50 protein-coding genes (2 of these 50 cut by a window edge) are annotated in these 57,671 nt (G+C 50.1%); 44 read left to right on the top strand and 6 right to left on the bottom strand.

The features are described from left to right. The 13 genes from OSH01_RS15340 to OSH01_RS15280 form a co-directional block, all read left to right on the top strand. Window positions 1-1,840, top strand: the 3' portion of a protein-coding gene (locus tag OSH01_RS15340; protein ID WP_290459116.1) for a DNA topoisomerase IV subunit B. It extends 122 nt beyond the left edge of the window; the window shows 1,840 of its 1,962 coding nt (coding positions 123-1,962); the start codon falls outside the window, past its left edge; its stop codon occupies window positions 1,838-1,840. 24 nt (window positions 1,841-1,864) lie between these two features. After that, window positions 1,865-4,186: a DNA topoisomerase IV subunit A gene (gene parC / locus OSH01_RS15335; RefSeq protein WP_266125002.1), complete on the top strand. Its 2,322-nt coding sequence runs from the start codon at window positions 1,865-1,867 to the stop codon at window positions 4,184-4,186. 78 nt (window positions 4,187-4,264) lie between these two features. Further along, entirely contained in the window at window positions 4,265-5,299 is a 1,035-nt protein-coding gene (locus tag OSH01_RS15330) for a CDP-6-deoxy-delta-3,4-glucoseen reductase (RefSeq protein WP_266125001.1), read from the top strand. A gap of 43 nt (window positions 5,300-5,342) precedes the next feature. Then, window positions 5,343-6,596: a D-amino acid dehydrogenase gene (locus OSH01_RS15325; RefSeq protein ID WP_266125000.1), complete on the top strand. Its 1,254-nt coding sequence runs from the start codon at window positions 5,343-5,345 to the stop codon at window positions 6,594-6,596. Window positions 6,597-6,603: 7 nt separating this feature from the next. Next, window positions 6,604-7,923 carry an extracellular solute-binding protein gene (locus OSH01_RS15320; RefSeq protein WP_266124999.1) on the top strand — a complete coding sequence of 440 codons (1,320 nt, stop codon included), beginning with the start codon at window positions 6,604-6,606 and terminating at the stop codon, window positions 7,921-7,923. A gap of 102 nt (window positions 7,924-8,025) precedes the next feature. Continuing rightward, complete coding sequence (locus OSH01_RS15315; RefSeq protein ID WP_266124998.1) at window positions 8,026-8,826, top strand: TcpQ domain-containing protein; 801 nt, start codon at window positions 8,026-8,028, stop codon at window positions 8,824-8,826. After that, window positions 8,823-10,397: a hypothetical protein gene (locus tag OSH01_RS15310; protein WP_266124997.1), complete on the top strand. Its 1,575-nt coding sequence runs from the start codon at window positions 8,823-8,825 to the stop codon at window positions 10,395-10,397. The genes OSH01_RS15315 and OSH01_RS15310 overlap by 4 nt, the downstream gene beginning before the upstream one ends. Before the next feature lie 3 nt (window positions 10,398-10,400). Beyond that, a complete protein-coding gene (locus tag OSH01_RS15305) occupies window positions 10,401-11,732 on the top strand; it encodes a hypothetical protein (protein WP_266124996.1) in 1,332 nt (443 codons plus the stop codon). Next, window positions 11,698-12,072, top strand: a complete 375-nt coding sequence (locus OSH01_RS15300; RefSeq protein WP_266124995.1) for a hypothetical protein — start codon at window positions 11,698-11,700, stop codon at window positions 12,070-12,072. Before OSH01_RS15305 ends, OSH01_RS15300 begins: the two co-directional genes overlap by 35 nt. A 1-nt stretch (window position 12,073) precedes the next feature. Continuing rightward, on the top strand, window positions 12,074-13,777 hold the full coding sequence (locus OSH01_RS15295) for an ATPase, T2SS/T4P/T4SS family (RefSeq protein ID WP_266124994.1): 1,704 nt from the start codon (window positions 12,074-12,076) through the stop codon (window positions 13,775-13,777). Continuing rightward, complete coding sequence (locus OSH01_RS15290; RefSeq protein ID WP_266124993.1) at window positions 13,774-14,919, top strand: type II secretion system F family protein; 1,146 nt, start codon at window positions 13,774-13,776, stop codon at window positions 14,917-14,919. Before OSH01_RS15295 ends, OSH01_RS15290 begins: the two co-directional genes overlap by 4 nt. Window positions 14,920-14,941: 22 nt before the next feature. Then, window positions 14,942-15,532 carry a prepilin-type cleavage/methylation domain-containing protein gene (locus OSH01_RS15285; RefSeq protein WP_266124992.1) on the top strand — a complete coding sequence of 197 codons (591 nt, stop codon included), beginning with the start codon at window positions 14,942-14,944 and terminating at the stop codon, window positions 15,530-15,532. Between the two features lie 3 nt (window positions 15,533-15,535). Continuing rightward, window positions 15,536-16,540: a pilus assembly FimT family protein gene (locus tag OSH01_RS15280; RefSeq protein ID WP_266124991.1), complete on the top strand. Its 1,005-nt coding sequence runs from the start codon at window positions 15,536-15,538 to the stop codon at window positions 16,538-16,540. Between the two features lie 86 nt (window positions 16,541-16,626). On the opposite strand, the gene OSH01_RS15275 is transcribed toward OSH01_RS15280, so the two are convergent. Both OSH01_RS15275 and uraH read right to left on the bottom strand, forming a co-directional pair. Then, window positions 16,627-17,859 carry a urate hydroxylase PuuD gene (locus tag OSH01_RS15275; protein ID WP_266124990.1) on the bottom strand — a complete coding sequence of 411 codons (1,233 nt, stop codon included), beginning with the start codon at window positions 17,857-17,859 and terminating at the stop codon, window positions 16,627-16,629. A gap of 57 nt (window positions 17,860-17,916) precedes the next feature. Then, window positions 17,917-18,270, bottom strand: coding sequence for a hydroxyisourate hydrolase (uraH, locus tag OSH01_RS15270; RefSeq protein ID WP_266124989.1), 354 nt, complete (start codon window positions 18,268-18,270; stop codon window positions 17,917-17,919). 206 nt (window positions 18,271-18,476) lie between these two features. Here uraH and OSH01_RS15265 point away from each other — a divergent pair, with 206 nt between their 5' ends. The 8 genes from OSH01_RS15265 (at window position 18,477) to exaC (ending at window position 26,820) form a co-directional block, all read left to right on the top strand. Next, window positions 18,477-19,232 carry a GntR family transcriptional regulator gene (locus tag OSH01_RS15265; protein ID WP_266124988.1) on the top strand — a complete coding sequence of 252 codons (756 nt, stop codon included), beginning with the start codon at window positions 18,477-18,479 and terminating at the stop codon, window positions 19,230-19,232. A gap of 13 nt (window positions 19,233-19,245) precedes the next feature. After that, the gene (gene puuE, locus OSH01_RS15260; RefSeq protein WP_266124987.1) at window positions 19,246-20,175 is read left to right on the top strand and encodes an allantoinase PuuE; all 930 of its coding nucleotides are present in this window, start codon (window positions 19,246-19,248) and stop codon (window positions 20,173-20,175) included. Window positions 20,176-20,339: 164 nt separating this feature from the next. Next, entirely contained in the window at window positions 20,340-22,961 is a 2,622-nt protein-coding gene (alaS, locus tag OSH01_RS15255; protein ID WP_266124986.1) for an alanine--tRNA ligase, read from the top strand. A gap of 8 nt (window positions 22,962-22,969) precedes the next feature. Beyond that, on the top strand, window positions 22,970-23,221 hold the full coding sequence (locus tag OSH01_RS15250) for a sulfurtransferase TusA family protein (protein ID WP_266124985.1): 252 nt from the start codon (window positions 22,970-22,972) through the stop codon (window positions 23,219-23,221). Window positions 23,222-23,359: 138 nt separating this feature from the next. Continuing rightward, window positions 23,360-23,620, top strand: coding sequence for a 30S ribosomal protein S16 (gene rpsP / locus OSH01_RS15245; RefSeq protein ID WP_266124984.1), 261 nt, complete (start codon window positions 23,360-23,362; stop codon window positions 23,618-23,620). 30 nt (window positions 23,621-23,650) lie between these two features. After that, a complete protein-coding gene (rimM, locus tag OSH01_RS15240) occupies window positions 23,651-24,244 on the top strand; it encodes a ribosome maturation factor RimM (RefSeq protein WP_266125031.1) in 594 nt (197 codons plus the stop codon). 49 nt (window positions 24,245-24,293) lie between these two features. Beyond that, window positions 24,294-25,040, top strand: coding sequence for a tRNA (guanosine(37)-N1)-methyltransferase TrmD (trmD, locus tag OSH01_RS15235; protein WP_266124983.1), 747 nt, complete (start codon window positions 24,294-24,296; stop codon window positions 25,038-25,040). A gap of 253 nt (window positions 25,041-25,293) precedes the next feature. Further along, window positions 25,294-26,820, top strand: coding sequence for an acetaldehyde dehydrogenase ExaC (gene exaC / locus OSH01_RS15230; protein ID WP_266124982.1), 1,527 nt, complete (start codon window positions 25,294-25,296; stop codon window positions 26,818-26,820). Between the two features lie 234 nt (window positions 26,821-27,054). On the opposite strand, the gene OSH01_RS15225 is transcribed toward exaC, so the two are convergent. After that, window positions 27,055-29,913, bottom strand: coding sequence for a valine--tRNA ligase (locus OSH01_RS15225; RefSeq protein WP_266124981.1), 2,859 nt, complete (start codon window positions 29,911-29,913; stop codon window positions 27,055-27,057). Window positions 29,914-30,177: 264 nt separating this feature from the next. On the opposite strand from OSH01_RS15225, the gene ndk reads away from it, so the two are divergent. The 23 genes from ndk to OSH01_RS15110 all read left to right on the top strand — a co-directional run bounded on the left by ndk (window position 30,178) and on the right by OSH01_RS15110 (window position 55,266). Next, window positions 30,178-30,603 (top strand): nucleoside-diphosphate kinase, encoded by a 426-nt coding sequence (gene ndk / locus OSH01_RS15220; RefSeq protein ID WP_266124980.1) that lies wholly within the window; start codon window positions 30,178-30,180, stop codon window positions 30,601-30,603. A gap of 35 nt (window positions 30,604-30,638) precedes the next feature. Further along, the gene (gene rlmN, locus OSH01_RS15215) at window positions 30,639-31,787 is read left to right on the top strand and encodes a 23S rRNA (adenine(2503)-C(2))-methyltransferase RlmN (protein WP_266124979.1); all 1,149 of its coding nucleotides are present in this window, start codon (window positions 30,639-30,641) and stop codon (window positions 31,785-31,787) included. After that, window positions 31,784-32,269 (top strand): helix-turn-helix domain-containing protein, encoded by a 486-nt coding sequence (locus OSH01_RS15210; RefSeq protein WP_266124978.1) that lies wholly within the window; start codon window positions 31,784-31,786, stop codon window positions 32,267-32,269. The genes rlmN and OSH01_RS15210 overlap by 4 nt, the downstream gene beginning before the upstream one ends. 2 nt (window positions 32,270-32,271) lie before the next feature. Then, window positions 32,272-33,558, top strand: a complete 1,287-nt coding sequence (ispG, locus tag OSH01_RS15205; RefSeq protein WP_266124977.1) for a flavodoxin-dependent (E)-4-hydroxy-3-methylbut-2-enyl-diphosphate synthase — start codon at window positions 32,272-32,274, stop codon at window positions 33,556-33,558. Window positions 33,559-33,603: 45 nt separating this feature from the next. Then, the gene (gene hisS / locus OSH01_RS15200) at window positions 33,604-34,893 is read left to right on the top strand and encodes a histidine--tRNA ligase (RefSeq protein ID WP_266124976.1); all 1,290 of its coding nucleotides are present in this window, start codon (window positions 33,604-33,606) and stop codon (window positions 34,891-34,893) included. A gap of 2 nt (window positions 34,894-34,895) precedes the next feature. Further along, complete coding sequence (locus tag OSH01_RS15195) at window positions 34,896-35,531, top strand: YfgM family protein (RefSeq protein WP_266124975.1); 636 nt, start codon at window positions 34,896-34,898, stop codon at window positions 35,529-35,531. A 1-nt stretch (window position 35,532) separates the two neighbouring features. Then, entirely contained in the window at window positions 35,533-36,681 is a 1,149-nt protein-coding gene (bamB, locus tag OSH01_RS15190; protein ID WP_266124974.1) for an outer membrane protein assembly factor BamB, read from the top strand. Beyond that, a complete protein-coding gene (gene der, locus OSH01_RS15185) occupies window positions 36,678-38,048 on the top strand; it encodes a ribosome biogenesis GTPase Der (protein WP_266124973.1) in 1,371 nt (456 codons plus the stop codon). The genes bamB and der overlap by 4 nt, the downstream gene beginning before the upstream one ends. Further along, entirely contained in the window at window positions 38,048-39,127 is a 1,080-nt protein-coding gene (gene hisC / locus OSH01_RS15180; RefSeq protein ID WP_266124972.1) for a histidinol-phosphate transaminase, read from the top strand. Before der ends, hisC begins: the two co-directional genes overlap by 1 nt. A gap of 118 nt (window positions 39,128-39,245) precedes the next feature. After that, window positions 39,246-39,482: an RNA chaperone Hfq gene (gene hfq / locus OSH01_RS15175; RefSeq protein ID WP_266124971.1), complete on the top strand. Its 237-nt coding sequence runs from the start codon at window positions 39,246-39,248 to the stop codon at window positions 39,480-39,482. Between the two features lie 78 nt (window positions 39,483-39,560). Further along, window positions 39,561-40,643 carry a GTPase HflX gene (hflX, locus tag OSH01_RS15170; RefSeq protein WP_266124970.1) on the top strand — a complete coding sequence of 361 codons (1,083 nt, stop codon included), beginning with the start codon at window positions 39,561-39,563 and terminating at the stop codon, window positions 40,641-40,643. Then, a complete protein-coding gene (gene hflK, locus OSH01_RS15165) occupies window positions 40,633-41,961 on the top strand; it encodes an FtsH protease activity modulator HflK (RefSeq protein ID WP_266124969.1) in 1,329 nt (442 codons plus the stop codon). Before hflX ends, hflK begins: the two co-directional genes overlap by 11 nt. A 9-nt stretch (window positions 41,962-41,970) precedes the next feature. Further along, window positions 41,971-42,855: a protease modulator HflC gene (hflC, locus tag OSH01_RS15160; protein ID WP_266125030.1), complete on the top strand. Its 885-nt coding sequence runs from the start codon at window positions 41,971-41,973 to the stop codon at window positions 42,853-42,855. Between the two features lie 161 nt (window positions 42,856-43,016). After that, complete coding sequence (locus tag OSH01_RS15155) at window positions 43,017-44,177, top strand: ATP phosphoribosyltransferase regulatory subunit (protein WP_266124968.1); 1,161 nt, start codon at window positions 43,017-43,019, stop codon at window positions 44,175-44,177. A 79-nt stretch (window positions 44,178-44,256) separates the two neighbouring features. After that, on the top strand, window positions 44,257-45,552 hold the full coding sequence (locus tag OSH01_RS15150; protein WP_266125029.1) for an adenylosuccinate synthase: 1,296 nt from the start codon (window positions 44,257-44,259) through the stop codon (window positions 45,550-45,552). 143 nt (window positions 45,553-45,695) lie between these two features. Further along, window positions 45,696-46,241 carry a phosphoribosyltransferase gene (locus OSH01_RS15145; protein ID WP_266124967.1) on the top strand — a complete coding sequence of 182 codons (546 nt, stop codon included), beginning with the start codon at window positions 45,696-45,698 and terminating at the stop codon, window positions 46,239-46,241. 117 nt (window positions 46,242-46,358) lie between these two features. Further along, window positions 46,359-46,571 (top strand): 30S ribosomal protein S21, encoded by a 213-nt coding sequence (gene rpsU, locus OSH01_RS15140; protein ID WP_266124966.1) that lies wholly within the window; start codon window positions 46,359-46,361, stop codon window positions 46,569-46,571. Next, window positions 46,568-48,556 carry a DNA primase gene (dnaG, locus tag OSH01_RS15135; protein ID WP_266124965.1) on the top strand — a complete coding sequence of 663 codons (1,989 nt, stop codon included), beginning with the start codon at window positions 46,568-46,570 and terminating at the stop codon, window positions 48,554-48,556. Before rpsU ends, dnaG begins: the two co-directional genes overlap by 4 nt. A gap of 311 nt (window positions 48,557-48,867) precedes the next feature. Further along, window positions 48,868-51,111 carry an RNA polymerase sigma factor RpoD gene (rpoD, locus tag OSH01_RS15130; RefSeq protein ID WP_266124964.1) on the top strand — a complete coding sequence of 748 codons (2,244 nt, stop codon included), beginning with the start codon at window positions 48,868-48,870 and terminating at the stop codon, window positions 51,109-51,111. Window positions 51,112-51,280: 169 nt separating this feature from the next. Then, window positions 51,281-51,829, top strand: coding sequence for a pseudouridine synthase (locus tag OSH01_RS15125; protein WP_266124963.1), 549 nt, complete (start codon window positions 51,281-51,283; stop codon window positions 51,827-51,829). A 110-nt stretch (window positions 51,830-51,939) separates the two neighbouring features. After that, window positions 51,940-53,244, top strand: a complete 1,305-nt coding sequence (locus tag OSH01_RS15120) for a methyltransferase family protein (protein ID WP_266124962.1) — start codon at window positions 51,940-51,942, stop codon at window positions 53,242-53,244. A 23-nt stretch (window positions 53,245-53,267) separates the two neighbouring features. Further along, window positions 53,268-53,945, top strand: a complete 678-nt coding sequence (locus tag OSH01_RS15115; RefSeq protein WP_266125028.1) for a response regulator transcription factor — start codon at window positions 53,268-53,270, stop codon at window positions 53,943-53,945. A gap of 1 nt (window position 53,946) precedes the next feature. After that, window positions 53,947-55,266, top strand: coding sequence for a sensor histidine kinase (locus tag OSH01_RS15110; RefSeq protein ID WP_266124961.1), 1,320 nt, complete (start codon window positions 53,947-53,949; stop codon window positions 55,264-55,266). 15 nt (window positions 55,267-55,281) lie between these two features. Here OSH01_RS15110 and guaD read toward each other — a convergent pair whose 3' ends face one another. The 3 genes in view from guaD to xdhB are tightly spaced (each overlapping or abutting the next) and all read right to left on the bottom strand, a layout consistent with a single transcriptional unit that may run on beyond the window. Beyond that, complete coding sequence (guaD, locus tag OSH01_RS15105) at window positions 55,282-56,592, bottom strand: guanine deaminase (RefSeq protein WP_266124960.1); 1,311 nt, start codon at window positions 56,590-56,592, stop codon at window positions 55,282-55,284. Further along, window positions 56,585-57,601, bottom strand: coding sequence for a xanthine dehydrogenase accessory protein XdhC (xdhC, locus tag OSH01_RS15100; protein ID WP_266124959.1), 1,017 nt, complete (start codon window positions 57,599-57,601; stop codon window positions 56,585-56,587). The genes guaD and xdhC overlap by 8 nt, the downstream gene beginning before the upstream one ends. Continuing rightward, window positions 57,594-57,671, bottom strand: partial view of a xanthine dehydrogenase molybdopterin binding subunit gene (xdhB, locus tag OSH01_RS15095; protein WP_376918092.1) — the 3' end only. 2,256 nt of this gene lie beyond the right edge of the window; only the last 78 of its 2,334 coding nucleotides appear in the window; its start codon lies off the right edge, out of view; it ends in the stop codon at window positions 57,594-57,596. The genes xdhC and xdhB overlap by 8 nt, the downstream gene beginning before the upstream one ends.

Genomic DNA, 57,671 nt, shown 5'->3' with positions numbered 1-57,671 from the left:
TGATAACGCCGCCGATGAAGCATTGGCGGGCTTTGCTCGCACGCTGACTGTCACTGTTCTGGCTGACGGTGGCATAGAGGTCGAGGACGACGGGCGCGGTATTCCTGTCGGTATACATCCTGAAGAGCATGCGCCGGTGGTGGAGTTGGTATTTAGCCGCTTACATGCAGGCGGCAAGTTTGATAAAGCCGATGGGGGAGCTTACGCCTTCTCCGGTGGGCTACACGGAGTGGGGGTATCGGTCACGAATGCTTTATCTACTCGCCTAGAAGTGACGATATGGCGTGATGCTCAAGCACATGACATTGCGTTTGAGGGGGGGCATTTGGTGCAACCCTTGCAGGTAATTGGGGCGGTGGGCAAGCGTAAAACAGGGACTCGCGTGCGCGTGTGGCCCGATGCGCGTTATTTTGACTCTGCTCAGATACCGATGGGGCAGTTAGCCCATGTCTTGCGTAGCAAAGCTGTGCTGCTGAGCGGGGTGACGGTTAAGCTGATTAACCGTAAAACAGGTCAGGAGCAAAACTGGTGTTATGAGAATGGTTTGCGTGGCTATCTCGAACAAGAACTTGAGGGGGCAGAGCTGTTAATCCCTGTTTTTGAGGGGCAGCAATACGCACAAGCCGATGACGACACTTTTTCTCAAGGCGAGGGAGCTCACTGGGTAGTGGCTTGGACCACCGAAGGTACGGTGGTGCGTGAGTCGTATGTCAACTTGATTCCTACCAGCGCAGGAGGAACCCATGAAGCAGGCTTGCGCGACGGTTTGTTTACGGCGGTACGCAACTTCGCAGAATTACACAGTCTCATACCCAAAGGGGTAAAGCTTTTACCTGAGGATGTTTTCGCCCGAGCGAGCTTTGTGCTTTCTGCAAAAGTGTTGGACCCCCAATTTCAGGGGCAAATTAAAGAGCGCTTAAACAGTCGGGATGCCGTGCGCCTAGTTAGCGGCTACTCGCGTAATGCCCTTGAGCTTTACTTGCACGCCAATGTAGAGCAGGGTAAAAAACTGGCTGACAGCGCGATTCGCCAAGCTCAGGCGCGTGCGCGCTCGGCCCAGCGAGTAGAAAAACGAAAAAGCTCGGGGGTGGCCGTTTTGCCTGGTAAGCTCACTGATTGTGAGTCACACGACATTACGCGTACAGAGCTTTTTTTAGTCGAAGGGGATTCGGCAGGTGGCTCTGCAAAAATGGGACGTGATAAAGAGTTCCAGGCTATTTTACCTTTGCGCGGCAAGGTTTTAAATTCGTGGGAAGTAGACCGGGATCGTTTGTTTGCCAATCAGGAAATTCATGATATCTCGGTGGCAATAGGCGTGGATCCGCATAGTGTGGACAGTACACCCGATTTAAGCGGCTTGCGCTATGGGCGTATTTGTATTTTATCGGATGCGGACGTGGATGGTTCTCATATCCAAGTGTTGCTGCTTACTTTGTTTTTTCGCCATTTTCCCAAACTCATTGAGGCGGGGCATATCTACGTTGCTCGACCGCCGCTTTTTCGAGTAGATATACCCGCGGCGGGTAAGCGTGTTGCTCGTAAAGTCTATTGTCTCGATCAGGGCGAGTTGGATGCGGTGTTAGAAAAAATCTCCACCGAGTCCATACGTATGGAGTCTGTCAGTATTAGTCGTTTTAAGGGACTAGGCGAAATGAGTGCCGAACAGTTGTGGGACACCACCATGAACCCCGATACTCGACGTTTGCTGCCGGTTTCTTGGGGGGCAGAAGGGTTAGCGCCTACCTTAGACATGTTTACCATGCTAATGGGTAAGGGCGAGGCGGCTCAGCGTCGTAGCTGGTTGGAAGAAAAAGGCAATCTAGCCGATGTGGACGTCTAAAAGTAGCGAACGAGTAACGGAACTATGGATAGCTTGAATAGCAATTTATTGGATGCCCACGGTGGCGACGATTCCCTGACTTTGGCAGCGTATGCCGAGCAGGCTTATTTGGATTACGCCGTCTCAGTGGTGCGAGGGCGTGCCTTACCTGATTTAACAGATGGCCAAAAGCCTGTGCAACGCCGCATTTTGTATGCCATGCATGCAATGGGCTTAGGGCCAACGGCTAAGCCGGTCAAGTCAGCCAGGGTAGTGGGGGATGTTTTAGGTAAGTATCACCCACATGGTGATCAGGCGGCCTATGACGCCATGGTGCGTATGGCTCAAGACTTTGTGTTGCGTTATCCCTTGGTCGATGGGCAGGGTAATTTTGGCTCGCGTGATGGTGATAATGCGGCTGCCATGCGTTACACCGAAGCACGTTTAACGCCTTTTTCTAGGCTGTTACTAGACGAGTTGGATGAAGGTACTGTTGACTTTATTCCCAATTACGATGGTAGCCAGAAAGAGCCTGTGACTTTGCCGGCTCGTTTGCCGATTATGTTACTGAACGGGGCTTCGGGTATCGCAGTAGGGATGGCCACAGAGATTCCCTCGCATAATTTGCACGAGATCGCTCAAGCTTGCGTGGCGTTAATTCGCGACCCAAACATGAGCGACCACGATCTGTATCAACTGGTGCCGGGCCCTGATTTTGCGGGGGGCGGGCAGATCATTTCGGCTCCTCAAGACATTGCTCAAATCTACACCCAAGGCCGGGGCTCGGTGAAAGCTCGTGCTCGGTGGTCGTTTGAAGAAATGGCGCGTGGCCAATGGCAATTGGTCGTACATGAATTACCGCCGGGAACCTCATCGCAGAAAATTCTCGAAGAAATCGAAGAGCGTACTAATCCCAAGATTAAGGCGGGTAAAAAAACCTTATCTGCCGAGCAGCAGCAAACTAAAGCCTTGATGTTAAGTCTGCTTGATGCAGTACGAGATGAGTCTGGTAAACAAGCTGCGGTAAGGTTAGTGTTTGAACCTAAATCTAGTCGTATTGACCGCGATGAGTTCGTTACTACCTTATTAGCTCAAACGGGCTTAGAGGGCAACGTAGCGATTAACTTAGTGTGTATCGATATCCACGGCCGTCCGGGACAGCGCTCGTTGCGCGATGCTCTGACGCAATGGCTGCAGTTTCGCAGTGATACCATGCTCAAGCGCACGCACTTTAGGCTAAATAAGGTCAGTGATCGCATCCACGTCTTGGAAGGCCGTATGGTGGTCTACCTGAACGTCGATGAGGTCATCCAAACCATACGTGAGTCGGATGAGCCGAAGCAGGCCTTGATGTCACGGTACGACTTATCGGAACGTCAGGCGGAAGATATCCTAGAGATGCGCTTACGCCAATTGGCGCGTCTAGAAGGGTTTAAAATTGAAAAAGAGCTCGAGGAGCGACGTCAAGAGCAGGCAGCGTTACAAGAATTGCTGAATAATCCCAAAGCGTTTAAGCGTTTGATGATTCGAGAGATTGAGGCGGATGCAAAAACCTTTGGGGATGAGCGCCGCACATTGATTGAAGTGGCTGAGCGTGCCGTGCTTGAGACACGAGTGGTTGATGAGCCTGTGACAGTGGTGGTATCACGCAAAGGCTGGCTGCGTTGTCGCCAAGGTCATGGGCATGATCCTGCGCAGTTCAGCTTTAAGTCGGGCGATGATCTCTATGATGCCTTAGAATGTCGTAGCACGACCGATTTGGTTGCTATTGGCGCAGCGGGCCGTGTATACACGGTTCCTGTAGCAAACTTGCCTTCAGCCCGAGGGGACGGTCAACCCATTACGGCCATGGTAGATACTAGCCAGGCAGCGCCTATTGTCCATATGTTAGCCAGTGCGCCCGAGCAGTTGTATCTTTTCGCGAGTAGTGATGGCTATGGCTTCACCGCTAGCCACAAAGATTTACTCACGCGTCAACGTTCAGGTAAGCAGTTTTTGTCGTTGCCAGAACAAGCGAGCATATTAAAACCATTGCTCCTGCAATCTGACGACCAGTATGTTGCCTTGCTTAGCGCTAAAGGGCGTTTTTTAGTGGTTGATCTTAGCGAGTTGAAAAATCTCCCAGCGGGTGGGCGTGGCACGATTCTGATGGGCTTAGACGACGGCGATCGTCTAGCACAGTATGTGGCAGGTGGCGCTCAAGGAATCCAAGTGCGTGGCGTTTATCGTCGTAAAGACACAGTGATTACTTTGGGTTACGAGGACTTAGCCGAGTATGTGGGCAAGCGAGCGCGTAAAGGAAAGGCTTTGGGTATTAAACTTAGCGATCCTATCTTGCAGCGCTGGTATCCAGACCTTGCCAGCTAGAGCAGGGTAAACTTACTTTTTTGGCGGGCCGCATTTGCTATGTGGCCTGTTTATTTTTTTGCTAATCGAGTGGTGGACATGAGTTTTAAGGTAACCGTACAGCCTAGCGGCCATCAGTTTCAGGTGCAGGCGGGGCAGTCTGTATTGGATGCAGCGTTAGATGCAGGAATTGTGCTGCCCTATAGTTGCCGTAATGGCACTTGTTCTAGTTGCAAGGGTAAAGTGTTGGAAGGGGACGTGGATGCGGGTCGAGCCCCAGAGCAACTGATTAGCGCTGAGGAGCGAGAGCAAGGTTTTACCTTGTTTTGCCAAGCTAAGCCCACTTCGGACTTACTGATCGAGGCGCACGAAGTACGTATGGCCAGTGATATCCAAATACGCAAGATGCCAGCGCGTGTTATTGCGATGGAAAAATTGACTGACGATGTCATGGTGTTGCGTTTGCAACTGCCAACCTCTGAACCATTTCGTTATTATCCTGGCCAATACTTGGAGTTCATTCTCAAGGACGGCAGCCGTCGCAGTTATTCCATGGCAACACCTCCACGCGAAGATAATCAGGTTGAATTGCATATACGCCACATGCTTGGTGGTGTGTTCACCGATCATGTCTTTGGTGCAGGTGCTACTGCCATGAAAGAGCGCGAGATTATTCGGGTTGAAGCCCCCCTGGGTTCGTTCTTTTTACGTGAAGACAGTGCAGCACCTATTGTTTTCTTGGCGAGCGGCACCGGCTTTGCGCCCATTAAAGCGTTAATCATGCGCTTGCGCGAAACGGGCAGTACGCGCCCTTGTGTGTTGTATTGGGGTGGTCGTAAGCCCAGCGATCTTTACGACCGAGCTAGCGTGGAGCACTGGATGCAAGACATGCCTAACTTGTCATTTGTACCAGTTATATCCGAGGCGACAAGCGACGATAATTGGCAGGGGCGCACCGGTTTTGTGCATCACGCGGTGATGCAAGATCATCCAAATTTAGCCGGTTGGCAAGTTTATGCCTGTGGTGCGCCCATAATGGTAGAGGCCGCGCGGCGCGACTTTGTAACTCAGTGTGGTTTGGATGAGCAAGAGTATTATGCCGATGCATTTACCTCTTTGGCTGATCAAAACTAAAGACTATGCATACTGCCCAGCGACACACAGTAAAAGGTAAATCATGAAAGTAGTGGTATTGGGCAGTGGGATTATCGGTGTATCCACCGCCTGGTGGCTTCGTCAAGCAGGGCACGAGGTGGTGGTAGTTGATCGCCGCTCTGGCCCTGCGCAAGAAACCTCACGGGCGAATGGCGGTCAGATTTCAGTTTCGTATGCTGAGCCGTGGGCTAATCCTCAAGCTCCTTGGCAAATCGTCAAGTGGATGCTAGATAGCCAAGCGCCTTTATTATTTAAACCGCGCTTAAGCCTGCATCAGTGGCAGTGGTGTTGGCACTTTTTGCGCCAATGTATGCCGTCTCGGCTAGAGCCCAATATCAGGGCGTTGGTAACGATGGCTGAGTATAGTCGCCATAATTTGCAACAATTACGGGATCAGTTAGGGCTGCGCTATCACCAGCAGCAGCGGGGTATTATTACCTTTTACCGTGATGAGGCTGAGTTTGAGGCCTCACAGCGCATGTCAGATCTGATGCGTGATTTAGGCATAGATAGACGTATTATGTCTACGGATGAGTTGCTACAGTTGGAACCTGCTTTGGCGCATGGAGCTCATTCCATTGCCGGTGGAGATTACACCCTTGAGGATGAGTCAGGTGATGCGCATCTTTTTACTCTCGAGCTGGCAAAACAAGCTGTTGCACAGGGTGTGCAGTTTTTATTTCAGCATCAGGTGAGTCGCTTGGTTGCCGAACAAGGTGACATCAAATCGGTTGAGTTGATTGATCCCGACGGAGCATATGTGCATCAGCGTGCGGATGCCTACGTAGTGGCGATGGGTAGTTTTAGTCCTAGTGTCCTAAAGCCCTTAGGGGTGCCCTGTATGGTTTATCCAGCAAAGGGGTATTCTTTGAGCTTTACTATTCTTGACATCGAGGCGGCCCCTAGTGTGAGTTTGACTGACAAGCAGCATAAAGTGGTCTACTCCCGCTTAGGCAATCGGTTACGCATGGCAGGGACAGCTGAGCTAGCTTCTTATTCGCGAGCCTTAAGCGACAAACGGATTGAATTTATGCGGCAGCAGGCAGCAGAATTATTCCCAAACGCGCTAGATTTTGATAATGTTCAGTATTGGGCGGGATTACGTCCCGCCACGCCTTCGAATGTTCCTCTAATAGGCCAAGCTCGTATTCGGAATCTTTATCTGAACACTGGGCACGGCACTTTAGGTTGGACTATGGGGGTCGGCTCCGGCCGGGCCCTGGCCGATATCATATCCGGCCGTAAGCCCGAACCAGAATTTCCTTTTTTATCCTAAAGGATTTATGACTACACGTAACGGGTTAATTGTTAATGGTGCGATGCGCGCCTTAGCTTTGGTGGCCAGCTGTTCGGCAGCTGCGCTGTTTTCTTCTGCTGCCATGGCAGCAACAGATATCTCTGTGTGGACTTCATTGAGCCCACATAATCAGAAAGAATTTGACGATCTGGTCACTAGCTTTAACCGTAGCCAGAAAGATGTCAAAGTGAATGTTCGAGCTTTTTCTTCGGATGAAGAGCTAGACGCTGTATTGGATCAGCAGGCCACTAAAGACCTGCCTAACCTAGTCCAGTTAAGCGAGATGTCAGGGCAGCACGAAGTCGCTGACCGACCTTACATTTTGCCTATGCACACTCTTCTAGGCCAACAGAATCTGAGTAATGTGTCTTGGTATTTGGCGAACAACTCGTTTATGCGTAATAATCGTGGCCAACTTCAAGCACTGCCTTATATGGCAGAAGTACCAGTGGTGTTTTATAATACCGAGGCGTTTACTAAGGCGGGTTTGCAAGGGCAGGCCCCAAATCGTGTTTGGTCTGAGTTACAGGGGCAATTGGTTGAACTAGCCAATAATGGTTCACGTCAATGTCCATTAACATCGGATCAATCCGTTTCGGTCAACCTTGAAAACTTGGCTGCGGTTAATAATCAGCTATACGGTTTGACGGCAGGTGCGAAAGGTAAAAACACCGAGGGCTTTAAGTTTGACCTGATGTATATCCGTCATGTCTCCATGATGGTCAGTTGGGTCAAGTCCGAACTTTTAGTCAGACCTGAATTCTTGTCGCAGTCTTCCCGACGTTTCGCCGAGGGCGAGTGTGCAGTAATGTTCTCCGACTCCGGTCATTTAGGGGGATATGCTGCAGCGCCTAAGTTGAAGTTTGCAATACAAAGCTTACCTTACTATCCTGAAGTGACTCGCACGCCAGGTAAACCTTTTGTGACGGGTTCGGCGTTATGGGCAACCAAAGGTCATAGCAAAGAAAGCGATCAGGCCAGTGCCCGCTTTATTTCTTGGTTAGCGCAGCCGGAGCAAGCGGCACGTTGGTACCAAGGAACAGGCTATTTGCCCCTAACAAAAGAAGCTTTAGCCGCTACCCCAGCGGATTACTACCGTAATTTAGGTGAGTGGCAAAATATCGTTGCGGCGTATGGCTCGGGTAGCTCTTCCACTGCAAAAGGTAGCTTCCGCAATTACCGTCAAGTACGAGCAGTATTTACGCAAAGCCTAGAAAACGCGTTGGAAGGTAAGCAGCCCGCGGTTACCGCTTTGAACACAGCCGCAGCAGAAGCTAATAAGTTATTGCAACAAAAAGCACGTTAATACTTACGCAGGTATAAGCCGATCTAGCGCCAACGGCTAGCCTGATTCAAGATAACACCGGGTCCCTCACTTGAGGGCCGGTGTTATTTTTTTGGATCAGACATGGCTCCACGCTTTGTGTTTGGCGTTAGTGTGCTGACGCTATTGCTTATGGCATGCACTCCACTTGCTAGTCCTCGTTTACCGACGGTAGCAGGTGCTTTCGATTTCAATTGGCGCTTGCGTGGTGATCGCCAAGTGGGACCTGTGCAAGTTTTTGATAACGGTAAGTGGTTATGGATACAGTTTGCACCTCATCAAGTTTTACCCGCTGTATTTGGCCATAATGCAGCAGGCGAACAGGCACTGACTCTACAACAGCGTGGTCAGTTTTATGTAGTAAGTGGCGAGTGGGATCGCTTGGTTTTTCGAACTGGAAACACTACAGCGCAAGCCTATCGAGGTCACTTGGAAGCCCTATCCGCTGGCACGCCTTTAGTTTCGTTGACGCACGCCGACGAACCTAGCACGCAAGCCCTTGCCGTTGATGCGCCAACTGATTTTCCTCGCTCATCCAATCCTTCAGCATTAGTGTCTACTCAGGCATTGCCAGTGCTCGACGTCCCTTCGGCCTATGTGGTTCAGCCTGATGACCGTACCTTGCGTCAGGCACTGGAGCGTTGGGCTGCACAAGCGGGCTGGATATTTGAGGCCGAGCATTGGTCGGTAGATATAGATTACCCAATTAGTGCGACGGCACGTTTCGAATTAGGCTTTCAAGAAGCAGTGCAAGCTCTATTAGCCAGCACAGAAATGGCAGAGCAACCGTTGCAGCCTTGTTTTTATCAAAATCAAGTATTGCGTGTGATTAGTTGGGTGCAAGTATGTGAGCACACCGTAATGTCTATGAGGCAGGCATCATGAAGCTATCTTATCTGATGTGTGTTTCTATGGTGTTGGTCTCGTGTGGTTTTCCACAAAAGCAAACCGAACATCTTCAGCACGTAGAAACTAGCCAAGAAGAACTGGTGCAGCAGCACGAAGCTTTCCGTTCAAACGTGCAAGATCAATCTCGTCGACGCGCTATGCAGCAGGTTAATCGCCCTTGGGTGGTTGGCAAGGCGGTGGCTTTGGCCCGCGATGTCAACTTGCCGCAGGCTTTACGCTCTATGGTGCCTTATACATTAGTCTTGCAAAGCGAACAGATCAACTTAACTGAGCTTGCGCAACGCATTGCTCAGTTAAGCGGCTTAGCTGTTTGGGTAAAGCCAGAAGCGCTATTGCCCCTTACTGATTTCTTACCCCGTTATGCCCGCCCAGGGGCGGCGCCTGCGTTGCCTGTACAGCCTATACAAACCTTAGCCTTGCGAGAACTTCCCTTATCTCGCTTATTAGATCATGTGGCGGCATATTATGGCGTGTATTGGCGCTACAAAGATCAACGTATCGAGTTTTATCGTACCGAAGCACGCAGCTTTACAGTGCGAACGCTAAGCCAAGAGGCCCAAGCACAAGCTAGTCTAGGTTTAAGTCAAACTCAAACCGATGGTTTTTCCAGCCAATCGAGCACGCAGTTGCACAGCGCAAGCCTCCCAACCCTAGAGATCATTAAAAAACGTATTGAAGCATTTTTGACGGTGTCTGGAACCGTCATTGCTGAAGCTGGGGCAGGCAATCTGGTCATTGTGAACGACACCCCCGAGGTACTGGATCAGGTAGCTGATTATTTAAAACGCGAAAATCGCATGGCCACGCGTAGGGTTCGTATTCTTTTTGAAGAGCTTACATTGTTAGTGGATGACACCACTGAGCTAGCCGTCGACTGGGATGTGTTGCTTAAACGTGCGGCGACGTCGTGGCAGGCTAGTCATGTAACGGATCCACTAGGTGTTGGTGGCAGCATTGCAGGACGCCAGATGCAAGGAAGTACCGCGGGAAGCATGGCAGCCTTACGCGCATTATCTGCTGTCGGCACTGTCGTGCGCAAACAGTCGACCCCTGTTTATACCTTGAATCGTAGGCCGGTGACCCATGCTTTGCGAACCACCTTTTCCTATGTAGATAAAGTGGAGGCTATGGCGACTCAAAGCGGTAACCCTTGGGCTCAGCCTAGCCTGAGTATCAGCCAAAAAGAACAAACCGTAGGCTCTGTGCTCACACTCTTGCCTGACGTGCAAGATGATGGCTTGGTGTTGTTATCTGTTGCCTACGACAGCACCGTTGCTCAACCCTTAAAAAGTCTTAGTTTTGGTGATCGTTCGGCACCTTTGCAGGTGCAGCAAATCGCTATTGATGGCAGCGGTACCGTACAGCAAATTGCCTTGCGCGTTGGTCAAGTCTGGTTGATATCTGGGTTTGATCGTCATGTTGACGAAGGGAGAAGCCAGCGTTTAGGGCCTCAGGCCCCCTTGCTGGCGGGTGGGCAGCAAGCTCGCACAGAGCAGCGTTGGCGAACTGTTTTGTTAGTATCGGTGCAGCTTGAGGAGGAGGACTGAACGATGCAATCAACAGTTCAACCTATCCCTAGTGAGCGGGCAAAGTGGGTGTTTTCCTTACAATGGTTTGCCTTAGTACAAGGACCGCGTAGCCCTGCGTTAAATTTGCTGTTGCAACGCAACCGTCCCGATTACTTATGCTTTTCCGGGCATACCTTTCACTCAGTGGGCTTGTACTCTGAGGCCTTACCGAAACATGTAGAGGCGTATTCAGCAGCACTTTGCGTAGCAATAGCTCACCCCCATAAAAGTTGGTTGTTTAACTTAGCTGTTTCGCACGCACAGCACTGGGTAGTGGGGGTACACGAGGGCGCCGTAATCTCGGGTACCGACAGACTATACGGTAGTGCTCAAGAAGCACAGGCACACTTTGAACTTTTGCAGCAAACATACCCGCATGCGGAGCGTGTCAAGCAAGTACCCGGAGCCACAGAGTTTCATGATTGGCTAAGGGGGCTGTCACGGCCTAACGCTCGTTTGCGTCCGTACAGACGGCGGCGTTGGCATTGGAGCGTATTGAGTGCAGTGGTCGCTAGCGTAGGGGTATGGTTGGGGTGGGGGCAGTCGCCCACTACTCCTACGCTGTCAGCCGAGCAGGTACAGCAGGCTCAAGCAGCAAGGCGTGCCTTTGAGCAAGCGCATGCTCTTAATGGTGTCGCAGGTCTACGTAATGCACTAGATGTGCTTGAGAATCTCCCTCTTCAGCCAGGTGGTTGGCAATTGCAGCACTCGCTTTGTCAGCCTCTACAAAGCAATTGGCAGTGCGCAGTGAAATACCGTCGAGCTGGCCCTGCAAGCAACAATTTAACTCTGGAACATGCACTCGACTCCACCGTTACGCTGCAGTTTGACAACCTCGACGAGGCTACAGCGTTCTGGCGTTTTGAAATGAATCAGCAGCCCTTAAGTAGGACGCTACTGCAATACCGCAGGCGCAACGAGCGTAACCTTTTTAGCCATTTGCAGTTTGTCCAAACCGCCTTTAATCGGCTGGCTTTGTCTAGTGCCCAAGTATTGCAACCCCCTTCTTCCCAGGGGCAGGAGCCCAGTCCTGATTCCGATAATTCTTTGTTTTTGCAAAGGCGTTGGTTTAGCCAAGGGCCAATGCGTTCGCATTATATGTTGCTGCCCTGGGTAGGAGCTTTCCGTTGGGAGCAGATTCGCTTGCAGTGGCACCCTAACGCCCAACCCAGCCTGCAAGACAGTGCTTTTATTTTAACTGTAGAAGGGTATTTGTATGAACTTGTCGATCAAACAGTTTATCCCACCCAAGCGAGCTTTTCTTATCCGTTGGCTTGGCGTGACCCTATTGTTGAGCAGTGGGGGAGGAGTTAAGGCGAACGATATTTCTGTGCAAGTACATGAGTTGCTAAGGCTTGAAACCGAGCACGCCTTGAAACGCTACAAACAAGACAAGGCACAGCAAGGTGGTGTGGTGGTTGAAGCGTCGTTGCCGCAGCAGCAGCCTCCGCAGTTAGTTGCGATTTACGGGCAGGGCGCGCATTTACTTGCCGAGGTCCGATATAGGCAACAAAGCTTACTGTTCAAGCAAGGCCATGCCGCAGCGATAGGACGTCATCAAGCTGATGCGGAGTTGCGTTTGCAGCGTCTCGATAGTCATTGCGGCCAGTTTGTTTATCAGCAAGAACCTCTTCAGTTATGTATGGAGCACTAGGATGTTGTGGTACCCCTTATTTCAACGACGCCATGCTAAATGCGAAGAACCCGAGGCTGCTCATCGTGCTGCGCCCGCGCCGGTGGCTGTACAAACAGAGTACCCGTACATTGCTTGCGATGAGCAGTTGCGTCTGCTCTTGCCCGAGTATCAAGGGCTATTAAGCAACCAACTTGGCACTCAGGCCTTAGCCAGTCGCTTGGCCCCAGTAGTGTTGTCCAACGGGCTAGCCTTGTTGTTTGGTTTGCGTGAGCACATCTACAGCGATCAGGCTGATGAAGTGTTGCGGCGCTTAGAGCAAGCGGCCTACAAATTGCACCAACCTGAGCGTTATATCTTGGCGCCTCATGTCTTATTAGCATTAAGCCGAGCCAACGAGGCCGTATCGATGCCGAACTCGGCTGCACGTTCACCGTCCGACTTAAAAGCTGCATTTCAGCAAATTGTGCAATGGGCTTGGCAGCACCAAGCTAGTGATATTCATATTAATGTGCACTTGCAGCAGTCTACCTCTAGTGTGCACTTTAGTGTTGGGGGGCGTTATGTTGCTCCAGAAGTCTATGGCGCTATTTCAACTCAGCTATTAATGGATATGCTAGCTGTTGTTTGGATGGAGATAGAAGGTGGCAACGGAGCGGTATTTGATCCTACTAAAGAGCAACAGGGACGTTGCTTAGTGAGTTTGGCTCAGCAGCAGATACAGTTGCGTTGGGCATCTATGGCTGCTGATACGGGGCCTAGTGTCTGTTTACGCCTACTAGACTTAGGACAGGGCAGGCAATTGCCCCAATTAGAACAACTGGGTTATCAGGCTGAGCAGTTGGAACAGTTACGTCGCTTAATTTTGGCCGACGGTGGGGCGGTGGTCTTAGCAGGTAACGTGGGTTCGGGGAAATCCACTAGTTTGGCAGCCCTAATGCAGTGTATTCCTGCGCATCGAAAAGTCATTACCCTAGAAGATCCAGTAGAGTTCCGTTTGCCTTTCGCTATTCAAAATAGTTTAGGCCGGCGTCTCGATATGCCTACGCATGAGGCTTTTGCTAGCAAACTACGAGCACTGAAACGCTCTGCCATGCAGGATGTGCTGTTGGGAGAGGTACGTGATCGAGAAACTGGCCGGGCATTTATGGATTTGGTGGGTGCCGGAGTCAATGTGTACACCACCTTGCATGCGGCTTCAGCCGCAACCATCAGTGAGCGTTTAGCCTCTGATTTTATTGGCGTCTCGCGTGAGTTTATGGCTATGCCTGGCCTGCTTAAACTCTTGGTTTATCAAGCCTTACTGCCTAAGTTATGTCAGTACTGCGCCATAGATATAGGGGCCTCTAGCTCCGCACTACAAATTGCCGCTGATCGTTGGTATCAGGCCGCAGAATGTTTACGCTTCACCTTGCCGCGGCTGCGGCTGCGCAATACACAGGGCTGTGAGCACTGCCAACAGCAAGCTTTGCGCGACTACTATGGATACGCGGGGCGTCAGTTGCTGGCTGAACTGATTGAGCCTGCTTTGTTACTCGATGCCGATACGCGTATTCGAAACGCTCGCCCCTTGCTCGATTATGACGCAGAGCTACCGCCTATAGTACGCCAAGCATGGTATTGCGTGGGGCAGGGCATACTTGCTCCGCACGATGTCGAACTTCGTTTTGGTGCTCTAGAGACATACGTAGGCATCTACGCCGCCCGGCAGATGAGAAAGCTATGAAGTGGCCTTACGCAGGGCAAGAGTTAGAGCGTTGGGACATCATTTCTCGGTGGTGGGTTTTGTTGCGACATGCGTGGGATAAACGCTGCTTTCGCTCACAACGAGCCGAGTATTTTGAGTATCTTTATGCCGTATTGGCAGGTGTAGAGTTTCGGCGCACATTAAGTGATGTCTTTTGGGCTGATCAACAGCGATATCAAGCTAAGCACTGGCGGGGTCGGTTAGCGGCAGTATGGTGGCAAACCTACCAGCAGTCAGGCGGAGACTTATACGCAGTCTGGCAAGAGTATTTATCCAATGACGAGCTGGTATTGCTACGTAGCGCACAACAAGCAGGAATGCTAGAGCAAGGTTTGCAGTTGCTGGCCGACTATCTGCTTGGGATGAAACAGCATCAAGGTCTGTTATTGAGTATCGTCTGGCCTGCGCTTGTTGGTGTTTGGGTGCCTGTGGGAGTATTGATTGCGGTTCCTCTTTATACCGTGCCTGCACTGCAAGACATATTTCAGGATTTGCCTACCGAGTTTTACGGCCACTATACGCAACAACTCTTTGCTTTCGCAGCATTTTTGCAGGGCTATGGCTTTGGGCTAGGGATAGGGCTCATTGTTCTATTACTGTTGCTTTATCAAGCTCTCCATACTCAAGCCCATGTTGCCCGTCGCTTTCTCGATCGTTGGTCTATTTTTCAGTTAATGAGCAAAGTGGCTGCTTTGCGCCTACTTAGCTTATTAGCTGTGTTGTTGCGCCCGGCTAGCGCTAAGCAGTTGTCTTTGCGCACAGCTTTAGAACTTATGCAGCAGGGGGCTGGCCCCTGGATGCGGTGGCATCTTAGGCAAATTCTGGCACGAATTAACGAAGGTCATATTGGGGCGCATAGCTTCAATTCCGGGTTGTTGGATCCGGATACTTACTGGTTTTTTAGCGATATGGCCCAAGCACAGGCGTTAGATCAGGCTGCACGACGTACAGCACAACGATTAAGTCACCAGTTGTCTTGGCAGGGGCAACGTTTGGCAACTCGTTGGCGCTGGCTCATTTTAGGGGTGTGCGCAATGTTAACTCTGTTGATGGGCTTATGGCATTACGTCGTGATGGACGAGTTGCGTCAAAGTCTTAGCCTTTTTTATGCGGGAACGTAAGTCTATTTTTTGGAGTGAAGCAATGAGCAACGCAAATGTTGAACCAAGCAGTCGATCAAATAAGAGGGTGAATGGGGGAAGGGAGCAAGGCTTTTCGCTCTTAGAGGTGTCCGTGGTGACCGCGATTATGATGTTGATAGCCATTATTGCTGTGCCGGCTATTAGCAGTTACTTAATAGAAAATAAGGTACCAAAAGTGGGTGAGGAATTTGCGCGTTATATTGTGCATAATCAGCTTAACGCACCACTGGGTGAGGCAGCTCCTTATGCAGCACTAGACTTGCAAAGTTTACTGACATTTATGCAGCCAGGCAGCGTATTAAGTGTAGGAGGAAATAATCGCGTTCTACATGGCTTGGGTAGTCAAGGGCAAGTCTTAATTGCTCCTGCTCAAGGCGGGCAGGCGTATACCTTAAGTTTTGACAAGGTTCATCATGCAGCCTGCCCTGGACTGGCTTCAGTGCTGCAACGCTTAACAAGTCATATCAGTATCGCTGCTGTGGGCGGGCAATCCGTCCAGGTTAAGCAACCAGGAACAGATTACAACGGCCTGCGAGCAAAACAAGCGTGTGCTAAGGGGGCGGTCAACACCTTTGTTTTTACAGTGGAGTGACCTATGCATAAGCAGTCTGGCTCTTTGCTTCTTGAGTATATGGTTGTGGTGATGCTAGCGACCGTAATGGCTGTGGGGGCGGTAGAGCATTTGCAACGCCAAATGCGTGAACAGTTACTAAGCTCAAGCATCAATTGGGGATTGCAGCTTCGTGAGGCAGCACAAGATTATTTGCACGCCTTAAGCCAAGCACGTGCAGGACAGATTGATTGGCATGTCGCATGGCCTTATGAGGATTGGCGCAGGCCTCGTTTAGATGAGTTGCAAACTCAGGGTTTACTGAGTGCTTCGTTCCCTTTGCATTCAGTATTAGGTGGTATGCAGCTATATGTGCAAGAGTCTGCTCATTGCGAGACCCAACCCTGCCGCTTAGATGCCTTGCTAGTGATGCAACCTATGACTGCTTTTGCATGGGTTGCGCAGCCCCACTACCAAACTTTATGGAAACTGCAAAGCCAAGGTTATGGGTTAACCGTCGCAGGAGAGGGCAAGTCTTTTAATGGGCCTGGAGGTCAATGGAATAATCCTTTAGGGGGAGGTATCCCTTCCTTTCCCGTAGGCAGTGTAGGCTTGAGTGTATATAAAAATAATATGCGTACTGAAGAGTTTCTGAGCGTGGGAGACGTACGCGATCCCAGTTTTAGGGGTGGGCTAACGGTGCGTGAAGATATCTCTAGTATGCAAGATTTACACGCTACGCGCGCCTTACGCATTGATGGACAAGCGCATCATAAGTCAGCTTGTAAAATGGACCAGGCGGTAATGCGTGATGCAGCAGGGCCAGGTTTGTTAGTATGTCATCAAGGTTATTGGCAAGTTATGGGCGGAGTAAACGGAGGTGCTTATAGTCAGCACACCTCCTATGAGTGTCATACGGGGCCTTATGGTTTAACACAAAAAAATCCCGTGACCGGAAACTGCGACTGCCCTCCAGATTACTTTGCTTTGTTGATGGCGGAAGATACTGTGCAAGAAGGGGTGCGTCGCAGCTACTTATGCATCCGATAAAACAGTACTAAACCCTCGGTGTTACGCGAGGGTTTAGGGATGATTATGTGGTTTTTGCGGGGCCGAGTTTGTTAGGCTCTGACGTTCTATTCTGCTTTCCCATTCCAAACACGAATATCTTCTCGCTCTTGGTCGGTCATTTGTGTCAGGTTAGCCAAAGGCATGTAGTTATTCGCCACTACCTTCTTGATGTCGTCAGCATGAATCAGTACGTCTCGCTCACTATCAAGCAACATGCCAGCAGGAGCTGCTGGAAAGCCAAACTTTGTATCAGGTTTTACGGCATGGCACTGTATACATCGAGCTTCCATAATGGCTTGGATCCGCATGAGGTCGACTGGCGCGCTTTCAGTTACGGCGGTAGTATTAGCCGCCACCGCGGGAGGTGCGCTTGTGGGAGCCGCTACCCAGCCCACTAGAAGTAACAATCCTACTCCTGCAGCGGGGTAAGCCAGGTTATTAATACCAGCGTGCCGCAATACAAAGTACTGACGAATCAATGCACCCGCGAAAATGAACAGGACCATGATGATCCAGGCATTGGGGTGATTGTATGTGAAAGAGTAGTGGTTGCTCAGCATGAGCAGTAACACGGGCAAAGTAAAGTAGGTGTTGTGTACTGAGCGTTGCTTGCCACGTTTACCGTCAAGAGGATTAGGCGTTTGACCAGCCTTAAGCGCTTTTACCATCCGGCGCTGGCCAGGAATAATCCAGAAAAACACGTTCGCTGACATGCTGGTTGCCATAACGGCACCGGTAATTAGAAAGGCGGCACGACCTGAGAAAACATGACTAGTTAGGTAGGCGACCCCTACCATCATGATGGCTACCGCAATACTCAAAAGCCCGTCTTTTTCCATATTTGGGCTGATTAATCGGCACAACGCATCGTAGACGAACCAACCTACTACCAAGAAACCGACGGCCAGTACGTTGACTTGGGTACCTGTGAGGTTAGCGGCCCACTCCCAAGGACTATTGGGGTTAACTAATAAAAACTCGGGCTTTGCTAAATACAATAAGGCGAACAGAGCAAAACCTGACAGCCAGGTCGTATAGGCTTTCCAGAAAGACCAGTGCAGGTCATCGGGAAGTTCTGCTGGGTTAGTGAGGTATTTTTGATTATGGTAGAAACCGCCGCCGTGAACAGCCCACATTTCACCAAATACTCCGCGCTTTTTAGCGTCCTCGTTTTTTGGCGGGCGTAAGCTATTGTCTAACATGACAAAGTAAATGGATTCGCCGATCCAGGCCACGGCAGCGATGACGTGTAACCAACGTAAAAGTAGGTTGGCGTATTCTAAGAAATATGCGTACATAATAGTCTCGTTTTATAGCTAATAATTGTTGTAAACGTATTGATCTCGTTTTTCTAATTAGCTACCGCGGTACGTGGACCAAGACCAGGGGGTGACTACCAAAGGTACGTGGTAATTGGCTTTTACGTCGGCGATACCAAAACGTATGCCGACCTGATCGACGAAACGAGGTTCGGGCAACGACACACCATTGGCAGCAAAGTAATCGCCAGCATGGAAGACCAGTTCAAAGACGCCGGCGGCCATGCTTTCATCTTGTAATAAGGGCTCGTCACAGCGGCCATCGCTATTGGTAATGGCCTGTTTTATCAAGGTTCGTTCTTTGCCGTTGATGGAATATAAGTCGATATGTACGCCTTGCGCAGGGCGGCCCAAGGTGGTGTCAAGCACGTGTGTTGAGAGCTTTCCCATAACTGTCTCCGGTTTATGGTGATCAAAAAAGGTCCAGCGAGCCCAGTTTTGAGAACCGGCCGGGGGCCAGCGGTGCAAGGATCAGTGCGCTGGGTTAAGGCCCCGAATTGTCGTCCGAGGCTGAGAGCCCGGATTGTTGACAATTTATGTTGACGATTTTCGAGTCATGTCGAATAATTGTCAAGTGCTAATAATGAGAATTTTATATGCTTCAGATCAGGCCACAGAGTAATGAGTCGGCCACAGTAGAGGCGCCTAGCGCCTCATCCTTACTGGCAGGAGACAACAGGGACACTGAAGTAGGGCGTGTATACAGTCAAATTTTTGATGCTGTCATGGACCGCCGCTTGTTGCCGGGTGCTAAGTTGACTGAGTCCACCTTATGCTCCGTATTTAGCTGCTCACGTGCTACGGTGCGAGCAGCGCTGTCAGCCTTGGCGCATGACAAAATAGTGCTGCTTGAAGCCAATCGAGGCGCTTTTGTATGGCAGCCTTCGGAAAAAGAAACGCGCGATGTATTTGAGTTGCGACGCGACATTGAGTCGTTGATTTTAACGCGACTGTCTGCCATGCCAGATTTGGAAGCTCGTTTGGAGGCCCTGTATGCGATGGTAGCCACCGAGCGGGAGGCTTATGAGCTAGGTGACCGTATTAGCTGGATTCGCTTATCGAATGCTTTTCATGTCGAGTTGGCGCGTTGCATAGGGAACGACGAGTTAACCGCACTGATGCATACCTTGTGTGCGCGCACGACGTTGATTATTGCATTTCATGATAGCCCGGGTGAAAAAGCATGCTCTTTTTATGAGCATCAAGAAATTTTGCAACAGTTGAGTCAGGGTAATCTAGGCGAGGCGATCCGAGCCATGCTGCACCACTTATCAGATTGTGAACATCGCATGAACGAAAGCAGGAATGAGCGCCCCTCTAACCCCTGGCTTGCATTCAGCGTCAAACGCTAATAGGAGATTTTATATGTCCACAGCTTACCCGCGTGACCTCGTTGGTTACGGTAAAGATATACCCCACGCGAATTGGCCAGGTCAGGCACGTATCGCTGTCCAGTTTGTGTTGAACTATGAAGAAGGAGGCGAGAACTGTGTCCTGCATGGAGATCCAGGTTCGGAGCAGTTTTTGTCTGAAATCGTCGGAGCTGCTGCTTATCCCGATCGGCATATGTCGATGGAGTCTATCTACGAGTATGGTTCTCGCGCTGGAGTATGGCGTATTTTGCGTGAATTTGAGCGTCGTGGGTTACCAATGACGATTTTTGGTGTGGGTATGGCCTTAGAACGCCACCCTGAATTGGCTCAGGCATTTGTGGAGCTGGGGCACGAAATCGCGTGTCACGGCTATCGCTGGATTCATTACCAAAGCGTTTCTGAAGAGCTGGAGCTTGAACATATGCGCAAGTGTGTGGAGGTGATCCAAAAGCTTACGGGTCACCATCCTGAAGGGTGGTATACCGGTCGTGATAGTCCGAACACCCTACGCTTGGTAGCAGAAAACGGTAACTTTCTTTATGACTCCGATTACTACGGTGATGACCTGCCGTTCTGGAGCGAAGTTACCCTAAGCGATGGCAGCGTTAAGCCTCAGTTGATGGTGCCTTATACGCTAGACACTAACGATATGCGCTTTGCTTCACCTCAAGGCTTTAATACAGGCGATCATTTTTTTAGCTATTTGAAAGACGCTTTTGATGTGCTGTATGCAGAGGGTGACGAGGCGCCCAAGATGCTGTCTGTAGGCCTACATTGCCGTTTAATTGGTCGTCCAGGTCGCTTTGCTTCTTTGGTTCGTTTTTTGGACTATATTCAGCAACATGAGCGTGTGTGGATATGTCGTCGAGCTGATATCGCTCATCATTGGGTTAAGCATCACCCTTACCAGGCGACTAAATAGCCGACTTCAGCCTTGATGCAATTCCGGTTAGCGCCGGAATTGTTGTTTCTGCAGGTTAGAAACAGTACTATGGCCGTTTTGCTTTGCTCTCTTGCAGGATGCCCACTTTAAGGGCAAACGGCCTTTATAATAAGTCTTACCCTTAAAATTGTGCGCTTTATCGAATGAAAACATCTGAAATACGCCAGAAGTTCCTGTCCTTCTTTGAGTCCAAAGGACATCAAATCGTCGCTTCCTCGTCACTAGTTCCAGGAAATGACCCCACTTTGCTGTTCACCAACGCAGGTATGGTGCAGTTTAAAGATGTTTTCACTGGTAAAGAGCAGCGCCCATACCTGCGAGCTACCAGCTCGCAGCGTTGTGTTCGTGCCGGCGGCAAACATAACGATCTGGAAAATGTAGGCTACACGGCTAGGCACCATACGTTTTTTGAAATGCTGGGCAACTTTAGCTTTGGTGACTACTTTAAGCGCGACGCTATTGCTTATGCATGGGAGCTGTTAACACAGGTTTATAAGCTTCCTGCTGATAAGCTGTGGGTGACGGTCTACGCTGAAGATGATGAAGCCTATAACATCTGGGCTAACGAAATGGGCGTACCTCAAGAACGCATTATTCGTATCGGCGATAACAAAGGTGGTCGCTATAGCTCGGATAATTTCTGGCAAATGGCAGATACGGGCCCGTGTGGCCCCTGCTCTGAGATTTTTTATGATCATGGCCCCGATGTTTGGGGCGGGCCTCCCGGCTCTCCAGAAGAAGACGGTGATCGCTATATTGAAGTGTGGAATCTGGTCTTTATGCAGTTCGAGCGTTCGGCTGACGGGACGATGACTCCTTTACCTAAACCCTGTGTGGACACAGGTATGGGTTTAGAGCGTATTGCAGCAGTATTACAACACGTTCATTCCAATTACGAGATTGATTTATTTGAGGCTCTGATTGCTGCCGCCGCACGGGTGACAAACACTCAAGATCTGTCTAATAACTCGTTAAAAGTTATTGCTGATCATATACGAGCATGCAGTTTCTTGGTTATTGATGGCGTGATTCCTAGTAATGAAGGGCGTGGTTACGTGTTGCGCCGTATTATTCGCCGAGCCTTGCGTCATGGCCATAAGCTGGGTCAAACCGGTGTTTTCTTTCACCAGTTAGTGAAAGATTTAGCCGCGCAAATGGGGCAGGCCTATCCCGAGCTGATTACGCAGCAAAGCCGTATTGAGCAGGTGCTACTCCAGGAAGAGGAGCGATTCAGTGAAACGCTAGAAAACGGTATGCGTATCTTAGAGCAAGCTCTGGAAGAGCTGCCCAAAAATGGCACGCTGGATGGCAAAACTTTATTTACTTTGTACGACACCTACGGTTTTCCAGTAGACTTGACGGCAGATATCTGCCGTGAACGTAGTGTGGAAGTCGATCTGGATGGCTTCGAAAAAGCGATGGAGCAGCAGCGTGCGACCGCACGTGCCGCAGGTAAATTTAAAGCTGTTGAAGGCTTAACGTACAGTGGTGCTGCGACGCGTTTTGATGGGTATGAGCGCTTATCGGGTAGCAGTAAAGTAACTGGCTTGTATGTGGATGGAACGGCGGTTGACTCTGTGCCCGTCGGCCAAGAGGCTGTGGTCGTTTTGGACACCACTCCTTTCTATGCCGAGTCGGGTGGCCAGGTGGGTGATGCTGGTCAGCTCTTTACGCCGGTGGCTCAATTTTACGTAAGCGACACTCAGAAAATTGCTGCTCAGGTGTTTGGTCATCAGGGCAAAGTAATGCAGGGAGTGTTGCGAGTAGGGGATGAGGTCCAAACTCAAGTGGACGAAGCCCGTCGTGCTCGGATTATTCGTAATCATTCGGCCACGCATTTAATGCACAAAGCCTTGCATCAGGTATTGGGCGAGCATGTGCAGCAGCGTGGTTCCTTGGTAGATGCAGATAAAACGCGCTTTGACTTCACGCATGATGCACCAATGACGGCAGAGCAAATTGCCCAAGTCGAAGAAATTGTGAATGCGCAGGTATTAGCGAATCAACCAGTACAGGCCCAGTTGATGTCTTTTGATGACGCGGTGGCCGGTGGGGCTATGGCTTTATTTGGCGAAAAGTACGGCGATGAAGTCCGAGTTTTAGATATAGGCTTTTCGCGTGAGTTGTGTGGTGGTACTCATGTGGCCGCTACGGGCGATATAGGGTTATTTAAGATTGTCGCAGAAAGTGGTGTGGCAGCGGGCATTCGACGCGTAGAGGCCATCACGGGAGAGAATAGCTTGCATTGGGTGCAACACAACCAGCAGTTGTTGCAGCAAGTAGCACACAGTTTGCGTACTGCTCCTGAAGGAGTGGTAGGGCGTATTACCGCTTTGCAAGCTCAGCTTAAAGAGCTTGAGCGTGAGCGTGAGCAGTTGCAAAGCAAATTAGCGAATGCAGCGGGCCAGGATCTGGTTTCCCAAGCCATCGCCCTCAACGGCAATAGTCACTTACTCGTGGCCACTTTAACGGGGACAGATCCTAAAGCTCTACGCACTATGGCCGACCAATTGAAAGATAAATTAGGTTCTGCTGTGGTGGTGCTGTCTGTGGTGGTTGATGACAAAGTGAGCTTGGTATGTGGCGTTACCAAAGACCTTACCGATAAGGTAAAAGCCGGTGAGCTATTAAGCTTTGTGGCACATCAGCTTGGGGGTAAGGGCGGTGGGCGCCCCGATATGGCTATGGGCGGTGGTACTGATGTTCATGCCTTGCCGCAAGCAAATGCTAGCGTGCAAGCGTGGGTAGTAGAGAAATTAGGATAATAGGCATTATGACTGAGACCGCATTTGATTCAACTCAGGTAGATCTAGAGCTGGATGCGTCGGGTTTGAAGTGCCCCTTGCCTATTTTGCGTGCTAAAAAATCCTTGGCTCAATTGCAGTCGGGGCAGGTGCTGTTAATCCATACCACCGATAAGCACGCTGTACTGGATTTTCAGGCTTTCTGTCAACAGACGGGTAATGAACTCCTGTTGCAGCGAACTGAAAATGAAAAAACACAGCATTTTTTGCGTCGTCGCTAAGAGTGGCGTTAAAATAGACTGTTAATTGTTGCGTTTTATGTACTTTATAGGGAATTGAGCTGTTCTAGTTTGCTGCTCTGCCCTTAAAGGTGCTAGAATTTTTTGTTTACCGTTTACCTTACAATAAAGGGATTATCAATGGTGGTAATTCGCTTGGCCCGTGGTGGCTCTAAAAAGCGTCCTTTTTACAATGTTGTAGCTGCCGAGGCACGCGATCGCCGCGATGGTCGTTTCATTGAAAGATTGGGCTTTTACAATCCTGTTGGTGGCGAAGGTCATGAAAACCTACGCCTGCACATGGACCGTGTAAAACACTTCACCGATAATGGTGCTCAGGTTAGCCCAGCTGTGGCTCGCTTGATCAAAGAGTACAGCGCTAAAGTAGCTTCTGCTGCCTAAGTGTCGTTTCTTTCAGGTTGGGTAGAGTCTATGCAACAAGCTCCTGACGAACTCGTCGAACTGGGGCGCATAGCCTCTGCTTATGGTGTTAAAGGCTGGGTGAAGGTTATTCCTCATTCCAGTCAATCCGATAGCCTGAAACAAGCCAAAGTCTGGTGGTTAAAAGCGCCCTTACCTTTAAAAAAGGCGGGCGCTTTTTCGTCGTTACGGGCGTATCCCGTCGTGGCGGCACGTCAGCATGGCGCTACAGTCGTAGCGCAACTCGAAGGAATTGCTGACCGAGATCAGGCGCATGCATTGAAAGCATATACTGTCTGGCTAGCTCGTGATGATTTTGCTCAAATTAAAGAAGATGAGTACTATTGGGTTGATCTTATCGACTGTGATTTTTACGCTCAGGCCGAAGATCAGCAGCAGTATATGGGGCGAGTCGCCGAGGTTTTTGATAATGGTGCGCATGCCGTGTTGGTCGTGCATCGAGGCACTCTGGACTCCTCGGGTAAGTTTACTGCCTTGCTAGATGATAAAGAACGACCTTTCGAAGAATTAGTGCCTTTTGTTGAGGCCGTAGTCCACACAGTAGACCTGCCTGCACGTAAGTTGTTCAGTCATTGGTCTGCTTAAGTTAGGCGTACGCCTGCGTTTCTTGTTGCCTTAGGGGCTTTGCTTGCTTATGCGTTTCGATGCCCTGACCTTATTCCCTGATATGTTTTCTATGCTCAGTCAGTTCGGAGTAGCTGGACGTGCGCACAAACAGGGCATTTGGTCCATGCATACCTGTAATCCACGCGACTTCACGCATGACGTGCATCGCACTGTCGATGACAGGCCTTATGGCGGTGGGCCAGGGATGGTGATGCTGGCAGAACCCTTAGAGCAAGCCTTAAATCAGGTTCAGGCAGAGCGCCAAGACGAGGCACCGGTTATTTTACTTAGTCCGGTGGGGCGACGTTTTGATCAATCTTTAGCACAAGACATGGCCAATAAAGGTTTGGGTGCTATTTTTGTATGCGGACGCTACGAAGGGATAGATCAGCGTTTCATAGACAAGCGTGTAGATGACGAAATCTCTATGGGAGATTTTGTGCTGTCGGGTGGTGAAATACCAGCCTTGGCCATTATGGATGCGGTAGTGCGCTTGTTGCCGGGAGTGCTGAATACAGCGGAGTCAGCAATTCAGGATTCTTTTCATAGTGGTAATAGTGGCTTGCTTGATAGCCCGCATTACACGCGCCCCGAGAGCTATTTAGGTGTAGCGGTGCCAGATGTCTTGATGTCTGGTCATCATTTGCGGATTGCGCAGTGGCGCCGTGAGCAATCGTTGCGTTTGACCTTAAAGCGGCGCCCCGAGTTAATTGAGCGCGCGCGCGCTGCAGGTCAGTTAAGCAAGGCCGATGAGCGTTTCTTAGCCAGTCTCTAACTTTATCTTTTCCACCTAATTGTATCTAGACCCTGCTTGATAGCAGGGTTTTTGCTATGGGCATTTCAGTGTGAAAAAGCTAGGCTAGTGTAGCTGCCGCTACTGGTGATTCAGTTGATCTGAAGGTCCGAGTAAGTGACTATAAGGTATAGACCGTGATGCGGGTAGCAAATGTTGACACCACTGATGATAGGGTCAGTGGCCAGGTGGTAGTCGTATTCCTTGTTGTTACACCAAATGAAAGGAGCATTAGATGAATCTGGCAGACTTGAAACGCTTTGGCATTGATATAGAGTTTCCCTTTAAAAAACGTTATGACAATTACATAGGGGGGAAATGGGTAGCGCCTGTTGCAGGTAATTATTTTGACAATGTATCGCCTATTACTGGGCAGGTATTTTGCCAAGTAGCACGTTCCGACAGTGAGGATGTTAACTTGGCTTTAGATGCTGCGCATGCGGTAAGACATGCCTGGGGAGCGACGTCCGCTGCACAGCGCGCTAGCGTATTGTTGAAAATTGCTGATCGTATAGAACAGAACCTAGAACGTTTAGCGGTAGCAGAGACTATTGATAATGGGAAACCATTGCGAGAAACTATGGCAGCAGATTTGCCCTTAGCGGTAGATCATTTCCGTTATTTTGCTTCATGCATACGTGCGCAAGAGGGCGCCATCTCCGACCTAGATGGCACTACGGTGGCCTACCATTTTAATGAGCCCGTTGGAGTCGTTGGGCAGATTATCCCGTGGAACTTCCCTTTGCTGATGGCTGCGTGGAAATTAGCTCCAGCGTTAGCGGCAGGTTGTCCTGTGGTGATGAAGCCGGCTGAGCAAACCCCTGCCTCGATTATGGTTTTGATGGAAACCATCGGTGATTTATTACCGCCTGGCGTGGTAAATATCGTGAATGGTTATGGCAAAGAAGCGGGCGAAGCTCTGGCCACTAGCACTCGTATTGCCAAAATCGCCTTTACTGGCTCTACACCGGTTGGTAAGCAAATCTTGCGCCATGCTGCCGACACCTTAATACCTGCGACAGTTGAGTTAGGAGGGAAAAGCCCGAACATTTTCTTTGCCGATGTGATGGCCGCTGATGATGCATTCTTAAATAAAGCCCTTGAAGGAGCTGCCATGTTTGCTCTGAATCAGGGTGAGGTCTGCACTGCCCCTTCGCGTTTGTTGGTGCAGGAGTCTATTTATGAGCAGTTTATAGAGAAAGTAGTGGCGCGGGTGGAGCAGATTAAAAAGGGCCATCCTTTAGATAAAACGACCATGGTGGGAGCTCAGGTATCGCAAGCTCAGTTAGAACGAATTATGGGGTATATAGATTTAGGGCGGGACGAAGGCGCTACGTGTTTAACAGGGGGCGAGCGCCACCGTATGGGGGAGGGTTTAGATAACGGTTTTTATGTCAGCCCCACGATGCTCTTGGGGAAAAACAGCATGCGCGTCTTCCAAGAAGAAATTTTTGGCCCAGTCGCGGCAGTGACCACTTTTAAGGATGAAGAGGAGGCTTTAGCGATTGCGAACGACACAATTTATGGTTTAGGTGCAGGGGTTTGGAGCCGCGATGGGTCACGAGCCTATCGCATGGGACGTGGTATACAGGCAGGAAGAGTCTGGACGAACTGCTATCACGTTTATCCCGCTCATGCGGCTTTCGGCGGCTATAAGCAATCTGGTATTGGGCGTGAAACGCATAAAATGGCATTAGCTAATTATCAGCAAACCAAGTGTCTACTGGTGAGCTACAGCGATCAGGCTTTGGGCTTCTTTTAAATCCAAATATGGAAAAAAGCAGGCCGTATAAATTGCACCCCAAAAGTTGATCTTGAAACCAACCTTTGGGGTGTTTTTATGCCTAAATAGGTCGATAGGATTAACTCATCTGTATTCTAGATATTGCGATCCTCGTTACCGTTAGCGGGAGGCTGGGGCTTACGTAAACAGTTCCGCCGCTGCGCAGCGGAGCTTATGCGAGCAGTTCACGTAGGCCGCTTTTTTTATTGCTAATTATGCAATTTTAGCTAATTGCTCGTGCACCTTGTTGAGCGTTTCGGTGAACTGAGCTACACGTTCACGCTCTTGCTCTACAACGGCTGCTGGGGCGCGTTCTACAAAACTGGCGTTGCCTAGTTTTCCTTGTGCTTTGTTGATTTCGCCCTGTAAGCGTTCGATTTCTTTGCCTAGGCGTGCGCGCTCAGCCTCGACATCGATTTCTACGTGCAGCATGAGCTGGCAGTCCCCTACAATTTGTACTGGGGCGCCTGCATCGGGCAGTTGGTCAACAATATCCACTTGCTGTAATTTACCCAAAGCAGCCAAATAGGCACTATTGCGTCGCAGGGTGTCGGGTTTGCCTTGTGCGATGAGAGGTACGCGTTCGGCAGGCGATAAATTCATTTCACCTCGCAGCGCGCGGATGGCATCTACTTGGGCTTTTAACTCTGCTACTAGAGCCTCGGCGTCAGCATCAATTGCCTTAGGGTTGGCGACGGGATAGGGCTGTACTGAAATGCTGGTGATTTCATTATGAGCACGTTTTCCGGCGACTAAGGCCACCTTCTGCCATAGTTCTTCAGTAATGAAAGGGATAATTGGATGCGCTAGGCGCAGTACCACCTCAAGCACACGGATTAAGGTGCGCCGAGTGGCTAATTGTTGGGCAGGGGTACCGTTTTGAATTTGGATTTTTGCCAGTTCTACGTACCAGTCGCAATATTCATCCCATACAAAGTGATAAATGGCATTGGCAATATTGTCGAAGCGGTAGTCGGCAAAGCCGCGCTCTGCGTCCTGCTCTAAACGCTGCAGTAGGCTCACAATCCATTTGTCAGCAAAGGAAAATTCTAGTTCTACTTGCTCTTGATTGAGTTGTAGGTCGTGACCTTCGGTGTTCATGAGCACAAAGCGGGTAGCATTCCAGAGCTTATTACCGAAATTTCTGTAACCTTCGCAGCGCTTCATGTCGAAGTTAATGTTGCGTCCTAGGGTGGCGTAGGCCGCCATAGTGAAACGTAAGGCGTCGGTACCGTAGGCGGGAATGCCGTTGGGGTAATCTTTGCGAGTACGCTTAGCAATGGCTTCGGCTTGTTTGGGATTCATTAAGCCGTAGGTGCGTTTTTCAAGCAGGCCCTCTAGGCTGATGCCATCAATCAGGTCCACAGGGTCGATGGTATTACCGCGGGATTTACTCATCTTTTTGCCTTCCATGTCGCACACTAAGCCGTGTACATACACAGTACGGAAGGGAACGTGGCCGGTCAGGTGCATGCTCATCATGACCATGCGAGCCACCCAGAAGAAAATAATATCGAAGCCTGTGACCAGTACGCTGGAAGGCAAGTAACGCGCGAGGTCAGGGGTTTGTTCTGGCCAGCCTAAATCAGTAAAAGGTACCAGTGCAGAGGAAAACCACGTATCCAAGACGTCGTCATCACGACGCAAAGGTCCGGTAACACCTGCTGCTTTGGCTTTTTCTAATGCTTCGGCTTCGTTGCGAGCGACAAAAATAGCGCCGTTGTCGGCGTACCAAGCGGGTATTTGGTGGCCCCACCACAGTTGACGTGAGATACACCAATCTTGGATGTTGTGCAGCCACTGGTTGTAGGTGTTTCGCCAGTTGTCTGGATAGAATTGTACGCGGCCGTCAGCAACCACTTCTAGCGCCACCTCGGTGATGCTTTTTCCAGGATGCAGGCTGTCGGCTGGCGCTGCTTGGCTCATGGCGACAAACCACTGGTCGGTTAACATGGGTTCGATAATTACGCCCGTACGGTCGCCTCGAGGCACCATAAGCTTGTGTGGCTTTACCGCTTGTAGCAAGCCCAGGGCATCAAAATCAGCCACAATACGCTTGCGTGCTTCGAAGCGCTCGAGACCACGGTAGGCCTCGGGGGCATTGTCTGCGATGTGAGCATCCAGGGTAAGGATGCTAATCATTTCTAATTGATGGCGTTGACCAACGGCATAGTCATTGAAGTCGTGGGCGGGGGTGACCTTTACCACGCCGGTGCCGAACTCCCGATCGACGTAGTCGTCCGCAATGATAGGGATTTCACGACCTACTAAAGGTAGGGTAACGGTTTGGCCAATGAGTGCTGCATAGCGCTCATCTTCGGGGTGCACCATAACAGCCGTATCCCCCAGCATGGTTTCTGGGCGGGTGGTGGCTACCACCAAATGGCTAATACCATTTTGTGGGGTGGTGAGCGGGTAGCGAAGCTCCCACATATGGCCATCTTCTTCTTCGCTGACTACTTCTAGGTCGGAGACGGCTGTGCCAAGCACTGGATCCCAGTTCACCAAGCGTTTGCCACGGTAAATTAAACCTTGCTCATAAAGGCGTACAAAAGTCTCTACCACACCGCGGGACAGGTTGCTGTCCATGGTAAAGTATTCGCGCTCCCAGTCGCAGGAGGCGCCAAGACGACGGAATTGCTGGGTAATGGCGTTGCCGGAGTGCTCTTTCCATTCCCATACTTTTTCGAGAAATTTCTCCCGTCCCAAGTCGTGGCGGCTGATTTTTTGAGCGTCCAGTTGTCGTTCCACCACAATTTGGGTGGCAATGCCAGCATGGTCTGTGCCCGGGATATACACCGTATCATCGCCTTTCATGCGATGGTAGCGCGTCAGACCGTCCATAATGGTTTGGTTGAACGCGTGTCCCATATGCAGCGTGCCGGTAACGTTCGGCGGCGGAGACTGAATAACAAAAGCTTCGCTAGTGTGGTTAGCATCAGTTGGTACATGCTGGCCAGCTTTGAAATAACCACTTTGCTCCCAGCGAGCGTACCAACGCTGTTCTATTTCTTGGGGGTCAAAGCTTTTCGACAGTTGGTCCTCAGTAGAGGGAGCGGATGAGTTAGTCATGTTGTTGCAAATAAGTTTGTGGCATAGTGAGCAAAAAGTTTATTTTTGATGAACGATTTTGCTTGTTTCATGCCAAAAAAGTGAAGATAAAAGAGATCATTTTAAGATGTAGCCGAGCGTCGTGGGCATGCTAAAATTCTAGGTTGCCGTAAATACGACGAAAGTGCTTGTTTTTATTGAAAAAAGCACAATTCATATGCTTGCATACGTTTTCGTCTACGTTGCAAAGACTACACTATATATTGTTATTACTTGGATTTTCTCATGGCTATTGAACGCACCCTATCCATTATCAAGCCCGATGCAGTGGCAAAAAATGTTATCGGTCAAATTGTTTCTCGTTTTGAGAACGCTGGACTAAAAGTTGTTGCCGGTCGTCTGGTGCATCTGTCCCGTGGCGAAGCTGAGCGTTTCTACGCCGTGCATAGCGAGCGCCCTTTCTTCAAAGACTTGGTCGATTTCATGATTTCCGGTCCTGTATTTGTTCAGGTTCTGGAAGGTGAAAACGCCATCGCTACTAACCGCGACCTGATGGGCGCTACCGATCCTAAAAAAGCTGAACCAGGCACGATTCGTGCTGACTTTGCCGACAGCATCGATGCTAACGCTGTACACGGTTCAGATGCCCCTGAAACAGCTGCTGTTGAAATCGCTTTCTTTTTCTCAGAGTCCAACGTTTACAGCCGTTAATCGTCTCGTATACGTATAACTCGTCGTAAATTTTTATGTCTTCGATCGAAACTACTAATCTGTTGGGCATGAGCCCGCAGCAATTAACCGAACTTGTTGCGCAGTGGGGCGGCAAGCCCTTTCGCGCGCGGCAATTGCAACGCTGGATGCACCAGCGCTGTACGGATCAGTTCGATCTGATGACAGACTTGGCGCGCGACTTCCGTGAGCAATTAACGGCTCACTGCGAGGTGCGCGCGCCATCGATGTCGCACGAACATATATCCGCTGATGGCACACGCAAGTGGTTGTTTGACGTGGGACAAAGTAATGCTGTTGAGGCAGTATTTATCCCTGAGGATGATCGCGGCACCTTGTGTATTTCCAGCCAAGCGGGCTGTACCGTGGCCTGTCCGTTTTGCTCTACAGGCTATCAAGGCTTTAATCGTAATCTAACCACTGCTGAAATTATTGGTCAGCTCTGGTTCGCCAAGCGGGCTTTGTTGCAGGCCCCTGAAGCGGCGCGTATTGGTGAGGGGCAAACGGAAAATCAGCGAGTTATTAGCAATGTGGTCATGATGGGCATGGGCGAACCCTTGCTTAATTATGATCAGGTCTTGGGCGCTTTGCTGTTGATGCTAGATGACCATGCTTATGGTTTATCGCGTCGTCGCGTTACGGTATCTACTTCAGGTGTGGTGCCCATGATGGATAGATTAGCGCAGGACTGTCCTGTGGCCTTGGCCGTGTCCTTACATGCCCCTAATGATGCCTTACGGGATCGCTTGGTGCCATTGAATAAAAAATATCCCTTAGTTGAGCTGCTTGCCGCCTGTAACCGTTATTTGCAACGTGCGCCGCGCGATTTCATTACCTTCGAATATATTATGTTGGATGGTATTAATGACGCCGATCAGCATGCCTATGAGTTGCTTGAGATTGCCAAGCAAGTGCGTTGTAAATTTAACCTTATTCCTTTTAACCCTTTCCCGCAGTCAGGCTTGAAACGCTCTAGCGCTAATCGTGTGCGTCAGTTTGCACAGCTTTTGAGCGATGGCGGGGTAGTGACGACCGTACGTAAAACACGTGGTGATGATATAGCGGCTGCTTGTGGGCAGTTAGCGGGGGATATACGTGACCGCACGCGTATCCAAGAGCGTATGCCAGCGCGTGCCACCATCTTATTGAAACAGGAGCCCGCATGAGCCCAAAGCAGCCATCCGTTAACCCTACGCTCAATGCTCATGAGACTATAGGAGTAGGGGCTCTGCTTAAAGCGTTGCGTGAAGCAAAAGGTGTAAGTCTGTCGGATGCTTCGGCGCGTATCAAGTTTTCGGTTCGTCAGCTAGAGTCGCTCGAAACAGAACAGTGGGACAGTTTGCCCGATGGTTTGTTGCTACGCGGCATGGTAAAAAATTATGCGCGCTACTTAGAGGCAGATATGGATGCTGTATTGCTACAGCTCGAGTCTCAGGTCAGTGGCGTAGAGGCCCCACGCCCAGTTCCGAAAAATCTTTCTTCGGCGTCGACGCGCGGTGATACAGCCTTATATTCAGAGCGTCAGTCACGCTCTTGGGGCTGGTGGTTGATTATTTTGCTGGTGTTATTAGTTGCGGGTTTTTATGCCCTAGATCGAGGCTGGATCCCCGAATCGTGGTTGGTGTTTGACTGGCTGAAAGGTTTGTAATCATGGGCACGGAAATATTGAACTGTACGGAACAGGCTTTACCTGTAGGTGCGCAAGCGAAGCGCTCTACCCGAAAAGTGGCTGTATCTTGGGGGCAAAAAGTAGTACACATCGGGGGTTCTGCATCTGTGGTTGTACAGTCCATGACTAATACGGATACAGTTGACGCCATCGCCACAGCGATACAAGTCAAAGAGCTGGCCATGGCAGGGTCTGAGCTTGTGCGTATTACGGTCAATACACCCGAGGCAGCGCGAGAAGTGCCAGCTATTCGAGAACAATTAGATCGCATGGGTATTGATGTTCCGTTGGTGGGCGATTTTCATTACAACGGCCATAAATTACTCACTCAGTTTCCTGAGTGCGCGCAAGCGTTATCCAAGTATCGTATCAACCCCGGGAATATGGGTGGTGGGAAGCGGCGGGATGATAATTTTGCCCAAATGATAGAAGTGGCTTGTCGTTACGAAAAACCCGTCAGAATTGGCGTGAACTGGGGGAGTTTGGATCATGAGTTGCTCGCACGCATGATGGACCAGAACCAGCAGCGTCAGCACCCTTGGACGCCGCAGGCGGTGATGCGTGATGCGTTGGTGGTGTCGGCGGTGAGTAATGCTGAGCGTGCGGAAGAGCTCGGCTTGGCTGCCGATGCTATTATTCTGTCGTGTAAGGTTAGTCACGTACAAGATTTGATCACGGTTTATAAAGACTTGTCCGCCCGTTGCACGTATCCCTTGCATTTAGGTTTAACCGAAGCGGGTATGGGCAGCAAAGGTATTGTGGCGTCTACTGCGGCCTTGGCCGTATTGTTACAGCAGGGCATAGGAGATACGATTCGTATTTCCCTCACGCCCGAGCCCGGTGGAGACCGCAGCCGTGAAGTCGTGGTAGCGCAAGAAATATTGCAGACTATGGGCTTGCGTGCTTTCACTCCTATGGTGGTCGCATGCCCCGGTTGTGGACGCACGAGTAGTACGGTGTTCCAAGAACTGGCGAGCGATATCCAGACCTATTTGAGGGATCAAATGCCGGTATGGAAAACGCGTTATCCTGGTGTGGAAAGTATGAATGTAGCGGTTATGGGCTGTGTGGTTAATGGCCCTGGGGAAAGCCGACATGCCGATATCGGCATTAGTTTACCTGGCACCGGGGAACTCCCTTCTGCACCAGTTTATGTAGATGGCGAGCGTGTCGTTACCCTTAAAGGTGATACCATCGCTCAGGAATTCCAAGAAATCGTGGAAAATTACGTACAGCGGCGCTACGGTAGTGGCGCTAATCACTCTTGAACTTCGCCTGGCTTTCCTAACGGCCGGGCAGGCAGTAAATACAATATGACGCAGCAGTTTCAAAAGCTACGCGCCTTAACAGGCATGAAAGACTTGCTTCCAGGCGAAAGCGCGCAGTGGGAGCATTTAGAAGAGTTAGTGCGCGAATGGTTGGCGAGCTATGGGTATCGCAATATGCGTACTCCCGTACTGGAATTCACCCAGTTATTCGCGCGCGGCATTGGCGAAGTGACCGATATCGTTGAAAAAGAGATGTATTCTTTTACCGACTCCTTAAATGGTGACAAGCTAACCATGCGGCCCGAGTTCACAGCCGGCATGGTACGTGCCAGTATTGAACATAATTTGCTTTATGATCGACCTCAGCGCGTCTACGCAATGGGGCCGGTGTTTCGTCACGAACGCCCTCAGCGTGGACGCTATCGTCAGTTTCATCAAATTGACGTTGAGGCCTTGGGCTTGCCGGGGCCAGATGTCGATGCTGAGCTGATTCTCATGCTGGCTCGCTTATGGCGCTTATTGGGGCTTAATGATATCCGTCTTGAGCTGAACTCTTTAGGACAAGCTAGCGAGCGTGCAGCCCATCGGGCGGCCCTGATTGCTCACCTTGAAGCGCATAAAGATGTGCTGGACGAAGAGGCGCAGCGACGTATGTACGTTAATCCGCTACGGGTCCTAGATACGAAAAACCCTGCTATGCAAGACATGGCGAATACGGCGCCACGTTTATTTGATTTCCTCCAAGAAGAGTCAAAAGCGCACTTTCGTGGTGTGTGTGAACGCCTTGACGATGCAGGTATTGCCTACACCTTAAATCCCCGTTTGGTGCGTGGGTTGGATTATTACAACCTGACCGTGTTTGAGTGGGTGACGGATCGCTTGGGAGCCCAGGGCACTGTGTGTGGTGGCGGTCGTTACGATGGTTTGATTGAGCTGTTGGGGGGTAAGTCAGCTCCGGCAGTCGGTTTTGCTATTGGCATGGAGCGTTTGCTTGATTTGTGGCAGCAGGATCAAGAGCCGCTCGCGGCACCTGAGTGCCAGGTGTACATGGTGCATCAGGGTGAGTCTGCTCAGCGTACTTGTGCCTTATTGGCCGAACAGCTACGTGATGCTGGTTTACATGTCATTGTGCATGCAGGCTCTAGTGGTTTTAAGTCTCAGTTTAAACGCGCTGATGCTAGCGGTGCTGCCGTTGCCGTCATAGTAGGTGACAATGAAATTCAGTCTCAGGCGGCTAGTGTTAAATGGCTACGCCTGAGCGATGAGCAAACCGAGCAACAAGAGTCGGTTGAATTTGAACAATTAGCCGCTGTGATCGCAGCAAGGATTCTATAAGCATGGCCTACGATCTAGAAGAACAGGAAAAACTGGACCAGATAAAAGCTTGGTGGGATCGTTATGGCACTTTTTGTGTGATCCTAGCGTTTGTTGCTTTAGCGGCGGTGGCAGGATGGCGCGGCTGGATCTGGTATCAAGGTCATCAGGCTGGTCAGGCTATGGGGTATTTTGAAGCGCTAGAAAGCGCAACTCGCCAAGAGGGCGAAGAGTCAGAGGCCCGTATTAAAGCGGCCAGTGCTACGTTGCGTACTGATTTCCCTAAATCTGGCTATACCTCTCGTGCCGTTTTGATGGCGGCAGCGGCTTTGCAGCAGCGGGGCGACCAGGAAGGTGCTAAGGAACAATTGAACTGGTTGGTCGCAAGCAAATTTGATCCCGCTTTACAGGCTGTGGCGCAACTGCGTTTGGCGGGCCTGTTGTCTGAGCAACAGCACTATGACCAAGCTTTGGCATTGCTAGAGTCAGCTCCGGTTGGGTTTGCTGCACTATATGCTGACCGTAAAGGGGATGTGTATTTCGCCCAAGGAGACAAGCAAAAAGCTCGTCAAGCTTGGCAGGCAGCGGTGGCTGAACTTGAAAATGATCCTTTGTCACAAGTAGTTCAACTGAAAATTGATGCATTATCCGGAGTGTAATATGCGCGCAGTCTTGTCCCGTCGCTTCTTGCGCACCAGTGTTTGTGCATTGAGCTTAGTTGTTTTGGCCGCGTGCTCCAGCACGGATACACGTTACGACCCAGCCCCGTTGGGCGAATACGGCAACACGATCACTAGCAATGTGCTGTGGTCAGTGTCTTTGGGAAGCGGTTCTGATGTTGGGTTTGCGCCTGCGTTGGTTGGTAGTGATGTGTACGCCGCGGTGCCTTCGGGCCAAGTTCATAAAGTTGATCTGGGTAGTGGACGCGTGATGTGGTCGGCCAATGCAGGTAAGCGTTTGACTGCAGGTGTCGGCAGTGATGGTCTCGTTACTGCTGTGGTGACGGCTGATGGCGATGTGGTGGCCTACGATGATGCTGGGCAAGAAATCTGGCGCACTCGTGCCAGTAGCGCGGTAACCATTCCTCCGGCTGTGGGCGAGGGCGTGGTGGTTGTGCGTGCCAGTGATTACCGTATTCAAGCGTTTAACGCCCGGAATGGTGAACTGCTCTGGAGTGTTCAACGCCCGGGTCCTGCACTGTCGTTAAAAACCGGTATGCAAATGCGTATTGTGGATGGCATGTTGTTAACCGGTATGCCCAATGGCAGGTTAATGGCTATTAATACCCAAACCGGCGGGGTAGTGTGGGAAGGTAGTGTGTCGGTATCGCAAGGCGCTACCGATTTAGAGCGAATTAACGACGTAGTCGGCGCGCCACAGGTACAAGATCCATTACTCTGTGGAGCGACGTATCAAGGACGAGTCGTGTGTTTTGATGTGCAGCAAGGGGGCGTGCCCCTATGGGATCGCAAGATATCTGCTGTCTCGGGTCCTGTGTCCGATAGTCATTTGCTGTATATCGCGAACAGTCGCGACAAGATTGAGGCTCTGGCTTTAGTCAATGGGCAAACGGTTTGGGAGCAGGATGGTTTACGTAATCGTCGTTTAGCCACTATGGCGGTCACGCCGCGAGTATTAGCGGCAGGCGATTATCAAGGTTACGTACATTTCTTATCTCGTATTGACGGTAAGCTAGAAGGTCGACTTAGCGTGGGTGGTGGGCCGATTGTGTCGCCACTATTGGGGACCGATCGTGGTGTACTGGTTCAAACGGGAAATGGTAATTTGGTTTTGGTGGGTATTAATTGAAAAGCACTACTTTTAAACCTGTAGTGGCGTTGGTTGGACGTGCTAATGTAGGCAAGTCCACACTGTTTAATCGCCTCACCCGTTCGCGTGATGCCCTAGTGGCAAACTTTCCCGGCTTAACGCGAGATCGACATTATGGTGAGGGCCGTTTGGGTGGGTCGCCTTATCTAGTGGTGGATACAGGCGGCTTTGAGCCTGTGGCAAAGTCGGGAATGCTATTAGAGATGGCGCGCCAGACTCAGCAAGCGATTGCTGAGTCTGATGTGGTTATTTTTCTTGTCGATGCGCGCGAGGGTCTTAACGCTTTAGACTTGGAAATTGCGCAGTTACTGCGACGTCAAGGGCAAACCGTATTTTTGGCGGTAAACAAAGCTGAAGGGATGCGCCATGAAGCAGGTGGAGCTGAATTTCATGAGCTAGGCCTGGGGCATCCTTATCCTATTTCAGCTTCGCATGGTGATGGTGTTGAAGACCTGATTAGCTTAGCTTTAGCTAAAGTCCAAGAGCTACGCCCCGTAGTGTTGGACGAGGCAGATGATGGCACCGAAGGTGACGTAGAGCATCGCATTAAGCTGGCGATTGTTGGTCGCCCTAATGTGGGCAAGTCTACGCTGATTAACACCTTGTTGGGCGAGGAACGTGTCATTGCCTTTGATCAACCCGGTACAACTCGTGATGCGATTGAAATTGAGTTCGAGCGCAAAGGGGTCAAGTATACCCTTATAGATACCGCTGGTTTACGCAAGCGTGGCAAGGTATTTGAAGCCGTCGAAAAGTTTTCAGTGATTAAAACATTACAAGCTATCGAGGCGTGTAATGTGGTGTTGCTGATGATAGATGCTCACACTGAAATTTCTGATCAGGATGCTAGTATTGCCGGTTTCGTGGTTGAAACGGGGCGTGCTTTAGTTATCGGGATCAACAAGTGGGACGGTTTAGACGACTACCAGCGCGAATGGATTATGCGTGAATTTGAACGCAAATTACGATTTTTGAGTTTCGCGCGTATGCATACGCTGTCAGCATTAAAAGGGCAGGGAATCAATCCGCTATTGAGTTCAGTTAACGCTGCCCATGCGGCCGCTTTCCGTAAATTGTCTACCCCTAAGCTAACACGCGTACTACACGATGCGGTAGAGCAACAGCAGCCGCCGCGTAAAGGAATTTTCCGTCCTAAGCTACGCTACGCCCACCAAGGTGGAATGAATCCGCCCATAGTGGTGATTCATGGCAATGCTTTAGACGCTATCTCTGATTCGTACCGACGCTATCTGGAGTCTCGTTTCCGCGAAGCCTTTGACTTGCAAGGCACGCCTTTGCGGATAGAGCTTAAGTCATCTAAAAACCCGTATTTGAAGGAGGCTTAATGAGCCGTTTGTGGAGTGATCATGTCGTTGGCTTAACGCCCTACCTTCCTGGCGAGCAGGTCAAGTTAGACAATATGCTGAAGCTTAATACTAACGAGCATCCTAATGGTCCTTCACCGCGTGCGATCGAGGCCATCCGTCAAGCAGCAAACGATGACTTACGCTTATATCCGCCCGTTAATTCGCTGGCGTTGAGGCAGGCTATTGCGACATGGTTAAAGGTTGAAGCAGATCAGGTTTTTCTGGGTAATGGCTCAGATGAAATTCTTGCCCATGTCTTCAGTGCATTATTCTTGCGCTCCGGGCGTCCCTTGTTGATGCCCGATATTACCTACAGTTTTTACACTACGTACAGCACCTATTATGGGGTGCCTACCGAATGTATCCCCTTGGCGTCCGACTTCAGTATTCGCGTGTCTGATTATACTGCCCAGCGCGAAGTGCCTCCGGCAGGTATTATTTTTGCTAACCCCAATGCCCCTACCGGACGTGCTTTAACCATAGTGGACATTGAGGCTATTTTGCAAGCGAATCCTGACACGGTGGTGGTGGTGGATGAAGCCTATGTGGATTTTGGGGCGCAGTCTGCAGTCAAGCTGGTGAACCAATACGACAACTTATTAGTGATTCAGACCTTTTCTAAGTCTAGGGCGTTGGCAGGCTTGCGGGTGGGGTTTGCTGTGGCACAAACGGGGCTTCTTGAGGCCTTGGCGCGTGTGAAAGATAGTTTTAACTCCTATCCTATGGACAGCTTAGCATTAGCTGGAGCCGTCGCTTCCGTGCAAGATCATGATTATTTTGAACAGCAGTGTCAGATCGTGATCAATGCTCGAGAGCAACTAGCGAAAGACTTGATAGAGTTGGGTTTTGAGGTTCTGCCGTCGAAAACTAACTTTTTGATGGTAAGTCATGCCAACCATTCGGCCAGTGAACTACAACAGGCTTTGCGTGTCCAAGGTATATTGGTGCGTCATTTTAAGCAATCACGTATTGATAACTATCTGCGTATCACAGTAGGGTCTCCAGCACAATGCCAGCGTCTTTGTGACTCCTTAAAAGTCATCTTAGGCCGCGCTTGAGGCGGAAAACAAAGAAAATAAAGAAAACAGAGCAGAATAGATGCGTGTTCAGGGAAAACCCTGTACAGTATTGATCTGCTAAGTATTTGGCTATAACAACACAATTGGAGCATACCCAATGAGCAACAAAGGGCAAATTCTACAAGACCCGTTTTTAAATGCGCTACGTAAAGAGCACATCCCCGTTTCCATCTATCTGGTTAATGGTATTAAGCTACAGGGGCAGATTGAATCTTTTGATCAGTATGTTGTACTGCTGCGTAATACTGTTACGCAAATGGTGTACAAACACGCGATCTCCACGGTCGTTCCTGCTCGGCCAGTGAATCTGGCTGTAGATTCCCCGGCTGAATAAGCCAAGGATGCAGTTGGTTTGTATTGTTATACCCGTCGTGCATAGTTTGACGACGGGCATCTCTTTATCGGACAGCCCATGAAGGCACTGATTATCAGTGTAGATATGGGTGAGCCGGATTTTCAGGCGCACTCAGAAGAGTTTCTCATGCTCGCCCAAGGGGCTGGCGCACTGATCGTTGAGACTATTGTCGTTCGACGACAACGCCCTGATCCCGCTTATTTTATTGGTACAGGTAAGTTGGACGAGGCGTTAGGCTTAGCCTTGTCCGGGGGCGCTGAAGTTATATTGTTTGATCAGGTTTTAAGCCCTGCGCAACAGCGTAATTTAGAGCGGCGCTTTGAGTTGCGAGTCGTTGATCGAGTTGCCTTAATTTTAGATATTTTTGCATTGCGAGCGCAAAGTCATGAGGGTAAATTGCAAGTTGAGCTCGCTCAACTGCAGTATTTGTCTTCTCGCTTAACGCGCATGTGGACGCACTTAGAGCGTCAACGCGGTGGAATAGGTATGCGTGGTCCAGGCGAGTCTCAGCTCGAGATGGACAGACGTATGATCGGTGACAAAGTGCGTACGTTACGCGAGCGCTTAGCTCGTGTTCAGCGCCAACGCACGACGCAACGTCGTGCACGTAGTCGAGGGGATACTTTGTCCGTATCGTTGGTGGGATACACCAACGCTGGCAAATCCACGTTGTTTAATGCGTTGACGCGTGCAGATGCCTATGCGGCCGATCAGTTATTTGCTACTTTAGATACCACCACTCGTAGGGTGTGGCTAGAGGGTAAAGGGCAGGTCGTGGTATCCGATACGGTAGGTTTTATCCGGGATCTACCGCCCACCTTAATTGCTGCTTTTAGGGCTACTCTCGAAGAAACGATACACGCTGATTTGCTATTGCATGTTGTGGATGCTTCCAGTCCGCAGCGCGATGAGCAAATATTTGAAGTTCATAAGGTGCTTGCCGATATTGGTGCAGATGCTATACCCCGCATATTGGTTTATAACAAAATAGACCTACTTGGCTACGAGCCGCGTATAGAACGGGATGAACATGGTACCATTGCGCGAGTCTTTGTCAGCGCTTTCGAGCGCATTGGATTAGACGAATTGCGTGCAGCGATCGTCGATTCAGGTCACATAGCGGATACTAATGCGTCTTAAAAATACTATATTCAATTTAAACGATCCCGGTTGGGGACGAGACGGTGGCAAGAACGGCTCGGAGCCTCCGCGTCGTCCGGGTAAGCCCGATAGCCCTCCTGATCTGGACGAGGTTTGGCGAGATTTTAATAACCGCCTAGGTTCCATGTTTGGTCGTGGTGGCTCTAAACGTCCCCCTACCAATACTCCCTCTGGAGGCTCGGGCGGACCCCGTTTGCCAAAAGGCTCACCTCGTCTGTTCATATTTGGCGGCTTGGTAGCAATTGGTTTATGGATGGCCAGCGGCTTTGTTATCGTCCAAGAAGGGCAAGTGGCAGTTGTTACTCGCTTTGGGGCCTATACCAAAACGCTTAATCCTGGTTTGCAGTGGCGCTGGCCTAGTCCTATTGAGAATGACCAAACGGTTAATATTTCTCAATTGCGTACTTTTGAAGTCGGCTACCGAGGTTCATCACGCAATAAAGTATTGCCAGAATCGCTGATGTTGACGAACGACGAAAATATCGTCGATATGCAATACGTGGTGCAGTACCGCTTATTGCCGAATGGTGCGCCTGATTACCTATTTAATACCGTCAACCCAGACGAGTCAGTGCGTCAGTCAGCTGAAACCGCGATGCGGGAAATCGTTGGGCGCACGCCTATGGATTCCGTGTTGTATTCAGGTCGTACACAAATTGCAGTAGATGTACAGAAGCTGGCGCAATCCATTTTGGATCGCTACGGCACAGGTATACAGATCAGTACCGTAGCTATTCAGAACGTGCAGCCTCCCGAGCAAGTTCAAGCTGCTTTTGATGACGCCGTGAAAGCGGGTCAAGATAGGGAGCGTCAGATCAACGAGGGTACGGCCTACGCGAATAAGGTTCTCCCAGAGGCAGCGGGGCAGGTGGCTCGTATGCAGCAAGAGGCGGAAGGGTATAAGGCCAAGGTTATCGGTGATGCCCGAGGTAACTCAGCACGCTTTACAAGTGTGGAAACCGAGTACGCGAAAGCCCCAGGGGTTACACGTGATCGTCTCTACATAGCAACGGTTCAAGAGGTGTTGGAAAACAACAGCAAAGTATTGTTAGATGCTTCTGCTGCAAACAATATGTTGTATTTGCCTCTAGATAAAATTGCTGCTCAGGCAGCGCGTGGTTCTGAGGCAACGGCTCCAGCAGCGAGTGCGGGCAATGCAACGGCGAGCGGGGCAGCGGCTAACGAGCCGATGAAGCGTCCGGCTGGTGCTAACAACGCAGTCTCTACCTCTACTTCACCGGTTGTGCCGAACTTGCCAGGTTCGCTGCAGAACCCCTATTCACCTTATTCACGCTAGGAGAGCATGATGCAACGTTTAATTCCTGCTCTGATTGCCTTGGCGGTGATTATAGGTTTGTTCTTATCCTCAGTATTTATCGTGCGTGAGCGCGATGCTGCCCTCGTGTTTGCGCTGGGTGAGGTGCGTGGAACCATCACCAGCCCGGGCTTGTATTTTAAATTACCCCCTCCGTTCGAGAACGTGGTCTTTTTAGACAAGCGTTTGCAAACGATAGAAACCAAAGATCCAGAACGTATTCAAACAGCAGAAAAGAAAAACCTGCTGATTGACTCTTACGTGAAATGGCGTATCGCTGATCCGCGTCTGTTCTATGTTACTTTTGGAGCCACCGACCGTGGTGCCGTAGAACGTTTGCAGGCACAGATTCGCGATGCTTTGAATGCCGCGGTGAACGTGCGCACTGTGAAAGAAGTCGTTTCTACCGAGCGTGATGCCATCATGCGTGAGGTGTTAGCGTCGGTAGAGGCCCGTGCTCGTCCTTTGGGCGTGGAAGTCGTCGATGTACGTTTGCGTCGCATTGATTTTGCTCCCGAGATTTCGGAGTCGGTATTCCGTCGTATGGAAGCTGAGCGTACTCAAGAGGCGAACCGTTTACGTGCAACCGGAGCTGCGGAAAGTGAACGGATTCGTGCCGAAGCAGATCGTCAGCGCGAAGAAATGATTGCTGATGCTTACGCGCAGACTGAGTCGGTACGAGGTGAGGGCGATGGGGAGGCAGCGGCTATTTACGCGGCAGCCTACGGTAAGAATCCCGAGTTCTATCGATTCTATCGTAGCCTTGAAGCCTACCGTAAGGCCTTTAAAGGCGGCGCAGGTGATACTTTAGTGATTAGTCCAGAGTCTGACTTCTTCCAGTACTGGAATGGTATGAAAGGAGCTCAGGGGCGATAAAAGCGAGCACAAGATCGTGGGGGCTTTCCCCTAACGATCATGTTCGTATATACTAGCGTGTAAGTTTTTACACCACTTCGCAGGCGACTTGGATGGCTTACCGCCCCAAGTCGCTTTTTGTTTGGCTAAACCGCATGCGAGAAAAATTTCGAGGCGTTTGAATGTCTAATTGGTTGTTGCCAGAAAGTCTGGCCGATATTTTGCCTGCTGAAGCGCGTCGCATAGAAGAGTTGCGTCGTAACTTGCTGGATTTATACCGTACTTATGGGTTTGAGTTGGTCGCTCCGCCTTTGGTCGAGTACCTAGAGTCTTTACAGGCAGTGTCTGGTACTGATTTAAACCTGCGTACGACTAAGGTTATTGATCAGATATCTGGCCGTACCATGGGTGTGCGTGCTGATATGACGCCTCAAGTGGCTCGTATTGATGCCCACTTACTCAATCGTGAGGGGCTGACCCGCTTGTGCTATTGTGGCTCTGTGCTGCATGCGCGTCCCGCCGGCCTGTTGTCTGATCGCGAGCTGCTTCAAATTGGTGCCGAAATATTTGGTCATGCTGGCGTAGAGTCAGATATTGAGGTTATTGATTTAGCCTTGGAAAGTGTTGCCCGTGCAGGTGTACAAGCCCCTCGGTTAGATTTGAACTATCCAGGCATAGGGCGTTTCCTGATTGAACGTGATCCTGTTCTCAAGGAATATGGTCCTGCGGTATTTGAGCTGTTAAATGCTAAAGATATACCTGGCCTTCGCGAACTCGGTAAGCGCATCGGCTGTTTACCCGAAACCACGCAGTATTTGCTTGATTTGATGAGTTTGTACGGCGGTGTGGAAGTGCTAGACAAAGCGCGTACTGCATTGCCGGATGCCGTTGAGATACGCGAGGCTTTGCATAGCTTACGCACCTTGGTGGATGCCTTGCCAGGTCAAGATATCACCATAGACTTAGCCGATATTGGTAGCGGTTATGGCTACCATTCTGGTTTGGTGTTTTCGGTCTATGCCGAAGGCTGGCATGATGCTCTAGTGCGCGGAGGTCGTTTTGACGGTATTGGACGCATGTATGGTCGTGCCCGGGCCGCTACGGGCTTTAGTTTAGATTTGCGCAAGTTGTCAGCGGGTTTGTCACCGGCTGAGGCAATATTTGCCATTCGTGCCCCGTGGGGGCAGCAAGAGGCTTTGCGCGCTGCTATTCATGAGTTGCGTCAGGCTGGTGAGGTAGTGATTCAAATGTTGCCCGGTCAGGCCGAGCATAGTTTGGACGAGTTTGTGATCAATCGCGAGCTAAGGCTCGAGGGTGATCAATGGCAGCTTAGGGCAATTTGATTCTGCTTTGCAGCATCATTTGCATGGTGATAGTTTTTCAGGCCAGACAGTAACGGCCATCTCTATTTTGAAACGTGACATGAGTAAAAACATTGTGGTCATCGGCACCCAGTGGGGTGACGAAGGAAAAGGAAAAATCGTTGATTGGCTGGCAGAGTCAGCTCAAGGTGTAGTACGTTTCCAAGGCGGGCATAATGCTGGCCATACTCTTTGGATTAACGGCCAGAAAACCATTTTGCGATTGATTCCTTCGGGCATTATGCATGCCCACGTAACGTGCTATATCGGTAATGGCGTAGTGCTGGCACCGGACGCATTGTTAACGGAAATAGCTGAGCTGGAAGCTGTTGGCTTAGATGTACGCAGTCGCTTGCAGATTTCCCCCGCTTGTCCCCTGATTCTGCCATATCACGTCGCAGTGGATCAGGCGCGTGAGAAGCGCAAAGGTGAAGGGAAAATTGGTACCACAGGGCGTGGTATCGGGCCTGCTTACGAAGATAAAGTGGCTCGACGTGCCCTGCGCGTGCAAGACCTTTATGATCCTGCTATTTTTGATGAAAAATTGGCCGAAGCGCTGGATTATCACAACTTTGTTTTAACGCAATACCTGAATGCCGAGCCTGTTTCGGCAGAGCAGGTACGAGAGCAAGCGATGGAGTGGGCAGAGCAGTTACAGCCTATGGTCGCCGATGTGTCGCATGCGTTGTACGTGGCTAAAAAAGCGGGTCAAAAATTGTTATTCGAAGGGGCACAAGGCGCCTTACTCGACATAGATCATGGCACCTACCCCTTTGTGACCAGCAGTAATTGTTTGGCTGGTGCAGCCTCTGCGGGCGCCGGAGTAGGCCCCCAAGAGCTTGACTATGTTTTAGGTATTGCCAAGTCTTATACTACGCGTGTGGGGGCCGGCCCTTTCCCTACCGAATTGCTCGACGACACGGGTGTGCGCTTAGCGACGGTTGGTAAAGAGTTCGGTTCTGTCACCGGACGCCCCCGTCGTTGCGGCTGGTTTGATGCTGCAGCGATGAAGCGCTCTGTCATGATCAACGGTATTTCTGGTTTATGTGTGACTAAACTTGATGTGTTGGATGGCGTTGAGCACATCAAGATTGGCGTGGGTTACCGGTATAAAGGCGAGTTCTTGGATGTGTTGCCCTATGGCGCGCATGCCGTGGCCGAAGCCGAGCCAGTCTTGGAGGAAATGCCAGGTTGGACAGAATCCACCGTAGGTGTAACGGAATACGATAAGTTGCCTGTTAATGCGCGTCGCTACCTAGAGCGCATCGCGGAACTTTGTGAAGTGCCTATTGATATGGTTTCGACGGGGCCAGATCGCAACGAAACTATTGTTTTACGTGATCCCTTCACCAAATAGACGTTGTTTTAGGGATATAATTAAGCGCACCTCTTGTGCGACTAACGCAAAGCGGCCTAAGGGCCGCTTTGTCGTTTAGCAGCGCTGTGCCGTGCAGCGTTGCCAGTGGGCACGCTTTTTTGTTTTTTGTATCAGGAACATCTATGACTTTGCCCCCCAACACAGATAAAGACGAATGGGTTAGCTGGGAACAATACAATCGACTTATTGAGCAGTTGGCGTTGAATATTCATGCCTCAGGCTGGAAATTCGATAAAATTGTCTGTCTTGCTCGTGGCGGAATGCGTGTGGGCGACGTGATCTCGCGCATTTATGATGTTCCCTTAGGTATTTTGGCTACAAGCAGTTACCGCGAAGCGGCTGGTACTACTCAGGGTCAACTTGATATTGCACAGTACATCACCATCACTCGTGGTACGTTGGATGGAAATGTGCTGCTAGTCGATGACATGGTGGACACAGGTAATACGTTCATGCGTGTACGCGATCACCTTATCCAACAATTTCCCGCAATCACCGGTTTAAAGACGGCGGTATTGTGGTGGAAAGGCCACGCTAAAATCGAGCCGGATTACTACGTCTCCAAATTGCCTACAAACCCTTGGATACACCAGCCCTTTGAAGACTACGACAGTATCCGTCCTCATCAGTTGGAAGCCTGGGTACGTAAGGGCATAACGAATTCTTAATGAATGCCTCTTCTAGCTGTTCATCACCTGTGTTTTGAGCCTACGAGCTTTTTATGCTATGATCTATGGCTAGCCGTTTTATCTAACTAACACTTTAACTACAAGGCCAGGGAATACATGCCTATTGTTCGCCTGAAAGAAAATGAGCCTTTCGAGGTTGCATTGCGTCGCTTTAAGCGCACTATCGAAAAAACCGGTTTGTTGACCGAGTTGCGCTCGCGCGAATTCTACGAAAAACCTACAGCAGAGCGTAAGCGTAAGCACGCCGCGGCTGTAAAGCGTCACTATAAACGCATTCGTAGTCAGCAATTGCCTCCGCGCTTGTATTGATACCTGATTCTTATATTCAGGAGCTGCTAGCCCGTGTAGATATAGCCGATGTCGTCGGGCGCTATGTGCAGTTGCGTAAAGGCGGGGCCAACTTGCTTGGCCTGTGCCCTTTTCATAACGAAAAATCACCTTCGTTTACCGTTAGTCCCACTAAGCAGTTCTATCATTGCTTTGGATGTGGTGCACACGGCTCGGCCATTACATTTTTGATCGAGCATACTGGGGCTAGTTTTCCAGAGGCGGTGCGCAGTCTATCCTCTGCTGTGGGCATGACCGTGCCCGAGACAGAGCGCAGCCCCAAGCAGCGTATAGTAGACCAGCGCCGCAAGCAAGAGCGAGCCCGTCAGCAAAGTGTGCTTGATCAGGCGCAACAGTTTTATCTGCAACAGTTGCGCCAGTCACCTATGGCCCAAGACTATCTAAAGCGTCGCGGCCTAAGTGGCGAAATAGCAGCCCGTTTTGGGCTGGGTTGGACTGGCACCGAAAGGCGCGGTTTAGCCAAGATATTTAATGATTACGAAGATCATCAGCTGGTCGAGGCCGGATTGGTGGTCGAGGCAGATGATGGTCGTCGCTATGATCGTTTTCGTTCCAGAGTCATGTTCCCGATACGCAGTACCAAAGGGGAAATTATTGGCTTTGGCGGACGCCTAATTGAAAAAGGCGAGCCCAAGTACTTAAACTCACCTGAGACCTCTTTGTTTTCCAAAGGTCATGAGCTTTATGGCTTGTGGGAAGGGCGCCAAGGTATACGCGCGGAAGGTTTCGTTTTGGTGGTTGAGGGTTACATGGACGTGGTTGCTTTGGCGCAGCATGGTCTGTGTAACGCCGTAGCAACTCTAGGCACGGCAACCACACCGTTTCATATTAGTAAGCTTATGCGCGCTAGCGATAAGCTGGTATTTTGTTTTGACGGTGATAAAGCTGGTTTAAAGGCCGCTTGGCGTGCTTTGCAAACCTGTTTGCCTTTAGTGCGAGACGATGTCTCGATGCGCTTTTTGTTTTTGCCTGATGGGCATGATCCAGACTCGTATGTGGCCGAACATGGGGCGGATGTGTTCCGTGATTTGGCCGCCGAGGCAACGGCACTTTCCCGCTTTATGTTGGACGAGTTAGCCTCGCGTCATCGTATGCAAGAAGCAGAAGGGCGCGCTGCCTGCGTGCACGAGGCATTACCTTTGCTAGCAGCGTTGGCCGATACGACATTGCGAGTGCAAATTCACCATGAGTTTGCTCGCATGGTGCTGTTGACTCCCGACGAGTTAGCGCAGCGTTTGCTCAGTGTTATCCCCGAGCCCGTTACACGCCCCTCCGAGCCTGCTCAGGATGGCTTGGTTGACCGTCCCATGCCATCAGCCTTTGATGCGGGTGCGGCTTCCGATTTTCCCGGGGAACCGGTCTTTTACGATGATGAGTTTGCCTCGTTTGAGCCTGGCTTTGACTATGCCGGTGATGCTCCTTGGGAGCAGCACAATGGGCAGACGGCTCAACCAGAACGCCGTGCGTCGCGAAAAAGCGACAAGCTCCGCAAGAGTGCCCCGAGAGTTGGGGGAGCCCGTTCAGTTACGCCCATGGCGAAGCGACTACTGCGCTTGTTACTTGCCTATCCAGAGCTAGTTTCTGAGCTTGGCGATCAGCAACTTGAAATAGTGGCACAGAGTCCCCATCTAGAATTGGTGCAGGAACTTATCGCCTTAACCAGTGTTTCGTCAGCTCAGCATGCTGGAGCCTTACTGGAAGCGGCTGAGCCCGATTCTGATCTGGCAGTGGTGTTGCTTTCATTGAGCACAGAGCTGTTGAATGACGAAGAGTGGCCTGATCCGCAAGGGGAGTGGCGAGACGCTTTGCGCAAGATAGAGTTGACTGCAATCAAGACAGAACAAACTGCCTTGGTAGAGTCCGGTCTGAAAACGGAAGAGCAACGTCAGCGCTATCAAGAATTGACTCGACGAATGGCATTGTTAAATGCTGCTCATACACGGTAACTGAAGTAAAATATACGGTTTATGTTGTAATTTGATTTGGATGGTTTTTTCTAGTCGCTCCTTAGTTGAGTTGAACTAGAAACTTTCCCTGGGGGAAGATCGTCTGTAATGTAGTGATTTGTATAACACGAAGCTAATCTTAGCCCTCATGCCACAGAGCGAGGGATAGTTCTAATACAGTGATTCGTGTAGCAAGGCATTATTTACAGGGATTGCCGTTTTTCAAGTACAACTATTTCAGGTTCTAGCCTGCAATACTCGGTGACTACGTATTGGTACCACTTGGGTAATGTGCGTCTATGGAAGAAATTATGACTCAAACGACTGGTAAAACCTCAGCGACGGAAACTCGCTCCAGCTCTAAAACAATGGCTGCGACAACGGGTTCTTCGGCAACTAGCTCGGTCGAGCTAGATGGCTCATCAGAGGCTACCGCCGCATCTCCGGCTAAAAAGGCCGCTAAAAAAGCCGCGAAGAAGGCCGCAGTTAAAAAAACGGCGACCAGCAAAACGGCAGCAAAAAAAGCGCCGGCGAAAAAGGCTGCAGTGAAAGTTGTCGGCGGAGGGCGTCGTGGCCGTCCTGCTAAAAATGCAGGTGGCGAAGGAATAGACTTTGACGATGATGACGAGCTCAATGACGGCGAGGTCATTCCCGATCTCAAACCGGTTCCTAAACGCGGCGGTAAGCGTGCACGTGCCGAAAAAGACGTGTTTGGAGTCCGTGGTCAACTGACTCTTGAAGAGCAAGAGGCCCGTCGTAATCGTCTTAAAGCCCTGATTAAGTTAGGAAAAGATCGTGGTTATTTGACTTATAGTGAAATCAACGATCACCTACCTGACGACTTGGTGGACGTGGAAGCTATCGACGGCATCATTGGTACTTTCAGCGACATGGGGATTTCGGTCTATGATCAAGCCCCTGATGCCGATACGCTATTGATGAGCGACAATGCCACCATCGCTTCCAGTGATGATGATGTGGAAGATGAAGCGGAAGCAGCACTGACCACAGTAGACTCTGACTTCGGTCGTACCACAGATCCCGTGCGCATGTACATGCGTGAAATGGGGTCAGTTGAACTTCTAACGCGTGAAGGTGAGATTGAGATTGCCAAGCGTATTGAAGACGGCTTGAAACATATGGTCATGGCGATCGCCGCATGTCCTACCACAGTAAATGAAATTCTTGCCTATGTTGAGCGTGTCCGTGAGGGCACCATGCAGATCGACGAGGTGGTAGATGGTTTGGTGGACGACGAGGGTGAAGAGTACGCAGGGTCAGGCGTCACCCGAGAAGAAGAAGATGAAGGTCCAGCAGGCGGTATGAGCAGTTCGCAAATCGAGTACTTGCGCTCTAAATCACTGAAGAAATTCGATATTATCAACGAGTGGTTTGGGAAAATGCGTGCGGCTTTTGAGGCCGATGGCTATCGCAGCGAAGGTTATATGCAGGCCCAAGAAACTATTTTGAATGAGTTCATGGGCATACGCTTTACCGCGAAAATGGTAGAGAAGTTAGCAGAAACAATGCGCGAGCAAGTAACGGTGGTACGACAACACGAGCGCGAGATACTCAATATCTGTGTCGAACGTGCTGAAATGCCACGTGCTCATTTCATTAAAGTCTTCCCAGGCAATGAGACGAATTTGCAGTGGGTGATTGATGAAGTGAATGCAGGTCATGCCTACAGTGCCATCCTTGAGCGCCATATTCCTGCAGTGCAAGAGATCCAGCAAAAACTAATCGATTTGCAAGCCAGTGTGGTGTTGCCTTTGAAAGACCTGAAAGAGGTCAACAAACGCATGACAACGGGTGAAGCGAAGGCTCGTAAAGCGAAGCGTGAAATGACCGAGGCCAACTTGCGCTTGGTGATTTCTATTGCGAAGAAATACACCAACCGTGGCCTGCAGTTCTTGGATCTTATCCAAGAGGGCAATATAGGCTTGATGAAAGCGGTGGATAAGTTTGAATATCGCCGCGGTTATAAGTTCTCTACGTATGCAACGTGGTGGATACGTCAGGCCATTACTCGTTCTATCGCCGACCAGGCGCGTACCATTCGCATACCCGTGCACATGATTGAAACGATTAATAAAATGAATCGCATTAATCGTCAGATTTTGCAGGAAACAGGGGTAGAGCCTGATCCAGCAACACTGGCCCTGAAAATGGACTTGCCTGAAGACCGAGTGCGTAAGATTTTAAAAATTGCAAAAGAGCCTATCTCGATGGAAACGCCTATTGGTGACGATGATGACTCTCACTTGGGCGATTTTATCGAGGACAACAACACTGTCTCACCTTCGGACTTCGCTTTGCATGGGTCCATGCGTGATGTAGTGAAAGATGTCTTGGACTCCTTGACGCCCCGTGAAGCTAAAGTTTTGCGCATGCGTTTTGGGATTGAAATGAGTACCGATCAAACCTTGGAAGAGGTCGGTAAACAGTTTGATGTGACGCGTGAGCGTATTCGTCAGATTGAAGCGAAGGCATTACGTAAGTTGCGTCATCCTAGTCGTGCGGACAAGTTGAAGTCTTTCCTCGAAAGTCAGTAGTACGTCCCGCTAACGATAAAAGCCGCTTTTTGCTTTTCTTGGCAAAAAGCGGTTTTTTTATTCATTGCCATACTGTTTCATGCATAAGATAAAGAGTCCAATTTCATCTGCTAGACGTGTTAAGCAAGCGAGTTCTCAGCGAGTAGTCCGGCCACCGTCACGTTTGATTATGCTTAATAAACCTTATGATGTGCTCACGCAGTTTAGTGATGACCAAGGTCGCGCTACCTTGAAAGATTATGTTGCGCTACCCGATGTTTACCCCGCAGGTCGACTGGACAGAAACAGCGAAGGCTTGCTTTTACTTACCAATGATGGAGCCTTGCAAGCCCGTATAGCCGAGCCGCGCTACAAATTGCCAAAAACGTATTGGGTTCAAGTAGAGGGGACACCTCAGCATGAGCAGTTACAACAGTTGCGTCAAGGGGTTATGCTCAACGACGGCTTAACGGCGCCTGCATTGGTGGCTCAGCTTGAGGCACCTACAGTGTGGCATAGAGAGCCTCCTGTGCGGTATCGAGCAGCTATACCCACTCATTGGCTGAGCATTACCATTACCGAAGGTCGCAATCGACAAGTAAGACGGATGACGGCGGCAGTGGGCTTACCTACTCTGCGCCTAATAAGAACACGTATAGGCCCTTGGGAATTGCAAGACTTGCCTCCAGGTCAGTGGCGCGAGCTTGATCCAAGTCAGTTACCGTCAGTGGGTTTTTAGCTTAGTGTCGCTGCCTAAAGAGGCAGGCTTCAACGCAAGTTTCACGCTCGTATTCCTAGAATGACGTCTATCGGCTCACGCAGTGTGAGCTCATTTTTGTTAGAGCCGTCATGAGTCATTCTTTGCAGTTTTTACGTCGTAGTGCCGCCACCTATTTTCTTAGCCATATCGTGGGCGTCTCCATCTTATTACTGTGGTTAATGGGTTTGAGCCGAATCTATTTGCAAGATATAGGACCTAGTTGGCGGGTAGCTATAGAGCAGCGTATGCAAACCAGTTTGTCTCCCGAATTCATTCAGATCAGTACGTACTTATATATGGCCATAGTGTTGGCTAGCCTTTGCTACGCCATGTATAAAATGGGCGCCCTTACCCAGAAGCGAGTGCTGCACGTAGGCCAAGTGCGGCGGCGTATTGTGTTTTCTTTACTAGTGCTGGTGGTCGGTTGGTTTTTTATGTTTGAGTGGTTCGGTTCGGACCAAGGTAAAGCAGGCTGCTTATTATGCGAATACAGCTTACCTTTGCCTAATAATTGGGTGGTTCTAGCGGCTGGATTATTTAGTTTGTATTTTGCTGGTCATGTATTGTCGTTACCGAGTATTCAACGCTTGGGCCTGTGGCTGGGTACGCTGAGTGTACTCTTGATGAGCTTGCGCGTACTATTGTTGGGCGAAGGGGATCTTGCCAACTGTATAAGCGCTTTGATGATGGTGTGGTTGTGGTGCAGCATTATGTTTTACCCCTTGTGGTTAGCCTATGAGCGTGCGGATTATCGTCGACGAGGGCAGGGAGATATTCACCAGACCTGGGCGTTCTTGTCAGGCATACAGGTGCGTCGTCGCCGCACCTTTCGTAACTATGGTTTTTTGCTAATAGCAGTGGTTCCGTTCTTAGCCCCTGTGTGGCAACAGGGGTATTTGATTGAGTTAGTACGCAGCGTGGGCCTTGCTCTGATAGTGCTCGCGATAATAGGACGTTGTTGGTGTACCTTATATCTAGGCGGATACAAAGGGCAAAGTTTAATTTCGGCTGGACCTTACTCGATTAGTCGTAATCCTTTATATGTATTTTCGGTGATGGCTGCCGTGGGTATGGGAGCACAGTCTGGCAGTGCTTGTTTGGCCTTATTAATGGGTGGCATTGTATATGGTGTGTTTAGCAAGGTTATCGCCGAGGAAGAGTTATTGTTGCGTAAGATATTTGCTGATGAGTTTGATCACTATTGCGCGACAGTGCCGCGGTTTTGGCCTCGTTGGCAGCAGTGGCACAGCCCTGCTCAATTAATGGTTTGTTTGCCCGCGTTAACTAGTACTTTACGGGATGCGTTGCCCTATTTAGTGAGTGTGCCGTTGTTTATTGGCATACACTGGGCACAGACACAAGCTTATTTACCTGTCTTGTTACGTTTACCTTAATCAGGGTAGTAGCCATCATGTCAATGCGTATCTTGATCGTCGAAAATGATATGACTATCGCAGAAAATCTGTATACCTATCTTGAAATGAAGGGGTTCGAGCCTGATGCGGCATACGATGGCCATGGTGCTATTAGTTTGCTTGAGCAAGGCGGGATTGACGCCATGATTTTAGATTTGGGCTTGCCTGGCTTGGACGGTTATGGAGTATTACAGGTGATGCGTAAGCGTGAGCGTCTGGCTTTACCGGTATTAGTATTAACGGCAAGAAATCAGTTAGAAAGTAAGCTAACTGCGTTTGATTTAGGTGCGGATGATTATTTGGTGAAACCTTTTGCCCTAGCTGAAGTGGAGGCTAGATTACGAGTCTTACTTCGTCGCGGCCAAGGTCTGGAGCCCAGCTATGGGGTGCTGCGGTGGAATTGTTTAGAGTATGATTTGGATACGGCGCTGGTCAAGGTGGATGGACAGCTTTTGCATCTGAGTTTTAAAACACGACAAATTCTGGAGGCTTTGATGCGTCGCCCGGGGGCAGTGCTTAGTCGCAAAGCTTTAGAAAAAATAGTATGGCCAGAGGGGCCTCCTTCTGCTGAGGCTTTACGTAGCCAAATACATTTGCTGCGACGCGCTTTAAGTGATTCGGGAGCAGGAGAAATAGACACGTTGCCAGGTCTGGGCTGGAGGCTGGCAGTGCCCAATTAATATGCGTATTTTGTTCAAATGGCTCTATCCGCCGCGTCGTTCCATTCAACATCGAGTGGCGCGCGCGATGGCCTTACTGGTCACGTTACTGCTGTGCGTGTTTGGGCTATTGGCGTATATCGCGTTTGCGCATATGGAGGACGACTTAGTCAATGCGATGCTGCTCTCAGAGGCGCAGATGCGCCTGGTCGACGTAGATCAGCTCAGGCAAAATTATCATTATCAAGCTGAGCAGCTTGGTTCAGAGTTACAGGTGTGGTGGACGCCTGCAGGCCAGTCAAACGTTACACCGTCTTTTTTGCAGTCCTTATCACCAGGTTTGCACGAATGGCATGGCGATGGAATCACTGTCCATGCGCTTATCCAAGACACCCCCCAAGGGCGTTTAACGCTTTATTATGATGCCAGTCCTCACGAGCAGCGGGTACACCAGTTTGCCCGAGATATGTTGCTTTATGGTGGCGGAATATTGCTGTTAGTCTTTGTGGGTGCAGGGTTACTAGCTCGGCGCGCGGTGCAGCCCTTATTGGTGTTAACTCGCCATCTAGAAAGATGGGGTCCTGGCAAGGCTAATTTGCCAATCGCCCAAGACGATGAGGCGGGGCGTCTCGTGCACGCCTTTAATCGTATGCAAGATCAGGTGGATGGCCTACTCAGCCACGAAAGAGCTTTTGCAGCGAATTTGAGTCACGAGATCCGCACTTCCTTAGCGAGTTTACGCAGTGATGCTGAGCTTCTAGCTTTAAATGTACATGAAGAATCGGCTAGTAGACGCTTGGCTCGTATGCAAGGGCAAGTGGATGCAATTAGTCAAAGTTTGTCGGCTGCCGAGCAGGTACATAGTTTACGTCCTAGTGTTCAGGAAACGATAGTTTTAGCCGAGTTTCTGGAGCAAGTATGGGGGAGCGTAGCGCTAGAGGCGGAGCAACGTGGCGTACGTTTGTGTGAGTTGCCTAAGCAGGGGATTAGTCTTACCTTAGACTCCCAAGCGCTCTTCATGATTGTGAGGGTTTTGTTTCGCAATATATGTAAGCACGCTAGTGGTAGCGAGGTTCGCGTCTCTTGGCAATATGGTCATGTATTGGCGGTTCAAGATACAGGGCCAGGCATTGCATCCGAAGAGCAAGAGTTAATTTTCACACGAGGATTTAGCTGCGGGTATCAATTTTCCACCGAGGATACTGCCGCAGTGGTGCAACACGGCTTGGGTTTAGCTTTGGCACGTCAGGTTGCAGTGAGTCAAAACTGGGATCTACAGGTGCTAAGCAAGCATGCCGACATGCCCGTAGGCACCTGTTTTTTATTAGATGTACAGCCTTAAAAGCATTGTTTTATATTAAGCGTTGCGTTGATGTACACAGACGCCGGCGCTATAAGTAGCCTTAATTGCTCGGTCATCACCTAATATTGCAAATAAAAATAGCAACTCTTCTAACGAGTTGACCCCTTGCATACGACGTTCCATTAGGGGAGTGCAGGCAGGGTCCAGAATAATAAAGTCTGCTTCCTTACCACTTTCTAGGTTGCCTATTTGCGTGTCTAGTTCTAGTGCTCGGGCGGCCCCTAATGTGGCCAAGTAAAACATGGATAAAGCGCTTAAGTGGTAGCCTTTTAAACGTGCCACTTTGTGAGCCTCATTCATGGTGCGTAGCATAGAAAAGGAGGTACCACCGCCTACATCGGTGGCCAAGGTATGCATGACTTGATTATCTTGCATAGATTGAAAATCAAACAGACCGCTGGCAAGAAAGAGGTTGGATGTCGGGCAATGCGCTGCAACGCTGCCGGTGTCGTGCATGCGTAAACGATCGGTCTCGTCTAACCAGATGCTATGCCCGTATATGGAGCGGGGACGTAATAGACCATAGCTATCGTAGACGTCTAAGTAGCTACGGTTATTGGGAAAGAGCTCACTGACCCAAGCAATCTCGTCTTTGTTTTCTGCCACGTGAGTTTGCAAATAGACATCAGGGTAATGTTTGGCTAACTCGCCACAGGCGCCCAATTGCTCAGGGGTGGAGGTCGGGGCGAAGCGAGGCGTTAAGGCATAAGATTGACGGCCTTTTCCATGCCAGCGTTGAATTAAGGCTTCGGAGTCACGGGCGCCTGATTCTGCCGTGTCTTGTAGATACTCTGGGCAATTTCTGTCCATCATGACCTTGCCAGCGATCATACGCAAGTTGCGAGCATGGCTTTCATTGAATAAAGCATCAACTGAACTTACATGAACACTGCCGTAAACCGAAGCAGTGGTCGTGCCATTGCGCAGCAGTTCGTCAAGAAAAACCTTGCTTACTTCAGCGGCCAATTCGGGGTCGCTAAAGCGGCTTTCTGCCGGAAAGGTGTATGTTTCTAACCAAGGTAATAGGCCTTCAGCGGGCGAGGCAATAATATCGGTTTGCGGGTAATGAATATGGGTATCTATCAGGCCCGGCATAATGATATTGTTAGGCAGCAGTTGCAACAGGGCATCATGATGCAGCAAATGTTGGGTCTGATGATAATCACCGGCGGCCACAATCTGACCATTTTGAACGATCAGCAAGCCGTCTGTGTGGTGCCGTACGCAGTCGTGGGGATGGGTGACTGGATCATTAATAAAATAGATAAGTTGAGTACGCCAAGCGTATTGTTTGTTATCAGACATGGGTGAGTTGAGGTCCTTGTGAAAGTGTCTTGGCAGATTGCTTTTCTGTGGGTAGCAATTGTAATGCTTGTGCATGTTGCAAAATTTCAGCAGCAACAGCTACGGCAATCAAGGCGGGGGCCTTTCCCTCTATGCCTGGAATACCCATAGGGCAAACGAGAGCATCGAGTTGTTGCGGGCTACAACCTTGTTGTTGTAGACGCTTTAAAAAACGTGCTCGTTTGGTTAGTGAGCCAATAAGCCCAAGGTAGGCGGGTTGCGTATGGCGCAATATGTGCAGGCATAGATGCAGGTCGAGGTCATGATTGTGTGTCATGACAAGGAAGTAACTATTGGCTGGCGCTTGCTCAATAATCGCTTCAGGAATGTCTGTCGCCTCAAGCGTGACATTTTCTGGAGTGTGGGATGGAAACTGTTCGGCGCGTTCGTCTATCCAACAAACACGGCAGGGCAGGGTGCCTAAAATATGAATCAGGGCGTTACCTACGTGGCCAGCACCAAAAAGATAAATATGTAACGGGGCCGGTTGGAGTACGTCTTGCCAAATAAAGTTTTGTTCAGCTTGTATAAACGACGAGTGTGAGTGCGTAGCCGGTATGCAATAGCTATGACGGTGTTGTTGAGGGTAGAGCTCGACGTGACGTTGCACTGCTTGATGAAGAGTGTAGCTAGTCAACATATTCTCAAGCACGGGAATGTCGCTAGCGTCTAAGTACTCAAATAGTATTTCTACGGTTCCGCCGCAACATTGTCCTAGACTTGGGCCTAGTGCATAACGACGTACTAACCAATTGTACTCTGGCGCTTGCATGAGTAAGGCTTGCGCTTGTTCTGCTACTTCCCATTCCAGTCTGCCCCCGCCTATCGTTTGCCATTGTTTGGTTTTGCTCACCAGCATTCGCGCACCGATTTCACGTGGTGTCGATCCTAATGTGCGAATGACGGTGCATAACACCACGTGCTCGCCGTCATGTAAGTGTGCCAAAGCGGGAGTTAAGCACTTATGCATGGCTTGCCCTGCGGCGCAAAGCCGTAATTGCCATTAATACTGCTTCAGGTGTTGCGGGCGCATTGAGTTC

Source organism: Alcaligenes endophyticus, assembly GCF_026344035.1.
In the GTDB taxonomy this organism is placed as follows: domain Bacteria; phylum Pseudomonadota; class Gammaproteobacteria; order Burkholderiales; family Burkholderiaceae_B; genus Alcaligenes; species Alcaligenes endophyticus.
The sequence above is the reverse complement of the archived record's forward strand: the minus strand, read 5'-3'. Positions and strand labels throughout refer to the sequence as shown.

What these genes read in the sequence shown, in the direction of transcription:
- parC (WP_266125002.1), top strand. Translation starts at nt 1,865, where the DNA reads ATGGATAGCTTGAATAGCAATTTATTGGATGCCCACGGTGGCGACGAT.
- OSH01_RS15330 (WP_266125001.1), top strand. Translation starts at nt 4,265, where the DNA reads ATGAGTTTTAAGGTAACCGTACAGCCTAGCGGCCATCAGTTTCAGGTG.
- OSH01_RS15325 (WP_266125000.1), top strand. Translation starts at nt 5,343, where the DNA reads ATGAAAGTAGTGGTATTGGGCAGTGGGATTATCGGTGTATCCACCGCC.
- OSH01_RS15320 (WP_266124999.1), top strand. Translation starts at nt 6,604, where the DNA reads ATGACTACACGTAACGGGTTAATTGTTAATGGTGCGATGCGCGCCTTA.
- OSH01_RS15315 (WP_266124998.1), top strand. Translation starts at nt 8,026, where the DNA reads ATGGCTCCACGCTTTGTGTTTGGCGTTAGTGTGCTGACGCTATTGCTT.
- OSH01_RS15310 (WP_266124997.1), top strand. Translation starts at nt 8,823, where the DNA reads ATGAAGCTATCTTATCTGATGTGTGTTTCTATGGTGTTGGTCTCGTGT.
- OSH01_RS15305 (WP_266124996.1), top strand. Translation starts at nt 10,401, where the DNA reads ATGCAATCAACAGTTCAACCTATCCCTAGTGAGCGGGCAAAGTGGGTG.
- OSH01_RS15295 (WP_266124994.1), top strand. Translation starts at nt 12,074, where the DNA reads ATGTTGTGGTACCCCTTATTTCAACGACGCCATGCTAAATGCGAAGAA.
- OSH01_RS15290 (WP_266124993.1), top strand. Translation starts at nt 13,774, where the DNA reads ATGAAGTGGCCTTACGCAGGGCAAGAGTTAGAGCGTTGGGACATCATT.
- OSH01_RS15285 (WP_266124992.1), top strand. Translation starts at nt 14,942, where the DNA reads ATGAGCAACGCAAATGTTGAACCAAGCAGTCGATCAAATAAGAGGGTG.
- OSH01_RS15280 (WP_266124991.1), top strand. Translation starts at nt 15,536, where the DNA reads ATGCATAAGCAGTCTGGCTCTTTGCTTCTTGAGTATATGGTTGTGGTG.
- OSH01_RS15275 (WP_266124990.1), bottom strand. Translation starts at nt 17,859, where the DNA reads ATGTACGCATATTTCTTAGAATACGCCAACCTACTTTTACGTTGGTTA.
- uraH (WP_266124989.1), bottom strand. Translation starts at nt 18,270, where the DNA reads ATGGGAAAGCTCTCAACACACGTGCTTGACACCACCTTGGGCCGCCCT.
- OSH01_RS15265 (WP_266124988.1), top strand. Translation starts at nt 18,477, where the DNA reads ATGCTTCAGATCAGGCCACAGAGTAATGAGTCGGCCACAGTAGAGGCG.
- puuE (WP_266124987.1), top strand. Translation starts at nt 19,246, where the DNA reads ATGTCCACAGCTTACCCGCGTGACCTCGTTGGTTACGGTAAAGATATA.
- alaS (WP_266124986.1), top strand. Translation starts at nt 20,340, where the DNA reads ATGAAAACATCTGAAATACGCCAGAAGTTCCTGTCCTTCTTTGAGTCC.
- OSH01_RS15250 (WP_266124985.1), top strand. Translation starts at nt 22,970, where the DNA reads ATGACTGAGACCGCATTTGATTCAACTCAGGTAGATCTAGAGCTGGAT.
- rpsP (WP_266124984.1), top strand. Translation starts at nt 23,360, where the DNA reads ATGGTGGTAATTCGCTTGGCCCGTGGTGGCTCTAAAAAGCGTCCTTTT.
- rimM (WP_266125031.1), top strand. Translation starts at nt 23,651, where the DNA reads ATGCAACAAGCTCCTGACGAACTCGTCGAACTGGGGCGCATAGCCTCT.
- trmD (WP_266124983.1), top strand. Translation starts at nt 24,294, where the DNA reads ATGCGTTTCGATGCCCTGACCTTATTCCCTGATATGTTTTCTATGCTC.
- exaC (WP_266124982.1), top strand. Translation starts at nt 25,294, where the DNA reads ATGAATCTGGCAGACTTGAAACGCTTTGGCATTGATATAGAGTTTCCC.
- OSH01_RS15225 (WP_266124981.1), bottom strand. Translation starts at nt 29,913, where the DNA reads ATGACTAACTCATCCGCTCCCTCTACTGAGGACCAACTGTCGAAAAGC.
- ndk (WP_266124980.1), top strand. Translation starts at nt 30,178, where the DNA reads ATGGCTATTGAACGCACCCTATCCATTATCAAGCCCGATGCAGTGGCA.
- rlmN (WP_266124979.1), top strand. Translation starts at nt 30,639, where the DNA reads ATGTCTTCGATCGAAACTACTAATCTGTTGGGCATGAGCCCGCAGCAA.
- OSH01_RS15210 (WP_266124978.1), top strand. Translation starts at nt 31,784, where the DNA reads ATGAGCCCAAAGCAGCCATCCGTTAACCCTACGCTCAATGCTCATGAG.
- ispG (WP_266124977.1), top strand. Translation starts at nt 32,272, where the DNA reads ATGGGCACGGAAATATTGAACTGTACGGAACAGGCTTTACCTGTAGGT.
- hisS (WP_266124976.1), top strand. Translation starts at nt 33,604, where the DNA reads ATGACGCAGCAGTTTCAAAAGCTACGCGCCTTAACAGGCATGAAAGAC.
- OSH01_RS15195 (WP_266124975.1), top strand. Translation starts at nt 34,896, where the DNA reads ATGGCCTACGATCTAGAAGAACAGGAAAAACTGGACCAGATAAAAGCT.
- bamB (WP_266124974.1), top strand. Translation starts at nt 35,533, where the DNA reads ATGCGCGCAGTCTTGTCCCGTCGCTTCTTGCGCACCAGTGTTTGTGCA.
- hisC (WP_266124972.1), top strand. Translation starts at nt 38,048, where the DNA reads ATGAGCCGTTTGTGGAGTGATCATGTCGTTGGCTTAACGCCCTACCTT.
- hfq (WP_266124971.1), top strand. Translation starts at nt 39,246, where the DNA reads ATGAGCAACAAAGGGCAAATTCTACAAGACCCGTTTTTAAATGCGCTA.
- hflX (WP_266124970.1), top strand. Translation starts at nt 39,561, where the DNA reads ATGAAGGCACTGATTATCAGTGTAGATATGGGTGAGCCGGATTTTCAG.
- hflK (WP_266124969.1), top strand. Translation starts at nt 40,633, where the DNA reads ATGCGTCTTAAAAATACTATATTCAATTTAAACGATCCCGGTTGGGGA.
- hflC (WP_266125030.1), top strand. Translation starts at nt 41,971, where the DNA reads ATGCAACGTTTAATTCCTGCTCTGATTGCCTTGGCGGTGATTATAGGT.
- OSH01_RS15155 (WP_266124968.1), top strand. Translation starts at nt 43,017, where the DNA reads ATGTCTAATTGGTTGTTGCCAGAAAGTCTGGCCGATATTTTGCCTGCT.
- OSH01_RS15150 (WP_266125029.1), top strand. Translation starts at nt 44,257, where the DNA reads ATGAGTAAAAACATTGTGGTCATCGGCACCCAGTGGGGTGACGAAGGA.
- OSH01_RS15145 (WP_266124967.1), top strand. Translation starts at nt 45,696, where the DNA reads ATGACTTTGCCCCCCAACACAGATAAAGACGAATGGGTTAGCTGGGAA.
- rpsU (WP_266124966.1), top strand. Translation starts at nt 46,359, where the DNA reads ATGCCTATTGTTCGCCTGAAAGAAAATGAGCCTTTCGAGGTTGCATTG.
- rpoD (WP_266124964.1), top strand. Translation starts at nt 48,868, where the DNA reads ATGACTCAAACGACTGGTAAAACCTCAGCGACGGAAACTCGCTCCAGC.
- OSH01_RS15125 (WP_266124963.1), top strand. Translation starts at nt 51,281, where the DNA reads ATGCTTAATAAACCTTATGATGTGCTCACGCAGTTTAGTGATGACCAA.
- OSH01_RS15120 (WP_266124962.1), top strand. Translation starts at nt 51,940, where the DNA reads ATGAGTCATTCTTTGCAGTTTTTACGTCGTAGTGCCGCCACCTATTTT.
- OSH01_RS15115 (WP_266125028.1), top strand. Translation starts at nt 53,268, where the DNA reads ATGCGTATCTTGATCGTCGAAAATGATATGACTATCGCAGAAAATCTG.
- OSH01_RS15110 (WP_266124961.1), top strand. Translation starts at nt 53,947, where the DNA reads ATGCGTATTTTGTTCAAATGGCTCTATCCGCCGCGTCGTTCCATTCAA.
- guaD (WP_266124960.1), bottom strand. Translation starts at nt 56,592, where the DNA reads ATGTCTGATAACAAACAATACGCTTGGCGTACTCAACTTATCTATTTT.
- xdhC (WP_266124959.1), bottom strand. Translation starts at nt 57,601, where the DNA reads ATGCATAAGTGCTTAACTCCCGCTTTGGCACACTTACATGACGGCGAG.